This is a genomic window from Aquabacterium sp. (genome assembly GCF_036279675.1).
In the GTDB taxonomy this organism is placed as follows: Bacteria; Pseudomonadota; Gammaproteobacteria; order Burkholderiales; family Burkholderiaceae_C; genus Aquabacterium.
In genome coordinates this window covers 1-57,671 of the sequence record NZ_DASUIS010000138.1, presented here as the reverse complement: position 1 = coordinate 57,671, position 57,671 = coordinate 1, and the positions used below count along the sequence as shown (strand labels likewise).

General features: G+C 63.0%; 47 protein-coding genes, 2 tRNA genes and 1 pseudogene (1 of these 50 running past the window's edge). 18 read left to right on the top strand and 32 right to left on the bottom strand.

What is annotated here, in order from left to right; translation table 11 throughout:
* The 4 genes from tig to VFW93_RS15885 all read right to left on the bottom strand — a co-directional run.
* Positions 1–79: the 5' portion of a trigger factor gene (gene tig / locus VFW93_RS15900; protein ID WP_329694941.1), read on the bottom strand. It extends 1,244 nt beyond the left edge of the window; only the first 79 of its 1,323 coding nucleotides appear in the window; its start codon is at positions 77–79; the stop codon falls past the left edge of the window.
* Positions 80–114: 35 nt separating this feature from the next.
* A tRNA-Leu gene (locus VFW93_RS15895) sits at positions 115–201 on the bottom strand.
* 148 nt (positions 202–349) lie between these two features.
* A complete protein-coding gene (locus VFW93_RS15890; protein ID WP_329694940.1) occupies positions 350–3,493 on the bottom strand; it encodes an efflux RND transporter permease subunit in 3,144 nt (1,047 codons plus the stop codon).
* Between the two features lie 17 nt (positions 3,494–3,510).
* On the bottom strand, positions 3,511–4,656 hold the full coding sequence (locus tag VFW93_RS15885) for an efflux RND transporter periplasmic adaptor subunit (protein ID WP_329694939.1): 1,146 nt from the start codon (positions 4,654–4,656) through the stop codon (positions 3,511–3,513).
* Positions 4,657–4,828: 172 nt separating this feature from the next.
* On the opposite strand from VFW93_RS15885, the gene VFW93_RS15880 reads away from it, so the two are divergent.
* On the top strand, positions 4,829–5,704 hold the full coding sequence (locus tag VFW93_RS15880; RefSeq protein ID WP_329694938.1) for a squalene/phytoene synthase family protein: 876 nt from the start codon (positions 4,829–4,831) through the stop codon (positions 5,702–5,704).
* Between the two features lie 4 nt (positions 5,705–5,708).
* Here the strand turns inward: VFW93_RS15880 and VFW93_RS15875 are convergent, their stop codons facing one another.
* A complete protein-coding gene (locus VFW93_RS15875; protein WP_329694937.1) occupies positions 5,709–6,701 on the bottom strand; it encodes a TIGR03790 family protein in 993 nt (330 codons plus the stop codon).
* A gap of 373 nt (positions 6,702–7,074) precedes the next feature.
* Between VFW93_RS15875 and VFW93_RS15870 the strand changes: the two genes are divergently transcribed.
* Positions 7,075–7,806: an IclR family transcriptional regulator gene (locus VFW93_RS15870; protein ID WP_329694936.1), complete on the top strand. Its 732-nt coding sequence runs from the start codon at positions 7,075–7,077 to the stop codon at positions 7,804–7,806.
* Between the two features lie 97 nt (positions 7,807–7,903).
* Here the strand turns inward: VFW93_RS15870 and pbpG are convergent, their stop codons facing one another.
* From pbpG to VFW93_RS15840, 6 genes are all read right to left on the bottom strand, one after another.
* Positions 7,904–9,007 (bottom strand): D-alanyl-D-alanine endopeptidase, encoded by a 1,104-nt coding sequence (gene pbpG / locus VFW93_RS15865; RefSeq protein ID WP_414639699.1) that lies wholly within the window; start codon positions 9,005–9,007, stop codon positions 7,904–7,906.
* Between the two features lie 169 nt (positions 9,008–9,176).
* A complete protein-coding gene (locus tag VFW93_RS15860; RefSeq protein WP_329694935.1) occupies positions 9,177–10,718 on the bottom strand; it encodes a 2-isopropylmalate synthase in 1,542 nt (513 codons plus the stop codon).
* Positions 10,719–11,031: 313 nt separating this feature from the next.
* On the bottom strand, positions 11,032–11,841 hold the full coding sequence (gene pssA / locus VFW93_RS15855; RefSeq protein WP_329694954.1) for a CDP-diacylglycerol--serine O-phosphatidyltransferase: 810 nt from the start codon (positions 11,839–11,841) through the stop codon (positions 11,032–11,034).
* Between the two features lie 38 nt (positions 11,842–11,879).
* The gene (locus tag VFW93_RS15850; protein WP_329694934.1) at positions 11,880–12,527 is read right to left on the bottom strand and encodes a phosphatidylserine decarboxylase; all 648 of its coding nucleotides are present in this window, start codon (positions 12,525–12,527) and stop codon (positions 11,880–11,882) included.
* 18 nt (positions 12,528–12,545) lie between these two features.
* Entirely contained in the window at positions 12,546–13,829 is a 1,284-nt protein-coding gene (locus VFW93_RS15845) for a mechanosensitive ion channel family protein (protein ID WP_329694933.1), read from the bottom strand.
* Positions 13,830–13,846: 17 nt separating this feature from the next.
* A complete protein-coding gene (locus VFW93_RS15840; RefSeq protein ID WP_329694932.1) occupies positions 13,847–14,782 on the bottom strand; it encodes a histone deacetylase family protein in 936 nt (311 codons plus the stop codon).
* Between the two features lie 76 nt (positions 14,783–14,858).
* Between VFW93_RS15840 and VFW93_RS15835 the strand changes: the two genes are divergently transcribed.
* From VFW93_RS15835 to VFW93_RS15815, 5 genes are all read left to right on the top strand, one after another.
* A complete protein-coding gene (locus VFW93_RS15835) occupies positions 14,859–15,800 on the top strand; it encodes a MoxR family ATPase (RefSeq protein WP_329694931.1) in 942 nt (313 codons plus the stop codon).
* Positions 15,797–16,894: a DUF58 domain-containing protein gene (locus VFW93_RS15830; protein WP_329694930.1), complete on the top strand. Its 1,098-nt coding sequence runs from the start codon at positions 15,797–15,799 to the stop codon at positions 16,892–16,894. The genes VFW93_RS15835 and VFW93_RS15830 overlap by 4 nt, the downstream gene beginning before the upstream one ends.
* Positions 16,891–18,999: a transglutaminaseTgpA domain-containing protein gene (locus tag VFW93_RS15825; protein WP_329694929.1), complete on the top strand. Its 2,109-nt coding sequence runs from the start codon at positions 16,891–16,893 to the stop codon at positions 18,997–18,999. Before VFW93_RS15830 ends, VFW93_RS15825 begins: the two co-directional genes overlap by 4 nt.
* Before the next feature lie 15 nt (positions 19,000–19,014).
* The gene (gene mltB / locus VFW93_RS15820; protein WP_329694928.1) at positions 19,015–20,241 is read left to right on the top strand and encodes a lytic murein transglycosylase B; all 1,227 of its coding nucleotides are present in this window, start codon (positions 19,015–19,017) and stop codon (positions 20,239–20,241) included.
* 278 nt (positions 20,242–20,519) lie between these two features.
* Positions 20,520–20,855, top strand: coding sequence for an H-NS histone family protein (locus VFW93_RS15815; protein ID WP_329694927.1), 336 nt, complete (start codon positions 20,520–20,522; stop codon positions 20,853–20,855).
* Positions 20,856–20,906: 51 nt separating this feature from the next.
* Here the strand turns inward: VFW93_RS15815 and VFW93_RS15810 are convergent, their stop codons facing one another.
* Positions 20,907–23,729 carry a pitrilysin family protein gene (locus tag VFW93_RS15810; RefSeq protein ID WP_329694926.1) on the bottom strand — a complete coding sequence of 941 codons (2,823 nt, stop codon included), beginning with the start codon at positions 23,727–23,729 and terminating at the stop codon, positions 20,907–20,909.
* 196 nt (positions 23,730–23,925) lie between these two features.
* Between VFW93_RS15810 and VFW93_RS15805 the strand changes: the two genes are divergently transcribed.
* The 7 genes from VFW93_RS15805 (at position 23,926) to VFW93_RS15775 (ending at position 34,025) form a co-directional block, all read left to right on the top strand.
* Entirely contained in the window at positions 23,926–25,092 is a 1,167-nt protein-coding gene (locus tag VFW93_RS15805; RefSeq protein ID WP_329694925.1) for an HlyD family secretion protein, read from the top strand.
* Positions 25,089–27,836 (top strand): ribosome-associated ATPase/putative transporter RbbA, encoded by a 2,748-nt coding sequence (rbbA, locus tag VFW93_RS15800; RefSeq protein WP_329694924.1) that lies wholly within the window; start codon positions 25,089–25,091, stop codon positions 27,834–27,836. The genes VFW93_RS15805 and rbbA overlap by 4 nt, the downstream gene beginning before the upstream one ends.
* 10 nt (positions 27,837–27,846) lie before the next feature.
* Positions 27,847–28,986: an ABC transporter permease gene (locus VFW93_RS15795; protein ID WP_329694923.1), complete on the top strand. Its 1,140-nt coding sequence runs from the start codon at positions 27,847–27,849 to the stop codon at positions 28,984–28,986.
* A 4-nt stretch (positions 28,987–28,990) separates the two neighbouring features.
* Entirely contained in the window at positions 28,991–30,880 is a 1,890-nt protein-coding gene (gene ftsH, locus VFW93_RS15790) for an ATP-dependent zinc metalloprotease FtsH (RefSeq protein WP_329694922.1), read from the top strand.
* A gap of 121 nt (positions 30,881–31,001) precedes the next feature.
* Positions 31,002–31,964: an HlyD family secretion protein gene (locus VFW93_RS15785; protein WP_329694921.1), complete on the top strand. Its 963-nt coding sequence runs from the start codon at positions 31,002–31,004 to the stop codon at positions 31,962–31,964.
* The gene (locus VFW93_RS15780; RefSeq protein WP_329694920.1) at positions 31,961–32,899 is read left to right on the top strand and encodes an ABC transporter ATP-binding protein; all 939 of its coding nucleotides are present in this window, start codon (positions 31,961–31,963) and stop codon (positions 32,897–32,899) included. Before VFW93_RS15785 ends, VFW93_RS15780 begins: the two co-directional genes overlap by 4 nt.
* The gene (locus tag VFW93_RS15775; protein ID WP_329694919.1) at positions 32,877–34,025 is read left to right on the top strand and encodes an ABC transporter permease; all 1,149 of its coding nucleotides are present in this window, start codon (positions 32,877–32,879) and stop codon (positions 34,023–34,025) included. The genes VFW93_RS15780 and VFW93_RS15775 overlap by 23 nt, the downstream gene beginning before the upstream one ends.
* A gap of 39 nt (positions 34,026–34,064) precedes the next feature.
* Here the strand turns inward: VFW93_RS15775 and VFW93_RS15770 are convergent, their stop codons facing one another.
* The 11 genes from VFW93_RS15770 to VFW93_RS15720 form a co-directional block, all read right to left on the bottom strand.
* Positions 34,065–34,574: a hypothetical protein gene (locus tag VFW93_RS15770; protein WP_329694918.1), complete on the bottom strand. Its 510-nt coding sequence runs from the start codon at positions 34,572–34,574 to the stop codon at positions 34,065–34,067.
* Positions 34,575–34,696: 122 nt separating this feature from the next.
* The gene (gene ntrC / locus VFW93_RS15765; protein WP_329694917.1) at positions 34,697–36,328 is read right to left on the bottom strand and encodes a nitrogen regulation protein NR(I); all 1,632 of its coding nucleotides are present in this window, start codon (positions 36,326–36,328) and stop codon (positions 34,697–34,699) included.
* 52 nt (positions 36,329–36,380) lie between these two features.
* Positions 36,381–37,499: a nitrogen regulation protein NR(II) gene (glnL, locus tag VFW93_RS15760; RefSeq protein ID WP_329694916.1), complete on the bottom strand. Its 1,119-nt coding sequence runs from the start codon at positions 37,497–37,499 to the stop codon at positions 36,381–36,383.
* 37 nt (positions 37,500–37,536) lie between these two features.
* Positions 37,537–38,031 carry a hypothetical protein gene (locus VFW93_RS15755; protein ID WP_329694915.1) on the bottom strand — a complete coding sequence of 165 codons (495 nt, stop codon included), beginning with the start codon at positions 38,029–38,031 and terminating at the stop codon, positions 37,537–37,539.
* A 268-nt stretch (positions 38,032–38,299) separates the two neighbouring features.
* Positions 38,300–39,718 (bottom strand): type I glutamate--ammonia ligase, encoded by a 1,419-nt coding sequence (gene glnA, locus VFW93_RS15750; protein ID WP_329694914.1) that lies wholly within the window; start codon positions 39,716–39,718, stop codon positions 38,300–38,302.
* 292 nt (positions 39,719–40,010) lie between these two features.
* A complete protein-coding gene (locus VFW93_RS15745; protein WP_329694913.1) occupies positions 40,011–40,814 on the bottom strand; it encodes a competence/damage-inducible protein A in 804 nt (267 codons plus the stop codon).
* Positions 40,811–41,719: an EI24 domain-containing protein gene (locus VFW93_RS15740; protein ID WP_329694912.1), complete on the bottom strand. Its 909-nt coding sequence runs from the start codon at positions 41,717–41,719 to the stop codon at positions 40,811–40,813. Before VFW93_RS15740 ends, VFW93_RS15745 begins: the two co-directional genes overlap by 4 nt.
* Before the next feature lie 48 nt (positions 41,720–41,767).
* The gene (locus VFW93_RS15735; RefSeq protein ID WP_329694953.1) at positions 41,768–42,742 is read right to left on the bottom strand and encodes a sterol desaturase family protein; all 975 of its coding nucleotides are present in this window, start codon (positions 42,740–42,742) and stop codon (positions 41,768–41,770) included.
* A 30-nt stretch (positions 42,743–42,772) separates the two neighbouring features.
* Positions 42,773–43,618: a polysaccharide deacetylase family protein gene (locus VFW93_RS15730; RefSeq protein WP_329694911.1), complete on the bottom strand. Its 846-nt coding sequence runs from the start codon at positions 43,616–43,618 to the stop codon at positions 42,773–42,775.
* A complete protein-coding gene (locus VFW93_RS15725; RefSeq protein ID WP_329694910.1) occupies positions 43,602–44,657 on the bottom strand; it encodes a YncE family protein in 1,056 nt (351 codons plus the stop codon). The genes VFW93_RS15730 and VFW93_RS15725 overlap by 17 nt, the downstream gene beginning before the upstream one ends.
* A gap of 100 nt (positions 44,658–44,757) precedes the next feature.
* The gene (locus VFW93_RS15720; RefSeq protein ID WP_329694909.1) at positions 44,758–45,579 is read right to left on the bottom strand and encodes a TIGR00266 family protein; all 822 of its coding nucleotides are present in this window, start codon (positions 45,577–45,579) and stop codon (positions 44,758–44,760) included.
* A 164-nt stretch (positions 45,580–45,743) separates the two neighbouring features.
* On the opposite strand from VFW93_RS15720, the gene VFW93_RS15715 reads away from it, so the two are divergent.
* From VFW93_RS15715 to ubiE, 3 genes are read left to right on the top strand one after another with little or no spacing between them, the layout of a single operon-like run.
* Positions 45,744–46,979, top strand: a complete 1,236-nt coding sequence (locus VFW93_RS15715) for a GGDEF domain-containing protein (protein ID WP_329694908.1) — start codon at positions 45,744–45,746, stop codon at positions 46,977–46,979.
* 24 nt (positions 46,980–47,003) lie between these two features.
* The gene (locus VFW93_RS15710; RefSeq protein ID WP_329694907.1) at positions 47,004–48,302 is read left to right on the top strand and encodes an NAD(P)/FAD-dependent oxidoreductase; all 1,299 of its coding nucleotides are present in this window, start codon (positions 47,004–47,006) and stop codon (positions 48,300–48,302) included.
* A gap of 11 nt (positions 48,303–48,313) precedes the next feature.
* Positions 48,314–49,045, top strand: a complete 732-nt coding sequence (gene ubiE, locus VFW93_RS15705) for a bifunctional demethylmenaquinone methyltransferase/2-methoxy-6-polyprenyl-1,4-benzoquinol methylase UbiE (RefSeq protein WP_329694906.1) — start codon at positions 48,314–48,316, stop codon at positions 49,043–49,045.
* Between the two features lie 42 nt (positions 49,046–49,087).
* On the opposite strand, the gene VFW93_RS15700 is transcribed toward ubiE, so the two are convergent.
* Positions 49,088–49,678: a chalcone isomerase family protein gene (locus VFW93_RS15700; protein WP_329694905.1), complete on the bottom strand. Its 591-nt coding sequence runs from the start codon at positions 49,676–49,678 to the stop codon at positions 49,088–49,090.
* 258 nt (positions 49,679–49,936) lie between these two features.
* Between VFW93_RS15700 and VFW93_RS15695 the strand changes: the two genes are divergently transcribed.
* Positions 49,937–50,695: a MerR family transcriptional regulator gene (locus tag VFW93_RS15695; RefSeq protein WP_329694904.1), complete on the top strand. Its 759-nt coding sequence runs from the start codon at positions 49,937–49,939 to the stop codon at positions 50,693–50,695.
* A gap of 11 nt (positions 50,696–50,706) precedes the next feature.
* Here the strand turns inward: VFW93_RS15695 and VFW93_RS15690 are convergent, their stop codons facing one another.
* The 8 genes and pseudogenes from VFW93_RS15690 to rplT form a co-directional block, all read right to left on the bottom strand.
* A complete protein-coding gene (locus VFW93_RS15690) occupies positions 50,707–51,297 on the bottom strand; it encodes a flavin reductase family protein (RefSeq protein ID WP_329694903.1) in 591 nt (196 codons plus the stop codon).
* Positions 51,298–51,405: 108 nt separating this feature from the next.
* Positions 51,406–51,482, bottom strand: a tRNA-Pro gene (locus tag VFW93_RS15685).
* 372 nt (positions 51,483–51,854) lie between these two features.
* Positions 51,855–52,110 (bottom strand): annotated as a pseudogene (locus tag VFW93_RS18935) (MerR family transcriptional regulator); the annotation flags it as partial.
* An 88-nt stretch (positions 52,111–52,198) separates the two neighbouring features.
* Positions 52,199–52,558, bottom strand: a complete 360-nt coding sequence (locus VFW93_RS15675) for an integration host factor subunit alpha (RefSeq protein ID WP_290675786.1) — start codon at positions 52,556–52,558, stop codon at positions 52,199–52,201.
* A gap of 20 nt (positions 52,559–52,578) precedes the next feature.
* On the bottom strand, positions 52,579–55,008 hold the full coding sequence (gene pheT, locus VFW93_RS15670; RefSeq protein ID WP_329694901.1) for a phenylalanine--tRNA ligase subunit beta: 2,430 nt from the start codon (positions 55,006–55,008) through the stop codon (positions 52,579–52,581).
* A gap of 36 nt (positions 55,009–55,044) precedes the next feature.
* Positions 55,045–56,088: an NADPH-dependent aldehyde reductase Ahr gene (gene ahr, locus VFW93_RS15665; RefSeq protein ID WP_329694900.1), complete on the bottom strand. Its 1,044-nt coding sequence runs from the start codon at positions 56,086–56,088 to the stop codon at positions 55,045–55,047.
* Between the two features lie 74 nt (positions 56,089–56,162).
* Positions 56,163–57,212, bottom strand: coding sequence for a phenylalanine--tRNA ligase subunit alpha (locus VFW93_RS15660; RefSeq protein WP_329694899.1), 1,050 nt, complete (start codon positions 57,210–57,212; stop codon positions 56,163–56,165).
* Positions 57,213–57,310: 98 nt separating this feature from the next.
* On the bottom strand, positions 57,311–57,670 hold the full coding sequence (rplT, locus tag VFW93_RS15655; protein ID WP_058089095.1) for a 50S ribosomal protein L20: 360 nt from the start codon (positions 57,668–57,670) through the stop codon (positions 57,311–57,313).
* Position 57,671 lies beyond the last annotated feature (1 nt).

The following is a 57,671-nucleotide window of genomic DNA, read 5'->3' as shown; positions in this document are numbered from 1 at the left end:
CCGATTGCAGAACGTCAGCAGGCAGCGACAGCGTGATGCGGCGCGCCAGCTTGTCGAGGGTCTCCACGTTGATCGCCATGATGTGATCTCTCAGTAAGGAATAAGAATTGAGTCTGGTGCGCGGGGGGGGACTCGAACCCCCACACCATTGCTGGCGTCAGGACCTAAACCTGGTGCGTCTACCAATTTCGCCACCCGCGCATGAACTCTGAAAAGCCCGGCCACCGGTCGCTCCTGCGAAGCGGCTCACGAAGTGAAACTGTCTCACGCAGGCCCGCCCGACACCCGGACTGGCTAATTTGGTCTGAACCGCCGATTCTAGCGCGGCTCAGACCCTGTTTTTCACGCTTCAGGCCACGCCGGTATCGCGGCGAACCCTGAACCAGGCGGCGTACATGGCCGGCAGGGCCAGCAAAGTGAGCAAGGTCGCCACAATCAGCCCGCCCATGATGGCCACGGCCATCGGGCCCCAGAAGGCGCTGCGGCTCAGCGGGATCATGGCCAGCACGGCGGCGGCGGCGGTCAGGACGATCGGGCGGAAACGGCGCACGGCCGCCCCGACGATGGCATCCCAGGCCGGCACGCCACGGGCGCGGTCCTGCTCGATCTGGTCGATCAGGATCACGGAGTTGCGCATGATCATGCCCATCAGCGCGATCACACCCAGCATGGCGACAAAGCCGAACGGACGGTCGGACGCCAGCAAGGCCATGGCCACCCCCGCAATGCCCATCGGGCCGGTGAGGAACACCAGCATGGCGCGCGAGAAGCTCTGCAGCTGCAGCATCAGCAAGGTGAAGATGATGAACAGCATGGCCGGCACGTTGGCAAAGATGGAGCCCTGCCCCTTCGAGCTTTCTTCTGCCGTACCCGCCAGTTGCACGTGGTAGCCCACGGGCATCTTCGCCTCCAGCGCCTTCATCTGAGGCCACAGTGCCTGACTGACGGTCGGCCCCTGGATGCCTTCGCGCACATCACCTTGCACGGTGATGGCGAAATGGCGGCCTTCACGCCACAGCACGCCCGGCTCCCAGACCATCTGGGGCTTGGCCACCTGCAACACCGGCACCATGCGGCCGGAAGCCGTGGGCACATAGGCGTTACCCAGCGCACTCATGGACTCGCGTTCTGATTGCGGTGAACGCAGCGCGATCTCGATCAGGCGGTCGCCCTCGCGGTACTGGCCAATGGTCGTGCCGGAGGTCAGCACCTGGGTGGCCTGTGCGATGGATTGGGTGGTCACGCCCAATGCACGCGCCTTGTCCTGGTCCACGGTCAAGCGAACCGACTTGATGGCTTCATTCCAGTTGTCGTTGACACCACGCATGTCGGCGTGCGCCCGCATCAGGTCCTTGGCTTCTTCGGCCCAGTGGCGCAAGGTGGTCACGTCCTCACCCACGATGCGGAACTGCACCGGATAAGGCACGGGTGGCCCGTTGGGCAGCAGCTTGACGCGGGCACGGACTTCCGGGAACTCGGCGGCCAGGATCTCGGGCAGCTTGTGGCGCACCTTCTCGCGCATGGAAGCATCCACCGGCAAGACCACGACCTGGCTGACGTTGCTTTGCGGGAAGATCTGGTCCATCGGCAGATAAAAACGTGGCAGGCCCGAGCCGATCCACGAGCTCACCGTCTTGACGCCCGGCTCTTTCATCATGCGGGACTCGAAGCGCCGGGCCACCGCCTCGGTCGTATCGAAACTGGAGCCTTCGGGCAGCCAGAGGTCCACGATGATTTCAGGGCGACTTGAATCCGGGAAGAACTGCTGCTGGACCTTGCCCATGCCCACAAAACCCAGGAACAAGGCGCTCAAGGTGATGGCGATGGTGATCCAGCGGTGCCCCACGCACCAGTTCACCAGCGCCTTGAAGCGCGAGTAGAACGGGGTGTCGTACAGATCGACCGCGTCACCGGCCTGCACCTTGGGCTTGGTGCGCAGCAGCCATTGCCCCAGATAGGGCACGAAGTACACGGACACGATCCACGAGATCAGCAAGGCGGCGGCCGTGACGGCAAAAATGGCATACGTGTACTCACCCACCGACGAGTTGGCCATCCCGATGGGCAGGAAGCCGGCAGCCGTGATCAGCGTGCCTGTCAGCATGGGCATGGCCGTGATGTCGTAGGCGGCTGTGGCCGCGCTCATCTTGTCGTAGCCCTCTTCCAGCTTGTGCACCATCATCTCGACGGCGATGATGGCGTCATCCACCAGCAAGCCCAGCGCGATGATGAGCGCGCCCAGCGAGATCTTGTGCAGGCCCACCCCCCAGAGATCCATGATCAGGAAGGTCACGGCCAGCACCAGCGGAATGGTGATGCCCACGACCAGACCTGGCCAGACATCCAGGCGCAGCGGCTTGGTGTGCAGCCCCAGGCTCAGGAAACTCACGGCCAGCACAACGACCACCGCCTCCACCAGCGCGTGCACGAACTCGCCCACGGAGGACGTCACCGCCTGCGGCTGGTTCTGGATCTGATCGAGCTCGATGCCCACAGGCAGGTCGGCCTTGATGAGCTCGGTGGCCGCCGTCAGGCTCTTGCCCAGCTGGATGATGTCGCCGCCCTTGGCCATGGAGATGCCCATGGCGATCACGGCCTTGCCCTGGTGGCGCACCTTGGTCACGGGTGGGTCTTCATACCCGCGGCGGATGGTGGCGATGTCGCCCAGGTGGAAGGTGCGTGCCTGCCCGTTGGCCTGGTTGATCAGGCGCAGCGGCATCCGGCGAATCTGCTCGATGTTCTGGAAGGCGCCATTCACGCGCATCTGCACATTGGTGCGGTCGCCGTTGTAGACACCGGCGCCCTCGATGCCGTTCTGGGCATTGAGCTGCTGGATCACCTGAGACAGGTCCAATCCCAGTTGAGCCAGTTTGAACTGAGGAATCTCCAGGAAAATCTTTTCAGCCTGAACCCCGAACAGCTCCACCTTGGCCACGCCCGGCACACGCAGCAGATCGGAACGGGCGCGATCTGCAAACTGCCGCAGCTCTTCCGGCGAGAAGCCATCGGCCGACAGCGCGTAGATCGAGCCGTACACATCGCCGAACTCGTCATTGAAGAACGGGCCGATCACGCCCTGGGGCAAGGTGTGGCGCATGTCGCCCACCTTCTTGCGCACCTGATACCAAAGGTTTGGAATTTCCTTGGGGGGCGAAGAGTCCTTGACCATGAACATGGTGAAGGACTCACCCGGCTTGGTGTAGGACTGGATCTTGTCCGCGTAAGGGACTTCCTGCAGCGTGCGCTCGATCTTGTCGGTCACCTGCTCGGCCATCTGCTGGGCGGTCGTGCCCGGCCAATAAGAGCGCACGACCATGATGCGGAAGGCAAAGGGCGGATCTTCGTCCTGCCCCAGCTGGAAGTAGGCGGCCAGGCCCAGCAGCATCAGCACCACCATCAGGTAGCGCGTCAGTGCGGGGTGCTCCAGCGCCCAGCGGGAAATATTGAAACGCTGCCCTTGCGCCTCGTTCGAGGAATCTGGCTTGTGACTCAAGACTCGCTCCTCGCCGATCAGGGCTTCACCGCCGGGCTGTTGCCCGAAGCAGCCGCATCAGCAGCGCCAGCCCGATAGCGGCGCACCTTCTGACCGGGATTGAGCGCATGCACGCCCGCCGTCACGATCTCCTGGCCGGCGTTCAGGCCCTTGGCCACCAGCACCACATTGCCGGTGATGTCACCCGTGATGACGGGCTGCGGCTTGACGGTCATGGTCTTGTCGTCCAGCACCCAGACGATGGACTTGCCATCGCGCTCGGCCAGGGCGTACAGCGGAATGCGCAGGCCACCGCTGACACGCGCTGGCGTGTTGAAAGCCACGCTGGCCGACTGGCCCAGCTCGAAGCCGGCCTTGCCGACATCGGCCTTGGCCTGGAAAGTGCGCGTCACGGGATCAGCGGCTGCGGCGACTTCACGCACGGTGGCCGGCACCCACTCGCTGGTACCCCAGCGGCGAACCTTGATCGCATCCTTCTTGCCAACCAGGCCACGCACCACCTGCCCCAGATCCTCGGGCACGGCGAACACGGCGTCACGCGCGCCGTCATGGGCCAGGGTCAGCACCGGCATGCCGGCGTTCACCACCTGGCCGGGCTCCATGTCCACCGAGGTGATCACACCTGCGGCGTCGGCCACCAGCGCGGCGTAGCTGGTTTGATTGCTCTGGACACCGGCTTGTGCACGCGCCTGACGCAGGTTGGCCTCGGCGGTTCGCGCCATGGTGGTGTGGCGCTCCAGCTCAGCCTCGCTGATGAAGCCTTGCGACTTCAGTTCGGTGAAACGCTTGAGATCGGACGTAGCCTGCGTGGCATTGGCCTCGGCCGCAGCCAGACCGGCTCGCGCGGCATCCTGTTGCAGACGCAGATCCTGTGGATCCAGTTGCCCCAGCACCTGCCCGGAGCGAACCGATTGACCCAGCTCGACCAGACGGCGGGCCACCTTGCCGGGCACACGGAAGCCCAGGCGCGACTCCGTACGGGCACGGATGTCGGCGGAATACTCACGCTCCAGCACGCCACCTGTTTCAGAGATCAGCAAGGTGCGAACCGCGCGCTCGGGCGTGGGCGCAGGGGCTTCCTTGCTGCAGCCTGCGAGGACCAGGGCCAGTGCAGACGAGATCAAAGCCATGACCGCAGGCACGCGGCGCGCATTCAATTTCATAGAGCGATATATGTGAAATCAATGGGTGATGCGCGGTCATTCGACGACAGAAAAACGCCGGGCATCAGGCGATGACAGAATAACTGACTCGCGGGTCAGTAATGTAGGCAAGGACTTCCTGATCTGTCAATTCAGCTATTGAGACAATACGGCCTGCGTCTCACCATTTGTCATGAATTCATCCACCCCGCATCCCCCCATTGACGTTTTCCCCCGCGCCGGCAGCAGCCTCTACTACGCGCTGGCTGCGGCACCTGCTTCACAGCGTCCCGCCTTGCTGTATTGGGTGCAATGGTGGCACGAGACCGCCCAGATTCCTTTCAAAATCCAGGATCCCGGCGTGGCGGAAACGAAACTCCGCTGGTGGTTGCAGGAATTGAACGACGCCGCGCAAGGCCAGGCACACCACCCTTTGCTCAAAGGTTTGACCGATGCCTCACGCGTCAGCGCCCCTGCGCAGTTGCCTGCCTGGCCCTTGTGGAGCAGCCAGATTGAAGGCCTCATCACGCTCATCAACCAGACGCGCTGGCTGGATGACGCGAGCCTGCAGCGGCACATGAGGCAAACGACGGGCGCTGCCGCAGAAGGTGCCGCGTGTCTGCTGGGCGCCACCAGCGACGCCGCACGACAAGCCGCTCACCAGTTGGGCTGGGGGCTGCGCCAGGCTCACCAGTTGGCCAGGCTGGGTCAGGACGCGCGCAGCGGCTGGATCCAGGTCGCCATCGATGTGTTGCAGGCCCATGATGTGCGCGCCCACCAGTTGAGCAAACCTGATGCGGCTTCGCCGGCCGAAGGCTGGCCCCGTTTGCTGACGCATCTCCACGGGCAGGCCTCGGCGCATCTCCACCAGGGGCTGTCCGCCTGCCGCGCCCTGCCCTCGGCTGAACAAGCCGCGCTCAAGCCCTTGCTCGTGCTGTGTCACATCTACCTGTATCTGATCGATCAGGTCGCCCGCCAGGGGGATCGGGTGCTGCACGAACGTATCGTGCTGACCCCGCTTCGGAAATGGTGGATAGCCCAGCGTGTTCGCTGGGGCCTCTTGCGCTGAACCGCTAGTGAGCGAAAGGCGCAGCCAGCGGCTCGCCGACAAACAGACCCTGCTGCGGCCACATCACGCTTTTCCAGTACGCCTCCAGGGCCGTGGCGCCTTGCACATAAAACAGCAGCAGGACCTGCGGATGCGGGAACTTCTGCGGATGGGCACAGGGCTCGCTGGTGGTGCCATAACTGGCCGTGGCGCCAGCATCGATCCACGAGAGCACGGACATCTGCCCGTGCGCGTCATCCAGCATGCCGCCAAACGAAGTCAGGTGATCGGCCAGGGCCCCCGGCACAAAGCTCACCGTGTCCAGGCCTTCGATACGCTCCCGCCCGGTCATGTAGAGCAGCACGCGATCGACGTGGCGCAAGGCATCCGTCTGATCCAGCAAGACGTTGATGCCGACCTTGGGCTGAGGCCCGGCTGGTGGATACGACCACTGTCGAACACTGCGTACCTGGTCTGATGTCGTGACAAAGTGCACGTCCACAGGGGGCGCCCCCTTCAGCCCCAAGGTGCCGTCGGAGCGTACCCCGCGGTCGATGAGGGCCTTGGCACTTGCCACATCCTTGGCAGCCAGGAGCATGCCTGGTCGCATGTGGTGGTCCTTGAAAGGCTTGACGGATACCGACCCGAAGTAGACAGACGACCGGCTCTTGTGCCCGGGTTTCTGGCAGGCCTCGCTGCACAATTTGCCGTCATAGCCCAGCGCCAGCGCGCCTGTGATGGAATTGCAGCCCACGGCATAGGGCTGCCTCCAGGCCAGCGCCAGGCCTTGAACCCGGCTGCCGTAGAAGGCGTCGACCTGCTTCGAAAACTTCGCGAAATCCGCTGGCGACAACTCCGGCTTCACCGGCAGGTTGACGCGCAGGATCTGCGAAGCGGGGATGCGCCTTGCTTTCGCGTAATACGCCCCCACCTGTACGGAATACGGATCATCCTCGTTGATGACCAGCCCCAGGTCCTTGACGCCCAGTTTGCCGATCACGCGTGGAAAGGGAGACACCCAACGGTGCACAAACGGTGCCGATGCGGCGGAAGCCGGCGGCGCTGCAGCCGCACCCGAGGCTGTTGACGACGCGGCCCCAGGCGCGCTCGCGGCGGTTTTTTCCACACTACTGGCGGGGACATCCGGCTGAGCCATCACCCCACCGACAAAACAGGCCGCCAACAGTCCCGGCAGCCAGGCTGACGCCGACCGGAAAGCGAGGACGAAATCTCGCCAAATTGGCGCAAATGGTCTGGAAATGGTCATGGGCGTTATGAAATGCCGAAAACGACATGGCAGACGGGTGGAAATGCGCTCAAGGCACGGATTATTTCGCCGATTGATGGGGGATCCCGCCTTTCAAAATCCCTTCTCACGGAGGAAAACCCCGATGAGCGATACCAAAGCAGCTTCCACTTCGATCCAGGTTCTCAGCAGAATGTTCAGTCTGCTGGACACACTGGCGCGCGATGGCGGTGCCGTTTCACTGAAACTGATCAGCGAGCAGACCGGACTTCATCCCTCCACAGCTCACCGCATCCTCAATGACCTGGCCGTTGGCGGCATGGTCGAGCGATCGGGCCCCGGCAGCTACCGGCTGGGCCTGCGCCTGCTGGAGCTGGGCAACCTGGTTCGCGCTCGCCTGGATGTGCGCGATCTGGCCGTGCGCCCGATGCAGGAGCTTCACAGGCTGACCGGCTTCCCCGTTTCCCTGTTCATTCGCCAGGACGACGATGCCTTGTGCATCGAACGCACCGTGTCGGAACGCAATGGCGTGCAGGTGACCCGCGTGATGGGCCTGCGCGTGCCACTGACCAGCAGTGCCGCCGGCAAGATCCTGCTGCTCAATGAATCCGGCTCTGCCCTGCAAGGCCTGGCGGGCGCCCACCCAGGGCTGCACGCCGAGCTGTCGTTGATCCGCCAAAGCGGCATCGCGCAAGAAGGTGAAGGGCAAGACCCCTCCCTTCAACTCAGCGCCGCGCCGATCCTGGACGACCAGGGCCGCGTTACAGCCAGCCTGGCGCTCAACGCACCTGCCGCCCGCATGAGCCCGGAGTGGGGCGAAGCTTTGAAGAACACAGCGCAACGCGTGTCGAGCACGCTGGGGTGGAGTCACAGTTGATGCCTGGCCGCTAAAGGCCGCAACGAAAAAGCCACCGACATGCGGTGGCTTTTTTCATGCCTGGCCGAACCCTGGGCTCAGCCGGTAGCACGATGAGTCAGGACTGAACCTTGTTGTGCGGCAGGCTACTCAAGGCGCCCTTTTGCGTGGCCGACTCGATCCAGCGACGCACGCGCTCTGCATCGGCCTGACGCGAATACTTGCCTGCCGAATCCAGGAACACCATGATGAACTTTCGGCCAGCCATCTTGGCCTGCATCACCAGGCAACGCCCCGCTTCCACGATGTAGCCCGTCTTTTGCAGACCGATGTCCCAGGCGGGGTTGCGCACCAGGCTGTTCGTGTTGTGGAACTGCAGTTGGCGGCTGCCCACACGCACGGCGTACTCATGCGAGGTCGACAGCTCACGGATCAGGGGCTGCTGGTAGGCAGCCTTGACCAGCGAGGCCAGATCCTTGGCGCTCGACTGGTTGCCACTGTTGAGGCCGGTGGGGTCCACATAACGGGTATCGGCCATACCCAGCGAACGGGCCTTGGCATTCATGGCCAGCACGAAAGCAGGCAAGCCACCAGGATAGGTCCGCCCCAAGGCGTGAGCCGCGCGGTTTTCCGACGACATCAGGGCCAGATGCAGCAGTTCACCACGGGTCAGCGTGGCGCCCACCGCCAGGCGGGAGCTGCTGTTCTTTTCGGTGTCCACGTCATCGGCGGTGACCGTGATGGTTTCTTCCAGCGGCAGCTTGGCTTCCACCATCACCATCGCGGTCATCAGCTTGGTCAGCGATGCGATCGGCAGAACGGCTTCGGAATTCTTGGCAAACACCACTTCATTGGTGTCCTGGTCCATCACCAGCGCCACGCTGGACTTCAGATCCAGTGGATCCTGTGTGTGGTGCAGACCATAGAGCTGACCAAACGAGGTGCCTGAGGCGCTGGAGGCTGCGGCCAGATTGGAGGATGGGCGAACCGGTGCTGCAGCGTTGATGGACACGGGCGCCAGTCTGGCAGGCACGGCGTTGCTTGACACTGCGCGCACGACGCTGGCGCGGGGGGCTTGCTGGACCACGCGACCGCGAGACTTGGCCTGACGGACCACCTTGCGAGCAACGGGCTTGGCCTTGACCACCTTGCTGGCCTTGGCGGTACGGGTGGTGGACTGACGGGCCTTGGTAGCTGCTTCAACAGAGGTGCAGAGGGACACGGACAGCACCGATACCAGTGCAATTGCAAGCCAGTTTTTCTTCAATTTCGAGCACACCACGGTACAGCCCTTTCGTCTTCACGCAAGTGTAATAAAAAAGACGCGCAAGATCAAAGACTTACGCGTCTTTTATCAAGTGGCCTGGCTGATCAGACCACCGTCATGCGGGTCAACCCTGTGCGGCCACCCTTTCCGACTTGCTGTGGAGCTTGTTCAACGCAGAAAGATAGGCTTTGGCTGACGCCACAACGATGTCCGGATCTGCTCCGACCCCATTGACAACCCGCCCGCCATGCTGCAGACGAACTGTGACCTCTCCTTGTGATTCTGTGCTTCCCGAGGTGATCGCATTGACCGAGTAGAGGACGATTTCTGCGCCACTTTTCACGACAGCCTCGATGGCCTTGAGGGAGGCGTCCACCGGGCCATTGCCATCGCTCTCGGAGCGGTGTTCCTGATCGCCGGCCACGAACACGATGTTGGCGTGCGGGCGCTCACCGGTTTCGGAACGCTGAGACAGCGCCACGAAGCGGTAGTGATCCTGCTCGCTGGCGGCACCGTCGTGGCCCACCAGGGAAATGATGTCCTCGTCGAAGATCTCGCTCTTGCGGTCGGCCAGTTCCTTGAAGCGGCCAAAGGCGGCATTGACTTCGGTTTCCGAGTCCAGATCGATGCCGAGTTCCTGCAGGCGCTGCTTGAAGGCGTTGCGGCCGGAGAGCTTGCCCAGCACGATCTTGTTGGCAGCCCAGCCCACGTCTTCCGCACGCATGATTTCGTAGGTGTCCCGCGCCTTGAGCACGCCATCCTGGTGGATGCCGGAGGCGTGGGCAAAGGCGTTGGCGCCCACCACAGCCTTGTTGGGCTGCACCACGAAACCGGTGGTCTGAGACACGAGGCGCGAAGCCGGCATGATCTGCTGGGTGTCGATGCCCACGTCCAGGCCGAAGTAGTCGCGACGGGTCTTGACCGACATCACGACCTCTTCCAGCGCGCAGTTGCCGGCACGCTCGCCCAGGCCGTTGATGGTGCACTCCACCTGACGCGCGCCACCGATCTTCACGCCGGCCAGGGAGTTGGCCACGGCCATGCCCAGGTCGTTGTGGCAGTGCACGGACCAGATGGCCTTGTCCGAGTTGGGCACTTTTTCGCGCAGAGTCTTGATGAAGTTGCCGTACAGCTCGGGGATGGCGTAGCCCACGGTGTCCGGGATGTTGATGGTGGTCGCGCCCTCGGCGATCACGGCTTCGCACACGCGGGCCAGGTAATCGAGGTCGGAGCGGTAGCCGTCTTCAGCCGAGAACTCCACGTCGGACGTGAGGTTGCGGGCAAAGCGCACGGACAGTTTCGCCTGCTCCAGCACCTGCTCGGGCGACATGCGCAGCTTCTTTTCCATGTGCAGTGCGCTGGTGGCAATGAAGGTATGGATACGCCAGGAGTTGGCGCCCTTCAGGGCCTCGGCAGCACGAGCGATGTCGCGGTCATTGGCGCGAGCCAGCGAACAGACGGTCGAATCCTTGATCACGTCGGCGATCGACTTGATGGCCTCGAAGTCACCATTGGACGAAGCGGCAAAACCGGCTTCGATCACGTCCACCTTCAGACGCTCCAGCTGGCGGGCAATGCGCAGCTTTTCTTCACGCGTCATGGACGCGCCGGGCGACTGTTCGCCATCGCGCAAGGTGGTGTCGAAAATGATGAGCTTGTCGGTCATGGTGGTCTCCGTGGGACAGAAGTCGGTTCAGATCAGGTTGGTGGCCGCCTGGCGTGCTGTGAAGCATCTCTTGGGCATCTGGCCAGTTCCGGATTGATCAATGACTCCATCCAAAACAAAACGGCCCGCAAGAAGCGCTTGGCGGGCCGTGATGCAAGGTACAGGTGTGTACAGACGATAGCGATCAACGCGCCCGGGGCTCTCCTAGCAGTAGTAGCAGCGATGCGTTGAACGTTTTCATGGGTATCAATATAACACGCAGGTTCAGAGCCTGAGGCTGGCAATAACGCCAAACAAACCCAGGAAATGACGATCAGCGATGCAGGCCGGCTTCATCGGGCTCATCGGTCGAGGTGGAAATCACGCTCACCGGCTTGCCCTTCATGCGCTTCCAGATGTAGACACCATAGCCGGAGGTGCCGTAAACCACAAAGATTCCGAAGAGCACGATGGGCGGATGGATGGTGATCACGGCGATGCCCAGCGCGATCGCCACGATGGCGATGAACGGCACCGTGCGCCGGAAGTTGACGTCCTTGAAGCTGTAGAACGGGATGTTGGTGACCATGGTCAGCCCCGCGTACAGCGTGAAGCCACAGGCCAGCCAGACCATGCCGTGCAGGGAGCGGGCGGTTTCACCCATGTCGGTGACGACCCAGATCAGGCCCATGACCAGGGCCGCAGCGGCCGGGCTGGGCAGGCCCTGGAAGAAGCGCTTGTCCACCACCGCAATATTGGTGTTGAAGCGCGCCAGGCGCAAAGCCGCACACGAGCAGTACACAAAGGCAGCGATCCAGCCCAGCTTGCCCATGTCCTTGAGCGCCCATTCGTAGACGATCAAGGCGGGTGCGGCGCCAAAGGACACCATGTCTGACAGGCTGTCCATCTGCTCGCCAAACGCGCTTTGCGTGTTGGTCATCCGGGCGACCCGGCCATCCAGGCTGTCGAGCACCATCGCAAAGAAAATGCCGATCGACGCCTGGTCAAAATGGCCGTTCATGGCCATCACGATGGCGTAGAAGCCGCCGAACAATGCGGCCAGCGTGAACAGATTCGGGAGGATGTAGACGCCCTTGCGACGCGGACGGGGCGCGTCATCGGCATCATCCAGGCTCAGATCCACATTGGGATCGGCCTCTTTCGGGGAAACAGGTTGCACAGTCAAGCCTTGTTCAGGGTTGCCAGAATGGTGGTGGTTGCCGACACCTTGTCGCCAGGGGCAACCTTGGGCACGGCATGCGGCGGCAGGTAAACATCTACCCGAGCGCCAAAACGGATCAGGCCGTAACGCTGCCCACGCGTGAGCGTGTCGCCCGGCTTGACCCAGCACAGGATCCGGCGGGCGATCAAGCCCGCCACTTGCACCAGCGTCACCAACTGGCCGTTGGACTCGATCACGATGGCATTGCGCTCATGATGGCGTGAAGCCGTATCCAGATCGGTGTTCACCAGTTGCCCGGGGATGTACTCGACCTGGCGGATCACGCCGTCCACGCTCGCACGGTTGCCGTGCAGGCTGAACAGGCTCATGAACACGCTGATGCGCAAGGCGTCACGGTTGGCGTAGGGGTCGCGGGCCTTTTCGATGCGCACGATGCGACCGTCTGCTGGCGACAGCACCACACCGGCCTGGGCAGGCACGGCGCGTGGCGGATCGCGGAAATAGACCATGTGCGCCAGCAGGCCAGCCACGGCAACCAGGGATGCCGCCAGGGGGCCTTGCCAGGCAAAGGCCAGCAGGCAGGCCAGCAGCACCAGCCCCATGAAGGGCCAGTTCTCCCGGCTGGGGAAAGAAATGGGAAAGCTCATCGTGCGGCGGAGGATACCTCAAGCCACGCTGGCCTGATGCACAACCCTCTGAGGAAATGGAATCTCGACGCCCATGCTGTTGAGCGTATCCAGGATGGCCAGATTGACCGCCGAGCGTGCACCGAGTTGCCCGTTTTCGGGATCCATGATCCAGAAAGCGACGGTCAACTCCAACCCGTCCGCAGCGAAATCGGACAGGTGCACGGCGGGGCCAGGATCCTGAACCACACGCGGCAAGGCCGCCACGGCGTCCTTGAGCCTGGGCATGACACTGTTGAGGTCGGTGCCGTAGGCCACCTGTACGACGGTCGTGAGCATCAACTTGTTGTCCGCCAGGGATGCGTTTTCAACACGCTGCGTGATCAGCAGTTCGTTGGGCACGATCGACTCCCGGCCCGTGACCGAGCGCAGCACGGTGTAGCGCGTGTTGATGTCGGTGATGCGCCCCTCGAAGTTGTCGACCTTCACCAGATCCCCGATGCGCAGGCTGCGCTCGGCCAGGATGACGAAGCCGCTCACGTAGTTGGCGGCCAGCTTCTGCAAGCCAAAACCCAGACCAACGCCCACGGCACCGCCCAGCACCGACAAGGCTGTCAGGTCGATACCGGCGGCCGACAGGGCCATGATCAGCCCCAGCGTCAGCAGGATGGCGCGGATGGCATTGGCCGCGATCTTGCGCAGCGACAGGTTGTCCGTGGCGCCCTTGAGCAGCTTTGTCTCGATCGCCGAGGACAGGCTCAAGCTCAATATCAGCACCAGCACCGCACTGAGCGCGCCTTCAATCAGGTTGCGCAGGCTGACCCGCGTCGCGCCGATCTTCCAGGTGATGTCTTCCAGCTCGCCCAGGATCATGGGCATGACGCCGGTGACCCACAGCACGGTGACGATCCAGGCCATCCACGAGACCGTCCGTTCGACCACCCTCACCGTCTGGGAAGACGGAAAGGCCACCTTGAGCACCTTGACCGTCAGCCGAATGACGGCCAGGGAAGCGAGGATCGGGATGATCAGACGGAAAACCGTCAGCGGCAAGACACCCATGAGGGCGCGGCGCGCAGCCAGGGCCAGCAGCAAGGCCAGCACCGGAAACAGCACCCCATCCACGATATTGCGGCCGAACCAGACGGAATGCGGATCCCCCTGTGCACCCCGCCAGAGGCGCAGCAGGCCCCAGGAGAGCGCCAGGCAACCCAGGATGATGCCCGCCTCGGACAAGGCAGAGCGTTGCTGCAGCCCATCCAGCAACTGAAGCAGTTCATCAGGGGTGATGGGATGGGTGACCTGGACGGAACTCACGGACATGTAGAAGATAGGCGGGCTTAGTTTTCAATCAGGGTTCGCACATGCGCCGCCACACTGCGGGCCAGCGAACTGAGGTTGTAGCCGCCCTCCAGACAGGACACGATGCGCCCCTTGCTGTACTTGGCTGCCACTTCCATGATTTTCGCCGTGATCCAGGCGTAATCTGCCTCGACCATGCCCAAACCGCCCATTTCGTCCTCACGGTGGGCGTCAAATCCGGCCGAAATGAAGATCATCTCGGGCTGGAAGTCTTCCAGGCGATACAGCCAGTAGCTTTCCACCACGTCGCGCACGACCTTGCCGTCGCTGCGCGCGGGGATCGGGATGTTGACCATGTTGCCGGCACGGCACTCCGCCCCACTATATGGATAGAAGGGGTGCTGGAAGAGCCCCACCATCAGGACGCGGTCGTCGCCTGCCAGGATGTCTTCCGTGCCATTGCCGTGGTGCACGTCGAAGTCCACCACCGCCACGCGCTTGAGCCCCCGCACGTCCAGCGCATGGCGCGCGGCCACGGCGACGTTGTTGAAGAAGCAGAACCCCATGGTCTGGTTGTGGGTGGCGTGGTGCCCGGGCGGCCGCACGGCACAGAAAGCGTTGTCCAGCTTGCCGTCGATCACGGCGTCGGTCGCGGCGATGGCGGCACCGGCGGCTCGCCAGGTTGCGGCACGGGTTCCGGGACTCGCCCAGGTGTCCGGGTCGAGCGCACGGGTGTCGCCTGTGGCCTCCAGCTGTTGCAGGAAGTCATCCAGCGTCAGCACGTAGTTCAGATCGTGGGCCAGTGCCAGATCGGTGTTGCTGGCCAGCGGCACATCAGGCGACAACATCAGGACATCCAGCCCCTGGGCTCTCAACTGGTCTTCAATGGCCGTGATGCGCTGGGGGCATTCGGGGTGTCCGTTGCCCATGTCGTGATGCAGGCAGTCAGAGTGTGAAAAATAGCCGGTTGCCATGGGTCAGCTTTGGTCCGCACGCCGTGCGGGTTTGAGGTAATGTCGCGTCATGTTGCGAAACGACTCGAACCATGCCATGCCGACTGGCGCTGCCACGTCCGTCAAGGGCTCGCAAATCACTCAGCTCATCGATCAGGTTAGCACGATCATTGTGGGCAAGCGCGAGCAGGTCACCCTCAGCGTGATCTGCCTGCTTGCTTCAGGTCATCTTTTGATCGAAGACGTGCCGGGCGTCGGGAAAACCACCCTGTCGCAAGCCCTGGCGCGCAGCCTGGGCCTGAGCTTCTCGCGTATCCAGTTCACCTCGGATTTGCTGCCGACCGATCTGATCGGCGTGAGCGTCTACGAGCGGCAGAAGGAAGCCTTCGTCTTCCATCCCGGGCCGGTGTTCGCGCACGTGCTGCTGGCAGACGAAATCAACCGGGCGGGCCCGCGCACCCAGAGCGCCCTGCTGGAGGCCATGGAAGAACGGCAGGTATCGGTGGAGGGCGAAACACGCCCCCTGCCCTCGCCGTTTTTCGTGATCGCCACGCAAAACCCCTCCGAGCAACTGGGCACGCACCCGCTGCCTGAATCTCAGTTGGACCGCTTCGCCATGCGCCTGTCGCTGGGCTACCCCGACCCAGGCGCCGAGCGCTCCTTGCTGACCGGGCAGGATCGCCGCGGTGCCATGCTGCATCTGCAACCGGTGATGACGCCGGCGCAATGGCAACACTGGCAGCAACGCGTGGACGAGGTCCATGTGGCCGACAGCCTGCTGGACTACCTGCAGGCCTTGATCACTGCCACCCGCGATGGCCGCTGGTTTGCACTGGGCCTGAGCCCGCGTGCCGGCCTGTCGTTGTTGAAGCTGGCACGCTCCAGGGCCCTGGTGCTGGGCCGCCAGCATGTGTCGCCTGAAGACATCCAGAGCTTGTGGATTCCCGCCGTGGCACACAGACTGATGCCCTTGCCACAGTCCGGCCGCAGCGCCACGGCTCAAGCACGGGCGTTGCTGGAGGCCACGCCGGTCCCATGACGATGACCCGCGTGCGCGCGATGCTGAACACACCCAGCCCACGCCTGAACCTGAACTGGATCAGGCAAAGGGTGAACGCCTGGTGGGAATCTCGCCTGCCCAGACGTGATCAGCTCACCCTCAATCAACGCAATCTCTACATCCTGCCGACCAAGGCTGGCTGGGCTTTTGCACTCGTGTTCGTGGTACTGCTGCTGGCCTCCATCAACGAACAGGTCAACCTGGGCTATGCCTTGAGCTTCCTGCTGGGCGGGGCCTCCATGGCGGCGCTCTATCAGACCCATGGCAATCTGCATGGCGTGAACCTGCGGCTGCTGACGCTGCGCAGCGTGCACGCCGGCCAGGTTCTGCGCGTGGGCATCACCCTGAGCAACAAGCACCGCAAGCTGGGGCGTTATGGCTTGCAGGTCACGGCAGGCCCCAAGGCCCCCGAGGGCACGATGGAGGGCCCCGGTACGCCCGCGCACGCCGAGTTGACACCCGGCAGCGATTGCACGGTTGACGTCGATGTGGCCACACAGCAGCGCGGCTGGCTGACCCTGCCCCGCATCACGATCGACACCCGCTTCCCGCTGGGCCTGTTTCGCGCCTGGGCCTACTGGCTGCCTCAGACCCGCGTGCTGATCTGGCCCGCCCTGGACCCCAATGCACCGACGCTCCCACAAGGACGCCGGTTGGAGGCCTCGGAACACGCGCAACGCGCCACGTCAGTCAGCTCGGAAATGCCGGAAGGCCTGCGCGACTACCGGCGCGGGGATCCGATGCGCTGGATCGCCTGGAAGAAGTCCAGTCAGGCCCTGGCCTCGGGTACGGGCCTGGTCAGCCGGGAGCCCGCACAAGGCCACAGCCCGGATCTCTGGCTGGATTTCGAACACAGCCCGGGGATGATCGGTCTGGATGCGGAAGCCCGTCTCAGTCGCCTGGCCAGTTGGCTGATTCAGGCCGAGCAGGATGCGTCCGCCCGAGGCCCCATCTATGGCTTGCGGCTACCCGGCGTGGCCGTGGACTGCAACGCCGGCTCACATCACCTGCGCCGCTGCCTGGACACCCTGGCCTTGTGGAACCCTGGCGCCCAGACCGGAGACCTCCGGTGAGGCGCCTGTCAGCATCGTCCTTGACGCGTGAAGGCCGTGACACGCTGTTGTTGCTCGCCGTGCTCACCCTGAGCATCCTGCCTCACCTGCCTCGTCTGCCATTGTGGTCGTCCGTGAGCACGGGCCTGGCCATCCTGCTGCGCGCCCGCATGGCCTGGCGCGATGACCCGCTGCCACCACGCTCGGTGTTGCTGGTCTGTCTGGCCATTGGCATGGGACTGACCGTCTGGACCTTCCACACCTTGTTCGGACGAGAAGCCGGCGTCACCCTGGTCTGCCTGCTGGCAGGCTTGAAAACGCTGGAGCTGCGTGCCCGGCGAGATGCCTTCGTGATCACTTCGCTGGGCTTCTTCCTGATCCTGACGCAGTTCCTCTACTCGCAAAGCCTGTTCATCGCCTTGCTGATGATCGTGGTGCTGATGGGCATGCTGACCTCGCTGGTGCTGGCACAAAGACCGCTGGGGCGCCCCAGCATCTGGTCGGCCATGAAGATCGCCTGGCGTTGCGTGCTGATGGGCATCCCGGTGATGCTTGCGCTGTATGTGCTGTTCCCGCGCCTCGGGCCTTTGTGGAGCGTGCCGGCCGATGCCGGACCTCGCACGGGGCTGTCCGACCGCATCAAGCTGGGCAACGTATCGGAACTGGCTCAGGACGACACCGTCGCCATGCGCGTGAAGTTCATCGACGTACCTCCGGTGACCAGCAAGCTGTACTTCCGCGGCCCCGTGCTGGACTTTTTCGATGGCCGCAACTGGATGGCACGCCCGCGCAACCCGGCCCTGATCAGCGCCGACGAGGTCTTCCCGCCACGCCCGAGCGGACAGGTCACGCGCTACCAGATCACGATCGAGCCGAGCAAGGTCAGCACGGTGCCCTTGCTGGACGGCACCTTGCTGGCTGCACCCACACCACCCCAGACCGAGCCTCAGATCGTGCGCGAGGGCCTGAACTGGATGGCCGCTCAGGCACTGGCTGACCGCGCCCAGATCGATGCGCAGGCCTGGTTGCAGATCGAGCACGGCCCGCGTGAGGGCAGCCCGCTGCTTCAGGACTGGTTGCAACTGCCATCGGGCTACAACCCGCGCACCATCGCCTGGGCCTTGGCCATGCGGCAGTCGGCGGCACTGGCCGAGGCCGACCCCAGACGCTTGTCAGAAGCCATCCTGCAGCACATCCGCCAGCAAAACTACCGCTACACGATGACGCCAGGTGATGCCTATCTGGACGCCGACGGCAAACCCGAACGCCACCTGATCGACCGTTTCTGGCTGGACCGCCGCAGCGGCTTCTGCGAGCATTACGCCACGGCCTATGTGGTCATCATGCGGGCCATGGGCGTGCCAAGCCGTGTGGTCACTGGCTATCAGGGCGCGGAGATCAATCCGGTGGACGGCTGGTTCGTGGTGCGCAACAGTGATGCACACGCCTGGGCAGAGTTCTGGCAGCCCGGCGAAGGATGGGTGCGCGTGGACCCCACCGGTGCCGTGGCGCCTGAGCGCATCGAACGTCCGCGGCAGACCTTCGGGCGCCGCAACATGCTGCCCGGCCCGCTGGCCAACATCGACCCGGCACTCTGGAGCCGCATTCGCGATTACATGGACGCCAGCAATCACCGCTGGAACCTGTGGGTCTTGCAGTACTCGCGCCATCGCCAGATGCAGCTGCTGCAGGACTGGGGCTTTTCGTCCCCCAGCACCACCGACCTGATCCGCCTGTGCGGCATCGTGATTGCCTGCACCAGCCTGCTGGGCGTGGGCTGGCTATGGTGGACCAGGCCACGCACGCCACGCACCCCGTGGCGACGCCCTCTCATGAAGGTTCACCGTGCCCTGGTCGCAGCCGGCCTGCCTGAACCGGGCAGCAGCCCTGCCCCCGCGCCTGCGCTGACCTGGGCCGAGCGACTGGAACACCTGCCGATTGCGCCCAACCTGCAGGCTACCAGGCAAGCCCTGATCGATGCGCTCAGACAGCTCGATGCCTTGCGCTACGCGCCTCAGACCGGCCACCAGCGGGAGGCCAGACAACAGCGGTCAGCGTTGGTGCAGGCGATTCAGCAACAGGCGCAGCAATGGCGCGCGATCAAACGGCGGGATCGGGCAAACTAGGCACACCAAGCCTCCTTGAACCCGCCAGTGCCGCACCGTCAGTCATCCCACCTGTTTCGCGCCAGTTTGCTGGCCATGCTGAGCGCCCTGGTCGGCGCGTGCAGCACGCCCCGGACACCATCGCCACCGCCAGTGGCCAGCGCACCAGTGCCCAGCGAGCCACAAGGTGCCCATGCCCGCGGCCCCTCCAATGACCCGGGCGTGATCACCAAAGGCATCGTGACGCCGGACATTCAGGGGCAAGCCCCGAAAGGCATGTCAGGCAGCCCGACAAGCGACAGCTATGCGAGCCGCGATGATGCCCGTGTGCTGGCTGCAGACATCGCCAACAAGATGGTCCTGGATCCGCAATGGACATGGAACGCGGTAGCCAAGGCGCGCTACAGAGAAAGCGCCGCGCGGCTGATGCTGCCCGCACCGGTTGGCACGGCCAAGAACTGGGGGGTCTACCGCAGTCGCTTTGTTGAACCCATCCGCGTCAAGGCCGGCGTCAATTTCTGGCGCGCCCACGAAACCGAACTCAAACGCGCGGAAAGCACGTATGGCGTGCCTGCCAGCATCATTGCGGGCGTGCTGGGCGTGGAAACGATTTATGGCCGGCAAACGGGGAATTTCAGGGTGCTGGACGTCCTGACCACCCTGAGCCTGGATTTCCCAAAAGGCCGCAGTGATCGCAGCGAGTTCTTCAGGTCTGAACTGGCCCACTTCCTCAAGCTGTGCCAGGAGCAAGGTACGGAGCCGGAAACCGTGCTGGGCTCCTATGCCGGTGCGATCGGCCTGCCCCAATTCATGCCGAGTTCCATCCGGCGTTTTGCCGTGGACTTCGACGGCGACGGCCACATCGATTTACTGCGTAGCCCCGTGGATGCCATCGGCAGCGTCGCGCACTACCTGTCGCAACATGGCTGGCGCGCCCAATGGCCAGCCTATTTCGATATCAAGCCACCGCAAGACGAGCAGGCACTGGCCAAACTCCTGGCCCCGGATATCTTGCCCAGTTTCTCGGCGTCAGACATGAAGGCATTAGGCGCGTCCCTGTCGGACAGCGGACAAAATCACCTGGGCCAGCTCGCCATGGTGCTGCTACAAAACGGCAACGATGCGCCGACCATGATCGCAGGCACGGACAATTTTTACGCCATCACGCGCTACAACCAGTCCAGCTATTACGCACTGGCGGTCATCCAGTTGGGCGAGGTTGTTTCCCGAGAAGCAAGTCGGCAAAATACGCAAACTCCGTAATACGGGTGTTTTATCAAGCCTAGGTATTACTACTTATGCCGAGTGGCAATGAACGACAAGAGGTCAATAGTGCCTCGACGCAATATCATGTGCATTCGGACATGATCAACGGGACGCTCGGGCATATTGCGTTTGCAATGAAATTTAATTTGTGTATAGAATCCGGCACAGGTTGATGCAAGCGCGACTGGAACGACTTCCGGGTACAGCCCATTGACTGCAGGCTCTCACCAATAAGTATTCATTGCCCTAGACACCCGGGCCACAAAGGACACCAAATGAGCAACTACCAAGAGCTTCTCGCACAAAAGGCCGCACTGGAAAAACAGGCGGCAGATCTGGAAAAGCAACTGCAGGACGCACGTCGTGCCGAGCGTGCAGGTGTGATCGCTCAAATCAAGTCGCTGCTGGCTGAGCATGGCCTGACCGTTGCCGACCTGGGCCTCAAGGCAGGCAAGCCCGCCACAGGCGGCAGCGCCTCTGCTGGCCGCAAGGTGGCCCCCAAGTACCGCAACGCTCAAACCGGTGAAACCTGGACCGGCCGTGGCCTGCAGCCCAAGTGGGTTCAAGCCGCCATCGCTTCGGGCAAGAAACTCGAAGATTTCGCGATCTGAATTTCAGATTGAAACAAAAAGGCCGGTCGACAGACCGGCCTTTTTTATTGCTCAGGGCTTGGCAGGTTTGAAATCACCTGCAAGACCCAATACAAACTGTTCGGGCTTCAGATACTTCTTGAGCGCCTGATTGACCTGATCCAGCGTGAGGGATTCGATGGCCGCATCGACCTGAGCCGCCAATGCATAGGTGCGATCCAGGTACAAATTGGCCGCCCAACCAGCAGCCAGACGTGCGTCTTGCGCCCTGCCCAGACGGCGGAAATTCAGCAGGCCGCGTTTACCGGATTCAAACTCGGCCTGCGTGAAGCCCTGCGCCAGCGCTCGACTGATCTCTTCCTTGAATGCAGTCTCCACTTTGTCGCGGTTTTGAGGCGCAAAGATGGCCGAAGCCGTCCATTCGGAATGCTGCTCGACGGGATTCCAGTTCACGCTGCTGTACACGCTATATGAAAGGCCTTCCTTTTCACGGATACGGTTCCACAAACGTGAGTCACCGCCCGCACCCAATAAATGATTGGCCAGCATGAACGCAGCGTAATCAGGATCCCGGTCGGTCATGGCCAATGGCATGACCACCGACATCGCGGCATTCTGTTTATCAGGCGTGCTCAGCACCAACCGTGTCGCGGGCAGTTTGATCAGGGGATTGGGCACGCGCGCAAATGGTTTGTCGTTGCGCCAATCACCAAAACCTGCCTGCAATGCCTGCCTCACCGCATTGGCGTCCAGATCACCCACAGCAGCAAATTGCGCATGGCCGGCAGCCAGAAACTCGCTGTGGAATGCGCGCACGCGTTCAATCCGAACGGACTTCCAATCCGCTTCGGTTTCAGCGAAGGTGCGGGCATACCTCACGTCGCCCGCCGGATAAGGATTGCCATGCCGCGAGATGGCTTCAGCCAGCACCGCTTCGGGTTCCTTGCTCTGCTCTTCCAGGGAAGCGAGCGCCTGATGGCGAGCCTCTTCCAGTGCATCGGCCGGCAAGGCTGGGTGGCGCAACACATCGGCCACCAGGGAGATCACGGCAGGCAGGTGTTCGCGTCGCGTGGCGAGGTTGACGATCAACTGGCCAGGCGCGGAAGCAAAGCTCACCTCTGCCTGCAAGGCGTCGAGCTTGTCCTGCAACTGCTGGCGGTTCAAGGTGCTGGTGCCTTTGTCCAGCAAAGCGGCCAGGGCAGCCGGTGCCTCACCCCAGTTGGCGAGCGACTTTTCATCACCGAAGCGCAGCGTCAGGCTAGCCTTGACAGCCTGGCCACGGGTCGACTTGGGCAGCAGCGCCACCTTCATGCCTGATGGCAAGGCAAAGCGCTGGGTACGGGCGTCGATGTTGGCCGGGCTGGCATCGAAGGCCTCTGCCTTGGCCTGCGCACCTTGTGCCTTGAAGTCCTTGAACATGTCGGCCACGTTCACGCGATCCGGCTGCGGCGCACGCTCTGGCGTGGCGGTGGGCACATACTGGCCCAAGGTGCGGTTGGACGACACGAACACCTGCTGAGCCACACGTTGCACATCGGCCAGCCTGGCGTTCTTGATGCGGTCACGCGTCAGGAAGAACAAGCGCCAGTCGCCTTGCGCCACGGTTTCAGACAGGGCCACACCAATGCGCTGCGGATCTGAAAAGCCCATGTCCCAGGACTTGAGCCACTTGGCCTTGGCGCGGTCCAGCTCTTCCTGTGTGATGGGCGACTGCTTGAGCGAGGCCTCGATGACATCCAGCATCGCCTTGCTGGATGTGGCTGGGTCCTGTTGGGGCGAGAGTTGCGCACCCAAGAGGATGAAACCAGGATCAGCCATGCCTTCCGAGAAACTGAATACACCGGCAGCCAGTTGCTTTTCTGTCAGCGCCTTGTGCAGGCGACCGGAAGGCGTGTCCCCCAGGATCACGGAGATCAGCTCGATGGCGGCGTAGTCCGGATGCGCGCCCGGCATGATGTGATAGCCCGCGTACAGCAAGGGCACGCCACCGACTCGACGCAAGGTCACGGCGCGCTCGCCATCCTGCACGGGATCCAGCGTGTACAGATGCGGCAACTGGCGTGAAGGCTTGGGAATCACGCCGAAGGCTTCCTGTACCCAGGGCAGCACTTTGGCCGGATCAAACTTGCCCGACACGATCAGCGTGGCGTTGTCAGGCTGGTAATAGCGGCGATAGAAGGCCTGCAGGTGACTGATGTCCACGCCTTCGACGTCGGCCCGCGCGCCAATGGTGGACTTGCCATAGTTATGCCACTGGTACATGGCCGAGACGGTTTTTTCCATCAGGATGCGGCCGGCATCGTTTTCGCCCATCTCCATCTCGTTGCGCACCACGGTCATTTCGCTGTCGAGGTCCTTGCGGGCAATGAAGCTGTGCACCATGGCGTCAGCCTGCCAGTTCAGGTACCAGCGCAGGTTGTCCTCGTTGGCAGCAAAGCTGGCGAAGTAGTTGGTGCGGTCGTACCAGGTGCTGCCATTGGCGCTGAAGCCACGCTTGTTGAACTCGGCCCAGACCTGCGGGTACTTGGGCGAGCCCTTGAACATGAGGTGTTCCAGCAGGTGAGCCATGCCGGTCTCACCGTAGCTCTCGTGGCGCGAACCCACACGGTAGGTCACGTTGACCGTGGTGGTGGGTTTCGAATCGTCGGGGATCAACAGCACCTGCAGACCATTGGGCAGGCGGTATTCGGTGATGCCTTCTACCGACGTCACCTGTTTGATCGCCGCAACGTCCTTGCGGACCACCAGGGTCGCCTTGCCAGGGGCAGCTGCGGGCGCCGCCATCGCCTGCCCTGCAAGCGTGGAAGCGACCAGCAAGGTCAGGGCACTCAGGACCAGGCGGGGTGATTGACGAAAACGGGCAGCACGTGAACTGGGTGAGATCGATGCGTTCATGGTTCGGGTCGTCATGACAAAAAAGGCCCGAAAGCGGACCGAGCTTTACTGAGTGTAGGCGGCATGTGTAAAGGTTCCCTTTACAACTGCGCTTCGTGAGGATGTTCAGTGCCTTGCACTGCTTTGTGCAATGTCATCTGCGCCGCACTTGATGCATGGTAAAAAACAGTGTTCTCTCTGAACGAAAAGATCCAACATGACTGCCGACACAGGCCCCCTGGCCTCCCCGATCCGCAAGCGACTTGGCTGGGTGGTGCTGGCCTTGGTTGCTGCAGCTGCGCTGATCGCGTGGAACCGCCTCAAACCGCAAGGGATGCCACCCGGTATCGCCAGCGGTAATGGCCGCATTGAAGCCACCGACATCGACGTGGCCACACGCACGGCCGGCCGGCTCAAGGATGTGCTGGTCAAGGAAGGTGACGACGTCGAAGCCGGGCAGGTGCTGGCCCACATGGACACCGCCACGCTGGAGGCCGATTTGCAGCGTGCCCAATCTCAGGTCAATCAGGCGCGCAATGCCAAGGCCACGGCTGCGGCCATGCTGGCACAACGTGAGCAGGCCGTGACCACGGCCTCGGCGGTGGTGTCACAACGGCAGGCGGAGCTGAACCTGGCCAGCAAGCAGTTGCAGCGCACGCAGGAGCTGGTCAACAAGGGCTTCCTGTCGCCCCAGAAGCTCGATGAAGTGCAGGCGCAGGTCATGAGCGCCAAGGCGGGTGTCAGCGCGGCGCAGTCCCAGGTGGCAGAAGCGAAAACGGCCATCACGGCCACACGATCGCAACTGCAGGAAAGTGATGCGGCGATTGCCACTGCGCAAGCCAGCCTGGCGCGCGTCCAGGCCGACCTGGACGAGAGCGTGCTCAAGGCCCCCAGGCCGGGGCGCGTGCAGGTTCTGGCCGCACAGGCCGGTGAAGTCCTGGGGGCGGGAGGTCGGGTCGTCTCGCTGGTGGATGTGGGTGATGTCTACATGACCTTCTTTCTGCCCGAAACCGCAGCCGGGCGTGTGGCCATCGGCTCGGAGGCCCGCTTGGTGCTGGACGCAGCACCTCAATACGTGATCCCCGCCAAGGTGACTTTTGTGGCCAGCGTGGCGCAGTTCACCCCGAAAACGGTCGAGACCACAGCCGAGCGCCAGAAACTGGTCTTCAAGGTGCGTGCCCAGATCGACCGGGCCCTGCTCGATCGCTATCGCCAGCAGGTCAAGACCGGCATGCCAGGCATGGCCTATGTGCGTGTGCAGCCCGATACGCCCTGGCCCGACAAGCTGAATGTGGCGCTGCCTGAGCAGCCCTATCCCAAACCAGACGCCCAAACCGCCGCGCAACCGGTTGCATCCAGCGCATCAACGCCCTCCACACCGTGAACCAGCCTGTTGCCAACATCCGTTCGCTGAGCCACGCCTACAAGCGGGCCCAGGCGCTGGATGAGGTCACGCTGACGATCCCGGGCGCTTGCATGGTCGGCCTGATCGGGCCGGATGGCGTGGGCAAATCCACCCTGCTGGCCTTGATGGCCGGCGCGCGCCGGATTCAGCAAGGTGAGATCGAGGTACTGGGCGGCAACATGGCCAGCGCGAGGCATCGCCGCGAGGTCTGCCCGCGCATTGCCTACATGCCGCAAGGGCTGGGCAAGAACCTCTACGCCACGCTGTCCGTGCGCGAAAACGTGGACTTCTTTGGCCGCCTGTTCGGCCACGAGGCCAACGAGCGCCAGGCCCGCATCGATGACCTGCTGCACAGCACCGGCCTGGCCCCGTTTGCAGACCGGCCGGCTGGCAAGCTGTCTGGCGGCATGAAGCAGAAGCTGGGCTTGTGCTGCGCGCTCATCCACGATCCTGACTTGCTGATCCTGGACGAGCCCACCACCGGTGTGGACCCACTTTCGCGCCGCCAGTTCTGGGAGCTGATCGAACGCATCCGCTGCCGACGCCCCGGCATGAGCGTGCTGATTGCCACGGCCTATATGGAGGAGGCGCAGCGCTTTCATCACCTGGTGGCCATGGACGATGGACGCGTGCTCGCCACCGGCACGCCAGCCGAATTGCTGACGCGCACCGGTTGCCAGGATCTGGAAGCGGCCTTCATCCAGTTGCTGCCTGAAGCAAAACGCCAGGGGCACCATGCCCTGGTCGTGCCGCCGCGCCAGCATGAAGATGGTGACATCGCCATTGAAGCCCACGGCCTGACATGCCGCTTCGGCGACTTCACCGCGGTTGACCACGTCGACCTGGCCATCCACAAGGGCGAGATCTTCGGCTTCCTGGGCTCCAACGGCTGCGGCAAGACCACCACGATGAAGATGCTGACCGGCCTGCTGCCTGCCTCCGAAGGCAGTGCCTCGCTGTTCGGGCACCCGGTGAACGCGCAAGACATGGCCATCCGCCAGCGCGTGGGCTATATGTCGCAAGGCTTCTCGCTCTACAACGAGCTGACCGTCACACAGAACCTGGAACTGCACGCCAGGCTGTTTCATGTGCCTGCAGCGCGGCGTGCCGAACGCGTGCAGGCGATGATGCAGCGCTTCGAGCTGGAGGCCGTGGCGGATGAGCTCCCTGAGAAGTTGCCGCTCGGTGTGCGTCAGCGCCTGTCGCTGGCCGTGGCTGTGGTGCACCAGCCGGACATGCTGATCCTGGACGAGCCCACCTCGGGTGTGGACCCGATCGCCCGCGATCGCTTCTGGGAATTGATGATCCAGCTCTCACGGGAAGACGGCGTGACCCTGTTCATCTCGACCCACTTCATGAACGAGGCCCAACGCTGTGACCGTATCTCGCTGATGCATGCCGGGCGAGTGCTGGCCAGTGACACACCAGCCGCACTGGTTCAACAACATGGCCACACCAATCTGGAAGACACCTTCATTGCCCTGCTGGAGCAGGCGCAATCTGCTGATCAGGCCGGCCCGGCCAATCAAGGCGCCACAGGTGAGCCTGACCACGCGAAGACGGAACAAGCCGGCACGCACACCGCCCGCCAACCTTCATCCCGCTTCAGCCTGGCGCGGCTGCTGAGCTACGCCCACCGCGAATCACTGGAGTTGCGGCGCGACCCCATCCGCCTGACCCTGGCCCTGCTGGGCACCGCCCTGCTGATGATCATCATGGGCTACGGCATCAGCATGGACGTGCAGGATCTGCGCTTTGCCGTGCTGGACCGCGATCAGACCACCCTGAGCCGGGACTACGTGCTCAACATCTCGGGCTCGCCCTACTTCCTGGAGCAGCCGCCCATCCAGAACGATGCCGATCTGGACCGGCGCATGCGCAATGGCGAGCTGAGCCTGGCCATCGAGATCCCGCCCCAGTTCATGGCCGACGTGCAACGTGGCCGCCCCACGAGCATCGGTGTATGGGTGGATGGCGCCATGCCGCAACGCGCCGAAACCGTGTCCGGCTATGTGCAAGGCCTGCACGCCAGCTACCTGGCCGACAAGATGGCGCAAGCCGGCATGCAGGCCCCCGCGCTGGCCGAGGTCGAGATCCGCTACCGCTACAACCCGGACGTCAAGAGCCTGTACGCCATGGTGCCGGCCGTGATCCCCATCCTGCTGATCTTCATCCCGGCCATGCTGACGGCGCTGGGCGTGGTGCGCGAGAAGGAACTGGGCTCCATCATCAACCTCTACGTCACGCCGGTGACGCGGCTGGAGTTCCTGCTGGGCAAGCAGCTGCCATATATCGGCACGGCCATGGTCAGCTTCCTGCTGATGACGGCCATGGCGGTCTGGGGCTTTGGCGTGCCCCTCAAAGGCAGTCTGCTGGCACTCACGCTGGGCGCCCTGCTCTATGTGACCGCGGCCACCGGCCTGGGCCTGCTCATGTCCACCTTCACCAACAGCCAGATCGCGGCCATCTTCGGCACCTCGCTGGCCACCATGCTGCCCGCCATCCAGTTCTCGGGGATCATCAACCCGGTGTCCTCGCTGGAAGGCTTCGCCGCCGTGCTGGGCCGCATCTACCCGACCGGCCCCTTCCTGATCATCAGCCGTGGCACCTATTCCAAGGCGCTGGGCCTGGCAGAGCTGTGGCCGTATTTCATCCCGCTGGCGGTGGCCATTCCGGTGCTGACCATTGTCAGCGTCGCCCTGTTGAAAAAGCAGGACAAGTGAGGACCGGCCCATGCAAAGACTGCAGACCTCACTGGCCAACATCTTCAACCTGGGCGTCAAGGAGTTACGCAGCCTGTGGCGTGACCGTTTGCTGCTGCTCTTCGTGATCTGGGCGTTTTCCGGCGCCTTGTACACCGCCGCCAAAGGTGCGCCAGACCGCCTGCACCGCGCGCCCATGGCCGTGGTGGATGAAGACCAGTCCAGCCTGTCTCAGCGGGTGATCAATGCGTTTTACCCGCCCACCTTCATGAAGCCCAGCCTCATCAGCCTGAGCGACATGGACCCCGGCATGGACGCCGGTCGCTACACCTTCGTGATGGACATCCCACCCGACTTCCAGCGCGATGTGCTGGCCGGCAAGACGCCCGCCATCCAGCTCAACGTGGATGCCACTCAGATGAGCCAGGCCTTTCTGGGTTCAGGCTACATTCAGAGCATCGCACTGGGCGAGGTCAGCGAGTTCGTGCAACGCGAGCGGCTCAACAGCACCCCACCTGTGGACCTGGCCATGCGCATGCGTTTCAACCCGGCACTGGACAACACCTGGTTCATGGGCGTGATGGAACTCATCAACAACGTGACCATGCTGTCCATCATCCTCACGGGTGCGGCCTTGATCCGAGAGCGGGAACACGGCACCATCGAGCATCTGCTGGTGCTGCCGCTCCAACCTGTGGAGATCATGCTGGCCAAGGTCTGGGCCATGGGCGCCGTGGTGATGCTGGCCACGACACTGGCCGTGCACTTCGTGCTGCGAGGCGCGCTGAGCATGCCGATCACCGGTTCGGTGGGCCTGTTCATGGCGGGTTGTACGCTGCACCTGTTTGCCACCACCTCGATGGGCATCTACCTGGGGACCGTGGCACGCTCGATGCCACAACTGGGCTTGCTGATGATTCTCGTGCTGCTGCCACTGGAAATGCTCTCGGGCGGCATGACCCCCAGCGAGAGCATGCCCGAGGTGGTGCGTTTCATCATGCTGGGTGCGCCCACCACGCACTTCGTGAGTTTCGCGCAGGCCATCTTGTACCGAGGTGCCGATCTGAGCATCGTGTGGCCGCAGTTCGCCGCGATCGCGCTGATTGGCGCCGTGTTCTTCACCGCCTCTCTGAGGCGCTTCCGTTCTGCGGTCAGCCGCATGCAAACCTGACACCATGCCCTTGTTCAAACCCGGATCCAATCAGCCTGGCGGCCCCACCGATGGCGACAAGAAGCAGCCATGGCCCATGAGCCCCTGGGGCATGGCCTTGATCCTGCTGACCATGCTGTGGGTGCGTGACCTGTGGGTCAACAATGCCCAGGTCCAACCCATGCCCTACAGCGAATTCGTCCAGCACCTGGAGGCCGGCGAAGTGGCCTCGGTGAGGGTGGCCAGCAACGTCATCGAGGGGGAATTGAAAAAGCCCCTGCCAGACGGGCGTCAGCGCTTCATCACCACGCGCATTGAACCGGGCCTGGCCAAGGACCTGTCGAGCTACAAGGTGCGCTACGAAGGCGTGGTCGAGAACACCATCGTGCACGACGTGCTCTCGTGGGTGCTACCCGTGCTGCTGATGTTCGGGCTGTGGAACCTGCTGGCGCGCAAGTTGATGAAGGACGGCGGCTTCGGCGGCGGCCTGGGCAGCATGATGGGTGTGGGCAAGAGCCGAGCCCGCGTGTACGCCGAGACCGACGTCAGCGTGCATTTCGATGATGTGGCTGGCGTGGATGAAGCCAAGGACGAACTGCGCGAGTCGGTGGACTTTCTCAAGAATCCCAAGTCATACGGCCGACTGGGCGCGCGCATGCCCAAGGGCATCCTGCTGATCGGGCCACCGGGTACCGGCAAGACCATGCTGGCGCGTGCCATGGCCGGTGAAGCCGGCGTGCCCTTCTTCTCCATCAGCGGCTCGGAGTTCGTCGAGATGTTCGTGGGCGTGGGCGCGGCCCGTGTGCGCGACCTGTTCGAACAGGCACGCAAGGCGGCACCCGCCATCATCTTCATCGACGAACTCGACGCCCTGGGCCGCGCCCGCGGTGCCGGCCCTCTGAGCGGCGGGCACGACGAAAAGGAACAGACGCTGGACCAGTTGCTCTCCGAGATGGATGGCTTTGATGCCAGCGTGGGCGTGGTCATCCTCGCGGCTACCAACCGCCCCGAGGTGCTGGACCCTGCCCTGCTGCGCGCTGGCCGCTTCGACCGCCAGGTGCTGGTGGACCGGCCGGATCGAAAGGGCCGAACAGACATCCTGCGCGTGCACCTCAGAAAGATCACCATCGCCGCCGACGTCAACCCTGATGCCGTGGCCGCCCTGACGCCCGGCTTTGCCGGCGCCGACCTGGCCAACCTCGTCAACGAAGCGGCCCTGCTGGCCACGCGCCGCAAGGCCGAAGCCGTGGAGGCGCGAGACTTCAACGATGCCATCGAGCGCATCGTGGCCGGCATCGAAAAGCGCAACCGCGTGCTGAACCCCAAGGAACGCGAAACCGTGGCCTATCACGAGATGGGGCACGCCTTGCTGGCCATGTCCCTGCCTGGCGCCGATCCGGTCCACAAGATCTCCATCATCCCGCGGGGCATCGGCGCGCTGGGCTACACCATCCAGCGCCCCACCGAAGACCGCTTCCTGAGCACCTGCACCGAGCTCGAAAACCGCATGACCGTGCTGCTGGGCGGCCGGGCGGCCGAGCAACTCATGCTGGGCGAAATCTCCAGCGGCGCCGCCGACGATCTGGCCAAAGCCACCGACATCGCGCTGGACATGGTGACCCGACTGGGCATGTCAGCCGAGCTGGGCCAGGTTGCCTACGAGCGGCAGCGCACGCCCTTCCTGGCACAGATGCCGGCCTTCGGATCCGAGCGCAACTACAGCGAAGACACGGCCCGCCACATCGACGAGGCGGTGCGTCAACTGGTCGACAAGGCCTTCGCCAGCGCCACGGCCGGCCTGCAAGCCCGGCGCGAATTGCTGGAACAAGGCGCCCGGCTGCTCCTGGCCCACGAGACGCTCACGGAGGCCGAACTGGCCCCGCTGGCCAAACAGGCCCGCGCCCAAACCGCTTGACAAGAAACAACAGCTGTCACGAAAAAGGACAGTTGTCCTGAATCAGCAGGTATAACGCAGGCTGTCAAACCGAAGCTGGCATCACAAAGCCTGCCAGGTCGTGGGATTCCGGAGTCCATACATGAACATCGTCAAGCGCGTCCAGACGGGGACTGGGCTGCTCCTGATCAGTTTGCTGGCAGCCTGCAAGCAGGATCCGCTGCCTGCGTACTCGGGTTACGCAGAAGCCGACCTGATCTACATCGCGCCCTCGGCAGGAGGCGTGTTGCAGGATCTGCGTGTGCAGCGCGGTGACCATGTCGACATGGGCAAGCCTTTGTTCCAGGTGGATGCCAGTGCCGAGACCTACAGCCGTGACGCCGCAGTCGCCCAGCAAAGCCGTGCCAACGCCCAGCTGGCGGACCTGAGCAAAGGCCGCCGTTCAGAAGAAATCGCCGCCATTGAGGCCCAGCTTGTTCAAGCCCGAGCTGCGCGCGACATGTCCACATCTCAGCTCAAGCGTCAGCGCGAACTGATACGCCAGGGTTTCGTGTCCGCGGCCCAGATGGACGAGCTTGAAGCCACCCAGACCCGCGATGTCGCCCGCGTCAAGGAACTGGAAGCCCAACTGGCCCTGGCCCGTGATGCCGCGCGCCCTGACACCATCCAGGCCGCACGCGCCGAGGTTCAGGCCGCCAGTGCCCAGGTCTCGCAATCGACCTGGGCAAAAGGCCAGAAGGCGCGCAGTGCACCGGTGAGCGCCACCGTTTTCGACGTGCTGTACCGACCCGGTGAATGGGTGGCCCCCGGCTCCCCCGTGGTGGCCCTGCTGCCGGACAAAGGCGTGAAGGTCCGCTTCTTCGTGCCACAGGCCGATCTGGCCAGGACCAAGGTTGGGCAGACCGTGGATGTGCAGTGTGATGGCTGCAGCCATGCTCAGGCTCGGGTCACCTACATCTCGGCTCAGGCCGAGTTCACGCCGCCGGTGATCTACAGCAACGAGAGCAAGGGCAAGCTGGTCTTCATGGTCGAGGCCACGCCGACAGGTGAACAAGCCCCGCAACTCAAACCCGGCCAACCACTGACCGTGAGCCTGGCGCCATGAACGGGTCTGACCTGGCGATTGACGTCCGCGGCCTGACCAAGGAATTCGGCGGCCGCACCGTGGTCGATGGCATCGACATCCAGGTGCGACGCGGCGAGATCTGCGGCTTCCTGGGGCCCAACGGCAGTGGCAAGACCACCACCATCCGCATGCTGTGCGGCTTGCTGGAACCCTGTGCAGGCGAAGGCCACTGCCTGGGCTTTGATCTGCTCACCCAGTCGCGTCAGATCAAGCTGCGGACCGGCTACATGACGCAGAAGTTCGGCCTGTACGAAGACCTGTCGATCGAAGAAAACCTGCGCTTCATCGCCGAGGTCTATGACATGCCCAAGGGCCGTGAACTGGTCCGCGAGACACTGGAAAAGCTGGGCCTGCATGAACGCCGTCAGCAACTGGCCGGCTCGTTGTCCGGCGGCTGGAAACAGCGCCTGGCACTGGCCGCCTGCCTCCTGCACGAGCCCGAGTTGCTGCTGCTGGACGAACCCACCGCCGGCGTGGACCCCAAAGCCCGGCGCGACTTCTGGCACCAGATCCACCTGCTGGCCGCCGAGGGCCTGACAGTGCTGGTCAGCACGCATTACATGGACGAGGCCGAGCGCTGCCATCGCCTGGCCTATATCTCCTACGGCAAGCTGCTGACCTCGGGCACCACGCAAGAGGTGATCGCCGACTCGAAGCTCAAGACCTGGGAAGTGACCGGGCCAGCCCACAACCCACAGCTAGATCGCATCATCGCCCTGACGGAGAAACACAAGGACTGGATGGCCGTGCCCTTCGGTACCGAGATCCATGTCAGCAGCGTCACAGGGCGCGATTTCGGGGGCTGGCTGTCCAGCATCGAACCCCACCATCCCTGGCAGGTGCGCGCCATCCCCACCGGTCTGGAAGACGTCTTCATCCACCTGAGCCAGCATGCCCAAGACAATTTCCGATAAGGCCTTGTCGTGGCGGCGCGTGTGGTCGGTGCTGCGCAAGGAGTTCGTCCAACTTCGACGCGACCGCCTGACCCTGGCCATGCTGATCGGCATCCCGCTGATCCAGCTCATCCTGTTTGGCTACGCCATCAACGGTGATCCCAAGCACCTCCCCACTGTTGTGGCGGCGGTGGACAACAGCCCGCTGAGCCGCAGCGTCATCCGTGCCATCGAGAACACCGGCTACTTCGACATCCAGGGCGTGGTCAGCGAGGCCGAGGCCGAACGGCAGATCAGTGCGGGGCTGGTGCAATTCGCCATCGTGCTGCCTTCGGATTTCAGCCGCAAGCTGCTGCGTGGCGAGCACCCGGTCATCGCCGTCTACGGTGATGCGAGCGACCCCTCCACCTCAGGCGGCGCCATCTCGGCGCTCAACCAGTTGCCCGCGCAGGCATTGCAAACCGAGTTGCGGGGCCCACTGGCCCACCTGCGCGCCAAAGAGGCCCCTTTCGAGCTGCGCGTGCACCGCCGCTACAACCCGGAAGGCATCACGGCCTACAACGTCGTTCCCGGCCTGATGGGCATCATCCTGGTCATGACCCTGGTGATGATGACGGCCATGGCCATGACACGCGAGCGCGAGCGCGGCACGCTGGAGAACCTGCTGGCCACACCCGTCAAGCCCATCGAGGTGATGATGGGCAAGATCCTGCCTTATGTGGTGATCGGCTATGTGCAGGTGCTGATGGTCTATGTGGCATCGCGTGTGTTGTTCGACGTGCCCATGTTCGGCAGCTACCTGTTGCTCACCGCCTCGGTGCTGATCTTCATCATCGCCACGCTGGTGGTGGGTTTTCTGTTTTCGACCGTGGCACGCACGCAGTTGCAGGCCATGCAGATGGCCATCTTCTTCTTCCTGCCCAACATCATGATCTCCGGCTTCATGTTCCCGTTCAGGGGCATGCCAACCTGGGCTCAGTGGATCGGCGAGGCGCTGCCGGTCACGCACTTCCTGCGCGTGGTGCGCGGGGTGATGCTCAAAGGCTCGACCCTCGCCGAAGTGGGCCACGAGATGTGGCCCATGCTGGCCTTCACGCTGATCGTGGGCATGCTGGCCATGCTGCGCTACCGGCAGACGCTGGACTGAAGCGGCTGCAGCGGTCAAAAAACCGCGCAGCCAGCCCGCTCACTTGGCTGCAGGCGCAGCTTGCGGTGCTGTCACCTTGGGTGCCAGCATCACGCGGGTCTTGCCGCTGGTCGTCACAAGGATGACCGCATCGCCAGGATTGAAGGTTTCATTGCCCTTGGCCTGCACGATCGAACGACGCTGACCGTTGGCGGTCTGCAGCAGGATCTCGATGGCGTCTTCACGCGTACCGAAACGCTCCACGGCGTTGCCCACCACGGCGCCCACCACGGCGCCCGCCACGCCGATCATCGCCGAACTGCGGTTATTGCTGGACGCACCCACGCCGGCGGCACCACCCAGCACCGCACCGGTCACGGCACCACCACCGCTTTGACTGCCTTCGATCACCACCGGACGCACGTTGAGCACCACGGCATCTTCAACCTGGGACATGCGCTGGGCGTTCTCAGGCTTGATCACGTCAGGGCTGGTTGTCGAACAGGCCGCCAGAACCGCGAGAGACACAGCGGCCATGGACTTCAGGGTCAACTGCACGATTTGCTTCATACACACACTCGCTTCAACAGAAAACGGGTGCCCGGAAACAGCAAAGGGATGGCACCCCATCCCTTCACTGTATCGCAGTCGTGTTGGGCTTTTGTAAAGAAGCCCGTACCACGGTATCGCCGTCAGTCGTCGATCCCCAGCTCCTGGATCTTGCGCGTGATCGTGTTGCGGCCAATGCCCAGCTTCTGAGCAGCCTCGATGCGGCGACCACGGGTCAGATCCAGCGCCGTGTGAATCAGGCTGGCCTCGAACTGGCGGGTCAAGGCATCCCAGACGTCCGTCTGACCGGATTCGAGCCGCGCGCGGGCGTCGCGCTCCAGGTCCTTCAACCAGCTCGGCACCGCTGCGGCTGCAGGCACATCATGCGCGGCCTCCACGGCGCCCACCGGGGCCGGCACAAACGGGGCTGCAGGTGGCGAGGCGGGCGGCGACTGGTAGGCGGCAACGGGTGTGTCAACCGGCTGTCCTTGCCAGCCCTCCGTCGAGGGCCGCGCCGCTTCCACGGCGCCACTGTAGGAAGCCACTTCAGGCGTGGTGGCCGGCGCAGCGCCATGGCTTGCTGCCAACGAATCCGCCGAGGTGAAGGCTGTAACGCTCACCTTGTTGTCGAGCAACTCTGGCGGCAGGTCCTTGGTCTCGATCACCTGAGCTGGCGCCATCACGGTCAACCAGTGACAGATGTTCTCCAGCTGACGGACGTTGCCGGGAAAGTCAAAACCTGCCAGACGGGCCAGGGCCTGCTCGGAGATGCGCTTGGCTTCGACACCCAGATCCTTGGCGCTCTTTTGCAGGAAGAAGCGCGCCAGCGTCGGGATGTCTTCACGGCGTTCGCGCAAGGCCGGCAGGCGCAAGCGGATCACGTTGAGGCGGTGGAACAAGTCCTCGCGGAACACCCCGTGCTTGACGCGGTCTTCCAGGTTCTGGTGGGTCGCGGCGATCACGCGCACATTGCTCTTGAGCGGATGATGGCCCCCCACGCGGTAGAACTGGCCGTCGCTCAACACACGCAGCAAACGTGTCTGCAGGTCAAACGGCATGTCCCCGATTTCATCGAGGAACAAGGTGCCGCCATCGGCCTGCTCGAAACGGCCACGACGCATGGTCTGCGCGCCTGTGAAGGCGCCGCGCTCATGCCCGAACAGCTCGGACTCCAGCAGGTCCTTCGGAATGGCTGCCGTGTTGATGGCCACGAAGGGCCCGTTGCCACGTGGGCTGTGCTTGTGCAGGGCGCGCGCCACCAGTTCCTTGCCGGCGCCGGATTCACCGGTGATCAGCACGGTCACATTGCTCTGGCTGAGTCGGCCAATGGCGCGAAACACGTCCTGCATCGCAGGCGCCTGCCCCAGCATCTCGGGCATCTGCGTCACGCGCTCGTCGATCACCTCTTCGCGCACGCTCTCATCCACCGCACGGCGGATCAGTTCCACCGCCTTGGGCAGATCGAAAGGCTTGGGCAAGTATTCGAATGCGCCGCCCTGGAAGGCCGACACGGCGCTGTCCAGATCGGAATACGCCGTCATGATGATGACGGGCAAACCTGGCAGGCGAGCCTTGACCTTGGACAGCAGGTCGATGCCGGAGCCACCCGGCATGCGGATATCTGACACCAGCACCTGAGGCTCGTCCTCATCGAGTGCTGCCAGAACATCACGGGGGTTGGTGAACACGCGAACGGGCAGGTTTTCGCGGGTCAGTGCCTTTTCAAGCACAAAGCGGATGGATTGGTCGTCGTCAACGATCCAGATGGGTTTCATGCTGGCCTAGTGTGGATGGCATCCCGAACCGGATACGTTGCGATCGCCGGCGTCACGGTAGTGGTATCAGTATTTTGAATACCGTGCGTCCTGGCTCGCTTTCGCATTCGATGGTGCCTTGATGCTGTTGAACGAAGGTTTGCGCCAAAGTCAGGCCCAGACCGGAACCACCCTCACGCCCCGACACCAGCGGGTAAAAAATGCGATCGCGGATGGCTTCCGGTATGCCCGGGCCGTTGTCCTCAATATGCAAGACCAATGCCAACCGATGCAAATGACGGTTGATGGTGACCCTTCGCATCACCCGGGTGCGCAAAGTCAACATGGCATCGCCGGCCGCAATGCGGTCGGACAAGGCCTGGGCCGCGTTGTGCGCGATGTTGAGCACCGCCTGGATCAGCTGCTCTCGGTCCCCCCTGAACTCAGGCAAGGAGGTGTCGTAATCACGCCAGACCTTCAAGCCTTTGGGGAACTCCGCCAGGATCAGGGAGCGCACCCGCTCGCACACCTCGTGCACGTTCACATCCCCCACCAGATGCGGCCGCCGATGCGGTGCCAGCAGGCGGTCCACCAGCGCTTGCAGGCGATCAGCCTCGTGGATGATGACCTGGGTGTACTCCGTGAGCGATTTGTTCTCCAGCTCCATCTGGAGCAACTGCGCCGCGCCACGGATCCCGCCCAGCGGGTTCTTGATCTCGTGCGCCAGATTGCGGATCAGCTCCTTGTTGGCCTGCGCCTGATCGAGCGCACGCTCCTCCCGCTCCTGCTTGGTCTGCTGCTCGATCTCGACCAGCTCGATCAGCACATGGGCGGTGAGGTCCATCTTGGTGACGATGACCTGAACCGGCAGTGGATCACCAGCCAATACATGCAGATGCCGCTTGAGCTCTGCCTGCAGACGGCTGGTCGCAAACTCGTTGTGCGCCACCGCCGTGACGATTTCCTTGAGCAGGGCCGGATCGACGAACCAGTCGTAGATGGACTCGCGCATCACGCTGCGACGCGACAGCCCCAGCACCTCTTCGAACACCGCGTTGGCAAACAGGCAACGACCATCAGGTTCGATCACGGCCACCATCGTCGCCAGATGATCAAACGCTTCCAGTTGCGGAGACAACTCCTGTGCACCCCGCCTCACTTGCTTGGCGGACGCCGCTGTCTTGTTGCCCATGACTGCCTTCTTCTACTTGCTTGTGTGCCCGAACCGCTTACTTGCTCGCCGGTGCGTTGCCCAGATTGCCCAACTCGCGTCGAAGGGCCGCCACATCGGCTTCCTTGCGGGTGATCGCGGCCTTCATCTCGTTGACGCGATCCTGGTACTTCTGGAAGTTTCGCTCGTCACCCTTGCGTTCAGGCTGGCCGTTGTTGAACTCTTTTTGTAGCCCGGCCAGGGCTTCTTCTTCCTTGCGCAGCTCGGCTTCCAGAATCTTTCGACGATCGGCGTCACGGGCTTTCTGGTCATCGGGCGACACCTTTTCGCCGGCGCCAGCACCACCGCCAGACGACTTGCCTGACCCACCGCCCTTTGGCGCCACAGACTGGATCACCGTGATGGGCGCGCCATCCAGGGTCTTGCAACCCTTGTCATGCGCTTCCTTGGCCGTGAGCGCATCCGTGTAAAGATTGCCAGGACAGCGGTACACCGGCTTGTCTTCGGCACAGGCGGGCGATTGGCTCAAAGCGGCCAACAGGGCCAAGGACATCAGCCTCGACAAGCTGCCAGTCGATCTGGACGTGCCTCGACCCGACTGATCCACAGGAAGGTGATAAGCCATATCCGTCTTGATGATTCATTGATCTGGCAAGCAGTATGCCCTCAAGCCAGGGGCGCCGGTCAACAGCACAAGCGTGCGTTTACATGACACAACGCCCCACAAAGTGCATCGCGCAATGAAAAAGGGCGACTCACGTCGCCCTTTTCTGTCAGCCTTTGCACTTGGCCTTTGCAGGCCACACTGGCGTCCCGAAGGATTACAGCGCGTAGTACATGTCGAATTCGACAGGGTGCGTCGCCATGCGGAAACGCGTGACTTCCTGCATCTTCAGCTCGATATAAGCGTCGATGTAGGCATCGGTGAACACGCCACCCTTGGTCAGGAAGGCACGGTCCTTGTCCAGGTATTCCAGAGCCTGATCCAGGCTGTGGCAGACGGTCGGGATCAGTGCGTCTTCTTCCGGAGGCAGGTGGTACAGGTCCTTCGTGGCGGCTTCGCCCGGATGGATCTTGTTTTCCACGCCGTCCAGACCAGCCATCATCAGAGCCGAGAAGGCCAGGTATGGGTTGGCGGAAGGATCGGGGAAACGTGCTTCGATACGACGGCCCTTGGGGTTCGCAACGTAAGGAATACGGATCGAGGCCGAGCGGTTCTTGGCCGAGTAAGCCAGCTTCACAGGGGCTTCGAAGCCAGGGACCAGACGCTTGTAGCTGTTGGTGCCGGGGTTCGTGATGGCGTTCAGGGCACGAGCGTGCTTGATGATGCCACCGATGTAGTACAGAGCGAATTCGCTCAGGCCAGCATAGCCTTCGCCTGCGAACAGGTTCTTGCCGTCTTTCCAGATGGACTGGTGAACGTGCATGCCGGAACCGTTGTCACCAACGATGGGCTTGGGCATGAAGGTGGCGGTCTTGCCGTAAGCATGTGCCACGTTCGTGATCACGTACTTTTGCAGTTGCAGCCAGTCAGCGCGTTCGGTCAGGGTGCTGAACTTCGTGCCGATTTCCATCTGGCCGGCGTTCGCCACTTCGTGGTGGTGCACTTCGACAGGGATGCCCAGCGATTCGAGGATCAGGCTCATTTCAGAGCGCATGTCCTGGAAGGAGTCGACGGGAGGCACGGGGAAGTAGCCGCCCTTGACGGTGGGACGGTAGCCGCTGTTGCCGTGTTCGAATTCCTTCGAGGTGGACCAGGCGCCTTCTTCAGATTCGATCTTGAAGAAGCTGCCCGACATTTCGTTGCCCCAGCGAACGCTGTCGAACACGAAGAATTCGGGTTCCGGACCGAAGTAGGCGGTGTCGCCCAGGCCGGAGGACTTCAGGTAGGCTTCAGCGCGCTTGGCCAGCGAGCGAGGATCGCGCTCGTATGCCTTGCCATCGGTAGGGTCGATGACGTCGCAAGTCAGGATCAGGGTGGGCTCTTCGAAGAAGGGGTCGATGTTGGCCGTGTTAGGGTCAGGCATCAACTGCATGTCGGAGGCTTCAATGCCCTTCCAGCCGGCGATGGACGAGCCGTCGAAGGCATGGCCCGAGACGAACTTGTCTTCGTCAAAATGAGACACAGGCACGGTCACGTGCTGTTCTTTGCCACGGGTGTCAGTGAAGCGGAAGTCAACGAACTTGACTTCGTTGTCCTTCACCAGCTTCATCACGTCGGCGACGGTCTTGTTGGCCATCAGGTGCTCCTAGCAAGAGGCTTAATGTGAATGCAAGAAGAGAAAATATGTCTGTTTCCAGATCAGAAACAGCGCGCAAGTGTAATAGCAGAAAGCGTGCCTCAAGGGCGTGACAGATCAAGGTTTTGATTTTCCTGCACGGGAAATCCCCCGCAAGATCGCACCGAAGCGGATCACCAGGTCCGATTCGCCATGCACTCGAAGGTGACACGATTCAAATCGTGAAATCTCCAGAACCTCTCGGCTGAACCGTACGCGCCACAAACTGCACCACAAACGTGCATTTATGATATCAAGCCTGATTACGCACCAATATTGGGCCCATTTTCGCACCAAGCTTGAGCAGACCTTGCTGCAGGTACGCGAACGCCTCCTCGATGTCCGGCGCCCCACCTTTCACGCCCAGTTCGATGTGGCGTCCATGCACCGGATGGTCCACGCTGGGCAGGCTGAACACCTTCACAGGCGCAAAGCGTGCCTCGACTTCCACCATCAACGGCGTGAGCACGGACTCGATCGCACCGTAGACCACCACCGCTTTCTCCGCCAGTTGCCCCTGACCGTGCAGGTCCGCGTGCAACTCGTCGAGCACCCAGGCCATCATCGGCCAGGCCATGACGGGGAAGCCCGGCAGGAAGTGCACACGGCCCTCCAACGTGAAACCCGGGATCTGGTTGTAGGGGTTGGGGATGATGTCCGCGCCAACCGGGAAGAAGCCCATCTGCAGACGTCGCTGCGTGTCAGCGGAATCAGGCTCGAAGGGCTTGCCCTCCTGCTCGGCCAGCACCTTGCAGCGCTGCAGGATCAAGTCACGGGCTTGCGGGTGCAGCACCAGTTCGCGCCCTGTGGCCTTGCCGGCGCATGCACGCGTGTGGTCATCGGGCGTGGCACCGATGCCGCCGAACGAAAACACCACGTCGCCGCTGCTCAATGCGTGCTGCAGGTCCGCCGTGATGCGGTCGGGCTCATCGCCCACGTATCGCACCCATGAGACGGCCATGCCGCGCTCTGAGAGCAGCTCGATGGCCTTGCTGAGATGCTTGTCCTGACGACGTCCGCTGAGGATTTCGTCGCCGATGATGATGAGTCCGATCATGTGGATGTCCCGTTGTGGATCTCGATCGTGTCGACCGCTGAACCCGATGCTGCCGAGGATGCCTGACGCTGAGCCTGCAAGGCACTCAGCAGAAAGTGCGCAAACCACAGGCTGGAGAAAGCGAACACCAGCGTGTAAAGCCACACCGAAAGCAGCACCATCAGCGGTGCCAGGATCACCGTGAGTGCCCCCATGGCCCACAGCGCAGCCGGTGCGGCGCCAATGTAGCCACACAGGATGCCCATGCCCAGCAGGCTGGCGTGGTGGCGCTTGAGCAGGACCTCCCGCTCGGTCGGTGAAGCCACATCCACCAAGGTGTCGAACGCCATGACGCGGTAGGTCAGCCAGCCCCAGATGACGGGTGGCACCAGCACCGCGAAGATCGGCACCAGCCACATCGGCAGGCTCACCACCAACAGCGCCAGCGCCGTGATGGAGGCACCGGCAGACCACAGCAGCGAACGCCACCACGGCGTGGCCTCACGGTCGATCAAGCTTGGAAAGCGCCGCTGCCGCACGAGCTTGACCAGCGATGGCGTCATCAGGCCGGCCACCAGCAACAGGCACAGCACGATCACCAATGGCACGATCATGAGCACCAGCAGAAATGGCGCTGCCGCCGTTCGCAGGAAGCTCAGGCCGGCACGGTCCAGCCAGGCCAGCACGTCATGGCTGATGCCCCAGGCATCCAGCGCCTGGCGCACCGCCGCCACACCCGGCTCCCAGCCGAACCAGCCCAGCAGGCCCAGACTCAAGGCGGCCAGGAACAGGGGCAGAAGCGACAGGTAGATGACGCGGGGGTGCAGGCAGTAGGCCAGCGCCCTCCAGGCGGAATCGACCATCAACGCCGTGGACGAGATCGACGCCCCCAGGGGCATCGCAACGGTGGAACGGGGTGCTTGCATGGCAGGCAGCATACCCAAGCTCGGGCAGCGTGACCGCACCCGTTCGAATTAGCCCTGGCCAATCAGGCGCTTGAGCCCCAGCCATTGCTGGGCCCAGAAGCCTTCGCCGTAGTCACGCCCGCCCTGCTGCGGCAACTGATCGCGTATGCCGGTGGCAGCAAACTGACCATCGAAGCGCGCGGTGCGAAACACGATGTCCCAGATCGGGAACAGGACGGCGAAATTGCAGCCGCCCAGTGAACCGGGTTTGTCGCCTTCGTGGCCCAGGCCGATCGCGTGATGCAGGCGGTGAAACTTCGGCCCCACGAGCAGGCGCTCGCCCAGCCAGCCAAAGCTGAGCCGGGCATTGGCATGTGACAGGTTCTCGATCAACTGCGTGACGGCCACCACCGCCACGAACTGGCCAGGCGGCACGCCAATCGCACGCGCCGTGAACGCGATGATCAAATCGCGGATGACGTCGTCAAGCAGGTGATTGCGGTTGTCGCTCCACATCGTCATGTGACGCTGGCTGTGGTGCACCGCATGCAGCGCCCACCAGCGGTTGACGTGGTGCTGCCCGCGGTGGATCCAGTAATCCACCAGATCGAACACCAGCAGGTACAGCACGAAGCTGGCCCAGGCGGTATCGGTCACGCCCGGCCACCAGGGCGCCATCTCCGCATCAAGCTGCACGCCGTCCAACCCCAGCACACGGGCCTGGCCAAAGAGGCCGTCCAGCAAAGGCTCGACCGAAAAGAACATGGCCACGCGGAACACGCCCAGCCGATGCAGCAGCGTGTAGATCACGTCGGCCCTGACGCCCTTGTCAAAACCGAAATACTCGACCGGGCGCCAACGCTGCAATGGCGCGATCAGGCACAGCATCAGCACCAGCTGAATGAGGCCTACCAGCAACCACCCCGTGGCCGCGTAGGCATCTTCCAGCAGGTTGCCCATGCCGGCCGCAAACATGACGGGCTGCACGGCTTGCTCGAACAGCCATTGTTGAACCTGCCCGAACGCGTCGGTCAGGGGTGTGATCAGCGTGTCGTCGATCATGATGCCAGGTGCTCAGGGCTTGAGCGGGGCCGGCCCCGCCGCCGCAAAATCAGGATGATCGCGCAGTGTCGCGAAACACAGCCCGCGCGACTGCAACCCCACGATGAGCGGCTCCAGCACGGCGGGCGCCCACGGGTCCTGCCGCGACCAGATGCCCAGGTGCATCAGGAGGATGTCGCCCTGACGCACCTTGTTCAGCGCCTGCTTGAGCAGGGCCGCGTTGGGGTAGCGATCACTGGGCAGCTCATCGCCCAGGAAACCCGCGGGTGTCCAGGGCACATGCTGCCAGCCACAGGCCTTCGCAGCGGCCAGCAAGGCCGGCGATGTCTTGCCACCGGGCGCACGGAACAAGGCCCGCATGGGCTGCCCCGTCATCTCCTGAAAACGCCGGGCTGGCTGGGCCAGTTGCGCACAGTATTGCCGGGCCGTGAGAGACTGCACCTGCCCGGCCAGAGGGCCTGCCGTGCCTTTGAATTTGAAGCCACCAGCCTCATCGGCCTTCCAGCTCAGGTGGTCCCAGGTGTGAGAGCCGAAATCGTGTCCTTGTGCGGCCAGCGCCTTCCACCAGGGTGCCCATTGCGCGTCCAGCGTGCTGCCTTCCCGCTTGCCATCGACAGCCTGGGTGCGCTCGTTGGCCAGAAAGAACGTGGCCTTGACACCATGACGCTGGAGCGTGTCCACGATCAAGGGCGCCACGCCCATGTGGCCGGTGTCGATGGTGAGGTACACAGGCTTGCGGCAAGGCGTCGAACCGCCACCAGCTTCCGCTTTCAACGCGCTACCGGACAGGAGCAAGGCCGACAGGCAGGCCAGCAGCCTGCCCGAGCTCGCCATGGCCAGATCAGTTGCGCGGCGCATGATCCAGTGTCCACACGCCATGCGGCGAGCGCCCCATCGGGATCTGACGGATCACCTTCTGCGTGACCGTGTCGATGAAGGTCAGCTTGCGTGCCCAACGCGAGGTGACCAGGATGGTCTTGCCATCGGACAGCAAGTCCATGCAATCGGGGCCGCCTGGCGCCGGATACGTGGCCACCACCGACATGGTCTGCATGTCGATCTTGCTGATCGTGTTGGCCACCCGGTTGCTCAGCAAGACGTGGCGTTTGTCACCCCAGGCCCGGAACGCATGCGCGCCCTCGCCTGTCTTGATGCGCTTGCTCAGAACCGGCTTGGGGCCGGTGATGTCATACACCTCGACGAAGCTGTCGCCGGTCAGGCCGATCATCAACTGCTTGTCATCCGGCGTGAGGAACACGTCCGCCGGCAGCTTGCCCACAGGCACTTTCCAGCGCGGCGTCTGCGTGGCCAGGTCAATGGCGATCAGTTCATCGCTGTCCTGCATGGTCACGTAGGCGACCGTGCTCTTGCTGTCGATGTTGATGTGGCTGGGCGTCTTGCCGGTGGACACCCGCTTGGCCAGCACCAGATCCACACCGCCACCCAGGCGAGGTGTCGAGCGGTAGATGTCCACGTGGTTGAGGCGGTTGGCGGCGGTGACGAACCATTTCATGTCCGGCGAAAAGCGCAGCTGGTAGGGATCGGCAATGCCCTCCATCACGCGCTGCACCTGCCCAGTCCTCGGGTCCACCAGTGTCATGGAATCGGCCCGCGCATTGGCCACCATGAGCGATTTCTCGTCTGGCGTGAGGTAGAGGTGGTGCGGTTCCTTGCCCGTGGGCAGGCGGCGCAGTTCCTTGAAGCTCACGGCATCGACCACACTGATCGTGGCATCCAGCGAGTTCAGGACGAAGATCGGCGGCTTGGCAGGCGCGGACGCAGATTGAGAGGCTGCTGGCGAGATGAGCCCCAGGCTCAACACACCCGCCAGCAAGGCACCGGCGACATGCCATATGGGAGCATGTCGAGCGATGCTCGGTTTGTCTGTGCGGTTCATCGGATTACTTAACTTCGGTCAAGCTCTCCAGTGTAAGCCGGCCAGGGGCCCTGTCAGATCACCCGGCATGCATCGCCAGACATCCAGTTCGCCAGGATCGTCAATCGCGATCGCTGCCCAGGACCGAGCCCAGCAGGCCACCTGCGCCACCACCGAGGCTGCTCAGCAGATTACCCTCTTCGCGGCCACCGCTTCCTGTTTGCGGCGCTGCAGCAAAGATGCGGGACGCCAGTCTGGAGAACGGCAGGCTCTGCAGCCACACCTGGCCGGGGCCCGTCATCCTGGCCAGGAACACGCCCTCGCCGCCAAACAAGGCAGTCTTGATCTTGCCAACGTACTGGATGTCGAAGTCCACGCCGGTGGTGTAGGCCACCACACAGCCGGTATCGACCAGCAGGGTCTCGCCAGCCTTCAATTCACGCCGCACGACGGTACCGCCAGCGTGCACGAAAGCCATGCCATCACCTTCCAGCTTTTGCATGATGAAACCCTCACCACCGAAGAAGCCGGTCCCGAGCTTGCGCTGGAAGGCGATCCCCAGAGACACGCCACGTGCCGCGCACAGGAAGGCATCCTTCTGGCAGATCAGCGTGCCGCCGAGCTGCTTGAGGTCCATCGGCAGGATCTTGCCCGGGTAGGGGGCCGCGAATGCCACGCGCTTCTTGCCGCTGCCCTGGTTCTGGTAAACCGTGGTGAACAGACTCTCCCCGGTGATCAGGCGTTTGCCCGCCCCCAGCAACTTGCCAAAAATGCCGCCTTGTTGCGGCGATCCGTCACCAAAGACCGTGTCCATCTCGATGCCGGACTCCATGAACATCATGCTGCCGGCCTCGCCGATGGCCGCCTCGCCCGGGTCGAGCTCGACCTCCACGAACTGCATTTCAGCGCCTTTGATTTCGAAATCCACGACATCCATCGCCATCTCAGTGTTCTCCTGTAGTCAATACCCCGGCAGTGCGGGATTCACACAGCGCGTTGCATGCGTGAAAATAGGACGCACAACAAAGAACTGTGCAGGGGTACCATGAAGGAGGATTTTGTCCGACTTCCGGACGTCATGTTGCGACCAAGCAGTTAAAAGCCGCAATGCCTCATTTCGAACCCCTTCACTTGCCCACGCTGACCCTGGTCATCGGCGTCGTGCTGTTCATGGCCGCCGGGATCATGACCCTGGTCGGCGTGACGCAGCGCACCTACCGAGGCTACTGGTTCTGGACGGCAGCCCAGTGGGCCAACATGCTCAGCGCCCTGACGCTGTTCCTGCATGACACGCACCCCTGGATGGTGCCGCTGTCGGTCCTGCTGTCGCTGCAATGGCCCCTGACCATGCTGGCCGGCATGCGCCAGTTCTACATCCGCAGCAACTTTCGAACACCACCGCTCACGGACCTGGTCCTGCTGGTGGGGGGCTTTCTGGCCTACGTAACGATCTGGCGCCAGAACCCCAACGATGTCGGCGCACGCGTCGCCACATTCAGCTTCATCAACATCTGCTTCTACACCTACACCGCCTGGCAGGTGCATTCGATCCGCGACTGGCGCCAGAGCCCCTACCTGAAGGCCATCCTGTTCTTCCTGATCGTGGCGGCAGGTTTCCAGATGCCCCGCATGGTGGCGGCCTTCGGCGCATGGGGCGTGCCCGTGGCAGACCCCAACCAGATTCAGCAACCTGTGGTGCTGATCGGCCTGGTGGCCGCCGTCATGTTCTCGGTCTACATGTGCCTGCTGCTGACCTACGAGCGCACCGAGCAGGATCTGCGCGAGTCGCACCGACAGCTGCGCATCATGGCGGACTTCGACATGCTCACGCAGGTGCCCAACCGCCGCCACTTCAACGAAATGGCCGCACAGACCCTGCGCCTGAGCCCTCCCGGTTCTTCAGCTCTGATGGTGTTCAACATCGACCACTTCAAGCAGGTCAACGATGAAAGCGGGCATGCTGGCGGCGACGAAGCACTCAAGCTCGTGGCGGGCAGCGCACGCAAGATCCTGCGCAGCCGCGACCTGGTGGGCCGACTGGGCGGCGACGAGTTTGTGGCCTTGCTGCCCAACACCACCATCAACGATGCCCTGCACGTGGCAGACCGCATGGTCAGGCAGGTGGACCAGGGGCGCTCGTCGCTGCAACAAAGGCCCTTGAGCCTGAGTTTCGGTGTGGTGCAGATCCAGCCAGGCGAGTCCCTGCCGGACGCCACACACCGGGCTGATCAGGCCTTGCAGGAAGCCAAGCGGCAAGGGCGTGGCCGTGCGGTTGCGGCTGAGCAGGAAGGCGAAGAAGGCGTGTTCACGACGGTGCGCACGCTGGGCATCAACGAGGCCTGATCGCACTGCTGCGACAATCCCGGCATGTCAAAGTTCGATGTCGTCGTGATCGGCGCGGGTGCCGCCGGCCTGTTCTGTGCGGGCGTGGCGGGCCAGAGAGGCCTGAGTGTCCTGCTGCTGGACCATGCTGGCAAGGTGGCCGAGAAGATCCGCATTTCAGGTGGCGGCCGCTGCAACTTCACCAACCGTGAGGTCACGCCGGCCAACTTCCTGAGCGAGAACCCCCACTTCTGCCGCTCAGCCTTGACAGGGTTCACGCCCCAGCACTTCCTGAGCCTCATCGAGCGATATGGCATTGCCTGGCACGAAAAGCACAAGGGACAGCTGTTTTGCGACCGCAGCGCCGGCAACATCATCGACATGCTGCTCAAGGAGTGCGACGCGGGGGGCGTGGTTCGGCGCCAACCTTGCGCCGTGCATGCCGTCAGGCCGATGGCCTCCCCCGCGGCAGATCAGGCCCGATTCGAACTGGACACGGACCAAGGTCTGGTGCGCGCTCACCAGGTCGTGATCGCCACTGGCGGCCTGTCCATCCCGAAGATTGGCGCCACCGACTTCGGCCAGAGGCTTGCGGCGCAACTGGGCCACCGCATCGTGCCCTTGCGCCCTGCCCTGGTCCCCCTGACCTTTCCCGCCGAGCAATGGGCCCCGTTCGTCTCACTGGCGGGCATTTCGCTCGAGGTCGACATCAGCACGCCGCCTGCCCCGCCGGCCGACGGCGCCAAACGCAACAAGAAGGCTGCACCTGTCTCTTTCCTCGAAGACCTGCTGTTCACGCATCGAGGGCTGAGCGGTCCGGCCGTGCTGCAGATCTCGAGCTACTGGCAGCCAGGCCAGCCCTTGACGCTCAACCTCGTGCCCCAACAGGATCTGGCTGACAGCCTCAAGCAGGCCAAGACGGGCTCGCGCAAGCAGTTGTCCACCCAATGGGGATTGAGCCTGGGCGACACCGTACCGCAGCGCATGGCGCAAACCCTGCTGGCGCAACAGGCCGTGTCCAACCCAGCTCTGAAGCCGGACGCCGCCCTGGCCGAGCTCAAGGACAAGGATCTGGAAGCACTGGGGCAGGCAGGCAATGCCTGGTCCATCACACCCAATGGCACGGAAGGCTACGCCAAGGCGGAGGTCACCGCTGGCGGCGTCGATACCCGCGACCTCAGCTCCCAGACCATGGAGAGCAAGATCGTGCCCGGCCTGCACTTCATCGGCGAGGTGGTGGACGTCACCGGCTGGCTGGGCGGCTACAACTTTCAATGGGCCTGGGCCAGCGCGATGGCATGCGCCCGTGCCCTGATGCCGCTTCCGGGCTCACAACAGGATTAAGATGCCGGCCTATGAGCAGCACGCACTTCGGTTTTCAGCAGGTTGACGAGCAACAGAAGGCACAACGCGTTCGCGGTGTGTTCGACTCCGTCGCCGGCAAGTACGACATCATGAACGACCTGATGTCGATGGGTTTGCATCGCCTGTGGAAGGCCTACACCATTGCCGCCAGCGGCGTGCGTGAAGGCCACAAGGTGCTCGACATCGCTGGTGGCACGGGCGACCTGTCCGAGGCCTTCGCCAAGCGCGTGGGCACCACGGGCATGGTGGTACACACCGACATCAACGAGGCCATGCTGAGCACCGGGCGTGATCGCCTGCTCAACGCCGGCATGGCCCTGCCCACCACCTTGTGCGACGCCGAAAAGCTCCCCTTCCCCACAGGCACCTTCGACATCGTCACCGTGGCATTCGGCCTGCGCAACATGACGCACAAGGACCTGGCCCTCAAGGAAATGTGCCGCGTACTCAAGCCCGGTGGCCGCCTGCTGGTGCTGGAGTTCTCCAAGGTCGCCAAGCCGCTTGAAAAGGCTTACGACTGGTACTCGTTCAAGGTCCTGCCCAAGCTGGGCCAGATCATTGCCGGCGATGCCGCCAGCTACCAGTACCTGGCCGAATCCATCCGCATGCACCCCGATCAGGCCACGCTCAAGGGCATGATGAAGGAAGCCGGCTTCGGCCATGTGGACGTGCACAACATGACCGGCGGTGTCGTGGCCATGCACATGGGCATCAAGTGCTGAACACCTGATGCCCATCGTGGCGGCAGCGCCTGTGCCAGACGCTCAGGACTGCCCCAGCAGATCACCCTTGAGGCTGCGGTCAGACGGGTGCTCGCCCAGCCAGATCTTCAGCAAGGCACGATAGAAGTCCTCGCCGGCGATGTCCTTGCCCAAAGGCTTGCCACCCATGGTCACACGCGTACCGATGCCTGGCAGGTAGTCCAACTGGATCTGCGCGCCCTTCACCGCCTCGCCGGCATTGCGCATGGCCGTCTCCAACTCTTCGAGGCGAGGCTGCAAGCTGCGGAGATCGGCAGGGCTCACGTTGTCCACGATGCCCTCCATCAGGGCGTCGGTCAGCTTCTCGGCGGAGACATTGCGCAGCATCACGATGCGGATGCTCTTGGGGCCGGCCTGATTGAGGATACCGGCCGGCGCCGTTTCCTTGTGAGGCACGTACAGGCCTACGGCATACACCTTGATGATCATCTTGACGCGTACTCCCGCGCCATTGAGCACCAGGGCCTGGCTGGCCAGGCTGGTCTGATCGTCAAAACGCACGCCAGCCACTTCGCGGGCGGCATGGGTCGGCAAGGTCCAGAGGCTGGTCAGCGCCAGAACCAGACCCGCCAAGGTCGACTGAAAACGGTTCATCACGTGGATCGGACGGTAAAAACTGCCATTCAGGTCGAACCGATACGCGCCCTCCCGCCCATCCCGCCGTTCGACATCGCGGGGAAGGACATGCGCCAGAAACTTCATTGTCGACGCAACAACACAGATGTTACATTAACTCTGCAAGATAGGGTCGGTATCATGCAGGCCAATACCGTTATCCGACTATCGATGTCTGCCGTTCCTGCCAAAAATTCCCGCCATCGCCCTGCCCGCCCATCCGCGGACGGCAGCGAGATGACCGTTGAAGAACTCTCGGCGCGAACAGGCGTCAGCGTCCGCAATATCCGTGCATACCAGACTGCGGGCCTGATGCCTCCGCCAAGATTACAAGGGCGCCTGGGGCTGTATGACGCGGAACATCAGGGCAAACTGGAGCTGATTCGCGACTTGCGCCAGCAAGGATTCAGGCTGGAAGCCATCAAGGGCATGCTGGAAAAGACGCCGGAAGGCGCCTGGGGCGAGTACTCGCTCATCAGTGAGCTCTTCTCGACCACCTTCTTCACTGTCGAGGCCCCCAAGCGCAAGGGCATCAACGAGATGGCCGCCAACTGGGACACCAAGGCCACACCCGAACAGAAGGAACGCCTGGCCCGCAACGGCCTGTACCGCCCTGTGGGGGAAGACGAAGTCGAGATGCTGAGCCCTGCGCTCGAGCGCATCGGCATACAGCTGGCCGAGTTGAATGTGCCCCTCGACACCGTTCTGGACCTGCAGGACGAATTGATCAAGCACACCAGGGCCATTGCCAAGGCCTACGTGGAGCAACTCTTTCTGGAGCTGCTCAAGGCCATCACCAGCTCACAGCCGGCATCCAGTGACAAGGGCTCGCCAGCAGCGAAGCTGGCGCCGGACCCCAATGTCGTGGGCGCCATGAAAGGCCTGTTCGAACGGCTGCGCCCGCTGGCGATTGGCTCGGTCAGTGCGGCCTTCCCTGTGGTACTGCAACAGGAATTTGACCGCGCCATCCAGAAGCAACAGAAGAAGCGCAGCTGAGCAGATTCCGATCAGCCCTGCACCATGGCTCCGGTCGTGAAAAAGGCGCCACCAGCCACGTGATGCAGGCTGCGTTGCGCGTCATGGTCGAGGTGCCAACGTCCGTCACGGAACACCGATGGATCCGCCCAGGCGGCCACCACCTCTGCCAGAAAAAGGTCATGGCGCTGGGCCATTTCAGGCTCAGGCAAGACCTTGCACTCCAGCCAGGCCACACACCCCTCCACGAGGGGCGCCCCCACCGTTGATGCGGGGGCAGCCTGCAAGCCGCACACCTCGAATTTGTCTTGCGCCAGGTCTTTGCCACTCTGGCTGCCCGCTGCCATGACCTGATGGACCAAGGCCACCGGCGGGACCGACAACACAAACTCGCCCGAAGCCTCGATCAAGGCCCTTGTATAAGCCTGCTTGTCGATCACGACGGCCACTTTGGGCGGATTGAAATCAAGCGGCATGTTCCACGCAGCCGCCATCACATTGCGGCGACCGCCGTGAGCGGCACTGACCAGTACGGTGGGCCCGTGATTGAGCAGGCGATATGCCTTGCTCAGCTCGACAGGTACGCGCACGGCGTGGCTAGGCTGATCAGGGGCGCTCGTCATGAAGGGACTCCGACAATTCAGTTCATCCGAGCCAAGCCGCTCTGCGTGAACGGGGGGCAGAAAACACGAAAGGGTCAGTAGTTTCCTACTGACCCTCGTGAACTTCTTTGGTCGGGGCGGCGGGATTCGAACTCGCGACCCCTTGCACCCCATGCAAGTGCGCTACCAGGCTGCGCTACGCCCCGACGAAGACTTAGACTATAGCATGGGTTTTTTGATTTTTTGGAAACTCTCGCAAACTTTTTGTCATCAAGACAACAGATCGCGGATCGACAGCAAGGCTTCGCGCAGCGCCATGACCGAGTCAGGGCTCAGTTTGTCCAGTTCAGGCAAGGCCGGCATCATCCAGGCCGCATCGGCCATGGCAGGCGTGCTGGCCTGCAGGGCGCGCGCCGCACGACCATCCAGCAAGCCGTTGGATGCCGCGCCATGGTGTGCACCGTTGAGCACGCCAGCCGACACGGGCGGCATGCCACCCGCATGGTTGCGCGCCGGGCTCTGCGGCTCATCCATCACGCCATCCAGTTCTTCCGCCGCTGGCGCCAGGACACCCATCTCGGCCAACTGATTGCGGGCACCACTGATGGTGAAACCCTGCTCGTACAGCAACTCGCGGATGCGGCGAATCAACAGCACCTCGTGATGCTGGTAGTAGCGGCGATTGCCGCGGCGCTTCATGGGTTTGAGCTGGACGAACTCCTGCTCCCAGTAGCGCAGCACATAAGGCTTGACCAGGCACAGTTCGCTCACCTCACCAATGGTGAAGTAGCGCTTGGCAGGAATGGGGGGCAAGACGCCCTCGACGCGGTCCATGGATCCCATCGCAGACTACAGATCAGTTTCCCGATGTTCCGTAAAAATCCCGAGCAAGATCAACAAGATCGGGAAAAGGTTTCAGACTTTACTCCAAGTCTTCACCAGATGGAATGTCACCTTGCACCATGCCTTTGAGCTTCTGGCTGGCGTGGAAGGTCACGACATTGCGCGCCTTGATGGGAATCGCCTCACCCGTACGGGGATTACGTCCCGGGCGCGGTGCTTTGCGGCGAATCTGGAAGTTGCCAAAGCCCGACAGCTTCACGTCGGTGCCCTGCACCAGGGTGTCGTTGACCAGCTCGAAAAACGCCTCGACCATGTCCTTGGACTCACGCTTGTTGAGGCCCAGGCGCTCGAACAGCATGTCGGCCAGCTCGGCCTTGGTCAGGGTTGGCGTTTCGATGGTGGGCAACAACACCGTCAGATCACTGATCTTTTCGCTCATCTCTCAGGCCCTCCCCGGCCTCAGGCACGAACTCGTGCGCCAATGTTGCTGTCCAGGGAGGCCAGGACGGCCTTCATGGCGGCTTCAATGCGCTCATCGGTCAAAGTCTGCTCATCATCGCGCAGTTCCACGCGCACGGCCAGACTGCGCTCGTTGTCGGCGATGCCGGCCACGGGCGTCTTGGGCTTGTAGATGTCAAACAAGCGGGCACCACGCACCAGGCCCTCGCTCGGGGCCTTGGTGATGGCGGCGATCAAGGCGTCGTGCGGCGTGCTGTCCTGCACCACCAGGGCCAGGTCACGGTAGACCGACTGCATCTTGGGCACGCTGGTGAACGCGGGTACCACGCGCTGTACCAGCACGTCGGCATCCAGCTCGAACAGCACCGGCGCCAGCGGCAGGTCATACGACTGGCGCCACTTGGGGTGCAACTCACCCACGAAGCCCACCGCCTTGTCGTCCACCACCACCTGCGCGCAACGGCCTGGATGGAAGGCGGGGTGCTCGGCGGTCACGAACTGAGGCTGGCGCGGGGCCAGCAAGGCCTCCACGTCGCCCTTCACGTCGAAGAAATCCACGTTGCGGGCAGCCGTGCCCCATTGCAGCGCGTCAGCCGAGCCATAGGCCAGGCCGCTCACGCGTACAGGCTGATCAAAGCCCGCCACGGTCTGCGCGCCGTCTTGCACGGACGCGTCACGCTTGAACACGCGCCCCACTTCAAAGATGCGCACGCGATCAGCCTTGCGCGACAGATTGGTCTTGAGCACCTCGACCAGGCTGCCGATCAGGCTGGAACGCATCACGGCCAGCGGGCTGGCGATCGGGTTGAGCACACGGATCGGGTTGGTGTTGCCGGCGAAATCGGCTTCCCACTTTTCTTCCACGAAGCTGAAGGTGATGGCTTCCTGATAGCCACGCGCGGCCACGGCACGGCGAACGGCGTACAGGCCACGCTGTGCCTCAGGACGCACCTGCGACGTCACCGGCGCCTTGGGTGCACGCTTGGGCAGCTTGTCGAAGCCGATCACGCGCACCACTTCCTCGATCAGGTCTTCCTCGATCTGGATGTCGAAGCGCCAGCTCGGAGGCGTGACGACCAGGTGCGTGTCGTCCTTCTTGGCCTGTGCCGTGAAAGGCAGATCCAGGCGCGTCAGCACCTGCTCGACTTCCGTCAGCGTCACGGGCATGCCGATCACACGCTGGGCGCGCGACAGACGCAGCGTCACCGGCTTGCGATCGGGCTTCTGCACGATCTGGTCGTCCAGCGGGCCAGCCTGTCCACCGCAGATGTCGATGATCAGGCGGGTGATGCGCTCGATGTAATCGGCAGTGGGCGCCGGGTCCACGCCACGCTCGTAACGATGCGAGGCGTCGGTCGAGAAGTTGTAGCGACGGGCACGGCCAGCAATGGCCTTGGGCCACCAGAACGCGGCCTCCAGGTAGACATTGCGGGTGTCATCACCCACGGCGGTGGCGTCGCCACCCATGATGCCGGCCAGCGACTCGACCTGGTTGCCGTCCGCGATCACGCCAACTTGCTCATCCAGCGTGATGGTGTTGCCGTTGAGCAGCTTGAGTTGCTCGCCGGCCTTGCCCCAGCGCACGGCCAGCTCGCCATGGATCTTGTCCAGATCGAACACGTGCGAAGGCTGCCCCAGCTCGAACATCACATAGTTGGAGATGTCCACCAGTGGGGACACCGAACGCTGACCACAACGCGCCAGGCGTTCGACCATCCATTCCGGCGTCCTGGCTTGCGGATTGACACCACGGATCACACGGCCGGCAAAACGACCACACAGGTCGGCCGCTTCCACGGTCACTTTCACGCGGGCGTCGATCTCGGGCTTGACGGGCGCCACAGCGGGCAAGGTCAAGGGAGCGCCGGTCAAGGCGGCCACTTCGCGAGCGATGCCCGCCACGCTCAGGCAATGCGCCAGATTGGGCGTGAGCTTGAGCGTGAACAGCGTGTCGTCGAGCTTGAGGTGCTCGCGGATGTTCTGGCCAATCGGTGCGTCATCCGCCAGGATGTGCAGGCCGTTCGACTCCTCCGACACACCCAGTTCGCGCGCCGAGCACAGCATGCCCTGGCTTTCCACGCCACGCAGCTTGCCCAGCTTGATCTTGAACGGCTTGCCATCGGCACCTGGCGGCAATTCGGCCCCCACCGTGGCGCAAGGGATCTTGATGCCCGGGCGCACATTGGGCGCACCGCACACGATCTGCAACACGGCGCCCGTACCGGCATCCACCTTGCACACGTTCAGACGATCGGCATCCGGGTGCTTGGCCACTTCCAGCACATGCCCCACCACCACGCCCGTGAAAGGCGGCGCAACGGGTTGCAGCTCTTCCACTTCCAGACCAGCCATGGTCAGGAGATCGGCCAGTTGCTGCGTGGTCAGGTCGGGGTTGCAGAAGGTTCGCAGCCAGGACTCGGGGAATTGCATGTCAGTGATCCTTGGGAATCGGTATGTTTGGTTCGATCAGATGAGCTCGGACGGGTAATCCGCGTCCAGCACCACGCGATAACGGGCCTTGCCCGCGCGCAGGTGCTCCAGCGCATCGTTGATGCGGCTCATCGGGAAATGTTCTGTTTGAGGCTCGATGCCATGGCGTGCGGCAAAGTCGAGCATGGTGTCAATGTCCTGGCGCGAGCCCGTTGGCGAGCCCGACACACTGCGTTGGCCACCGATCAGCGGGAAGGCTTCCACCTCCATCGGTTGCGGCAGGATGCCCACGATGTGCAGGCGACCATTGGGTGCCAGCGTGCTCATCAGGGCCTTCCAGTTCAGCATGACATTGACCGTGACCAGCACCATGTCCAGCTTGCCGGCCACCTGCTTCATGGACTTGGCATCCACGCTGGAGACCACGTTGTGTGCGCCCAGCTGCAAGGCCTCATCGCGCTTGGATTCGCTGGATGTGAAGGCCGTGACCTCGCAACCCCAGGCGCGCGCGAACTTGAGCGCCAGGTGCCCCAGACCGCCAATGCCCACCACGCCCACGCGGTGCGTCGGCTTGATGCCGAAGTTCAGGAAAGGCGAGAACACCGTGATGCCACCACACAGCAGCGGGCCAGCCTTGGAAGGATCGAGCTTTTCAGGGATGGGGCACGTCCACAGCCAGTGCGCACGCACGCGCTCGGCAAAGCCGCCGTTGTGCCCCACGATGGTGGGCACGCCGGCACGGCACAGCTGCGGCTCGCCCCCCAGGCAGCTCTTGCAGGACATGCAGCTTGCGGCCATCCAGCCAATGCCCACACGCTGACCCAGCTTCAGGCCCTTGGTGCTGCTGCCCAGCGCGACGACCGTGCCCACCACCTCGTGGCCACCGATGATCGGGTAGCCCGAGAAGCCCCATTCGTTGTCGATCAAGGACAAGTCGGAGTGGCACAGGCCGCAATGCTCGACCTTGACCTCCACCTCTTCCGCACCGAGGGGGCCCGGCTCATACGAAGTGGCCACAAGCGGCTTGGAAGCCTCTTGCGCAGCCCAGGCACGGATGGTGGTAGCGGAAGTCGTGGTCATGGCAGAGATCCTTAGGCAGGTGTAGCGGGACTCAAAGCATCACACAAACGGCAAAGGCCTTGCGGCCCTTGCCTTTACTGGAATTGCTGCAGGAAACGCAGATCGCCTTCGTAGAACAGGCGAAGGTCGTTCACGCCATAGCGCAGCATGGTCAGGCGATCCGGCCCCAGACCAAAGGCAAAGCCGATGTAGTGCTCAGGATCCAGACCGAAATTGCGCACCACGTTCGGGTGCACCTGCCCTGCCCCGCCAACTTCCAGCCAGCGGCCCTTGAGCGGCCCCGAGGCGAAAGCGATGTCCACTTCAGCCGAAGGTTCGGTGAACGGGAAGAAGGATGGACGGAAGCGGATGTCCAGCTCATCGGTCTCGAAGAACGTGCTGAAGAAGTCGCCCAGCACGGCCTTCAAGTCCGTGAAGCTGACGCTCTCGCCGATCCACAGGCCTTCGCACTGGTGGAACATCGGCGAGTGCGTGGCGTCACTGTCCACACGGTAGGTGCGGCCCGGCGCAATCACGCGAATCTCGGGCATGCGCTCGCCCTTGGCGATGGCTTCAGCATGTTGCTTCACATGCTGTACCGCGTAACGCACCTGCATCGGGCTGGTGTGTGTACGCAGCAGATGACCACCTTCCACATAGAAGGTGTCGTGCATGGAGCGCGCGGGATGGTCTTCCGGCGTGTTCAGGGCGGTGAAGTTGAACCAGTCGGCTTCGATTTCCGGGCCATCGGCCACGGCAAAACCCATCGAACCGAAAATGCCTTCAATGCGCTCGATGCTGAGCGACACAGGGTGAAGGCCACCCTCGCCACGACGGCGACCGGGCAAGGTCACGTCCAGCGATTCTGCACGCAACTGTGCAGCCAGTTCTGCATCAGCCAACGCCTGACGACGCGCATTCAGCGCCGCTTCAACCTGCTGCTTGGCCTGGTTGATGGCCGCACCACGGGTTTTCTTTTCTTCAGGGCTGAGCGCGCCCATGCCTTTGAGCAATTCGGTCACGCTGCCAGACTTGCCCAGGAAACGGGCCTTGGCGTTTTCGAGGTCGGCGGGCGTGGCTGTGGCGGCAAATGCCTCTTGGGCAGATTGCACCAGCGCCTGGAGATCGCTGTGGGTGTCGGTCATGGTCTTTTGTCGAAAAAAAAGGCCAACGCGATGTTGGCCTTTAGTTCACCGGCCTGACGACCGGCGCAGCATCTTGCGAGCTGTCTGCTCGATAACGATCAAGCAGCCAGTTGAGCCTTGGCCTTTTCAACGATGCTGGCGAAAGCAGCAGGATCGTTGACAGCCATGTCAGCCAGCACCTTGCGATCGATTTCGATCGAAGCCTTCTTGATGCCAGCAATGAACTTGCTGTAGGTCAGGCCCAGTGCACGGCTACCGGCGTTGATACGTGCAATCCACAGACGGCGGAATTCACGCTTCTTGGCACGGCGGTCACGGTAGGCATATTGACCTGCCTTCATGACGGCTTGTTTGGCGATGCGGTATACGTTCTTGCGGCGACCACGGAAACCCTTGGCCAGGGCGAGAACTTTCTTATGACGAGCGCGGGCTGTTACACCACGTTTGACGCGAGGCATG

Bases quoted from the DNA above. Each gene is read 5' to 3' on its own strand.
- VFW93_RS15770 (WP_329694918.1), bottom strand. From the start codon at position 34,574: ATGAAGCAAATCGTGCAGTTGACCCTGAAGTCCATGGCCGCTGTGTCT.
- VFW93_RS15720 (WP_329694909.1), bottom strand. From the start codon at position 45,579: ATGGCGATGGATGTCGTGGATTTCGAAATCAAAGGCGCTGAAATGCAG.
- ubiE (WP_329694906.1), top strand. From the start codon at position 48,314: ATGAGCAGCACGCACTTCGGTTTTCAGCAGGTTGACGAGCAACAGAAG.
- VFW93_RS15700 (WP_329694905.1), bottom strand. From the start codon at position 49,678: ATGAACCGTTTTCAGTCGACCTTGGCGGGTCTGGTTCTGGCGCTGACC.
- VFW93_RS15755 (WP_329694915.1), bottom strand. From the start codon at position 38,031: ATGTCCTTGGCCCTGTTGGCCGCTTTGAGCCAATCGCCCGCCTGTGCC.
- VFW93_RS15835 (WP_329694931.1), top strand. From the start codon at position 14,859: ATGCCGACTGGCGCTGCCACGTCCGTCAAGGGCTCGCAAATCACTCAG.
- ntrC (WP_329694917.1), bottom strand. From the start codon at position 36,328: ATGAAACCCATCTGGATCGTTGACGACGACCAATCCATCCGCTTTGTG.
- VFW93_RS15815 (WP_329694927.1), top strand. From the start codon at position 20,520: ATGAGCAACTACCAAGAGCTTCTCGCACAAAAGGCCGCACTGGAAAAA.
- VFW93_RS15775 (WP_329694919.1), top strand. From the start codon at position 32,877: ATGCCCAAGACAATTTCCGATAAGGCCTTGTCGTGGCGGCGCGTGTGG.
- VFW93_RS15870 (WP_329694936.1), top strand. From the start codon at position 7,075: ATGAGCGATACCAAAGCAGCTTCCACTTCGATCCAGGTTCTCAGCAGA.
- VFW93_RS15660 (WP_329694899.1), bottom strand. From the start codon at position 57,212: ATGACCGACACCCACAGCGATCTCCAGGCGCTGGTGCAATCTGCCCAA.
- VFW93_RS15745 (WP_329694913.1), bottom strand. From the start codon at position 40,814: ATGATCGGACTCATCATCATCGGCGACGAAATCCTCAGCGGACGTCGT.
- VFW93_RS15740 (WP_329694912.1), bottom strand. From the start codon at position 41,719: ATGCAAGCACCCCGTTCCACCGTTGCGATGCCCCTGGGGGCGTCGATC.
- VFW93_RS15795 (WP_329694923.1), top strand. From the start codon at position 27,847: ATGCAAAGACTGCAGACCTCACTGGCCAACATCTTCAACCTGGGCGTC.
- VFW93_RS15860 (WP_329694935.1), bottom strand. From the start codon at position 10,718: ATGACCGACAAGCTCATCATTTTCGACACCACCTTGCGCGATGGCGAA.
- VFW93_RS15850 (WP_329694934.1), bottom strand. From the start codon at position 12,527: ATGAGCTTTCCCATTTCTTTCCCCAGCCGGGAGAACTGGCCCTTCATG.
- VFW93_RS15880 (WP_329694938.1), top strand. From the start codon at position 4,829: ATGAATTCATCCACCCCGCATCCCCCCATTGACGTTTTCCCCCGCGCC.
- VFW93_RS15845 (WP_329694933.1), bottom strand. From the start codon at position 13,829: ATGTCCGTGAGTTCCGTCCAGGTCACCCATCCCATCACCCCTGATGAA.
- VFW93_RS15810 (WP_329694926.1), bottom strand. From the start codon at position 23,729: ATGAACGCATCGATCTCACCCAGTTCACGTGCTGCCCGTTTTCGTCAA.
- VFW93_RS15840 (WP_329694932.1), bottom strand. From the start codon at position 14,782: ATGGCAACCGGCTATTTTTCACACTCTGACTGCCTGCATCACGACATG.
- rplT (WP_058089095.1), bottom strand. From the start codon at position 57,670: ATGCCTCGCGTCAAACGTGGTGTAACAGCCCGCGCTCGTCATAAGAAA.
- VFW93_RS15780 (WP_329694920.1), top strand. From the start codon at position 31,961: ATGAACGGGTCTGACCTGGCGATTGACGTCCGCGGCCTGACCAAGGAA.
- VFW93_RS15675 (WP_290675786.1), bottom strand. From the start codon at position 52,558: ATGAGCGAAAAGATCAGTGATCTGACGGTGTTGTTGCCCACCATCGAA.
- VFW93_RS15805 (WP_329694925.1), top strand. From the start codon at position 23,926: ATGACTGCCGACACAGGCCCCCTGGCCTCCCCGATCCGCAAGCGACTT.
- VFW93_RS15725 (WP_329694910.1), bottom strand. From the start codon at position 44,657: ATGAACCGCACAGACAAACCGAGCATCGCTCGACATGCTCCCATATGG.
- VFW93_RS15830 (WP_329694930.1), top strand. From the start codon at position 15,797: ATGACGATGACCCGCGTGCGCGCGATGCTGAACACACCCAGCCCACGC.
- glnA (WP_329694914.1), bottom strand. From the start codon at position 39,718: ATGGCCAACAAGACCGTCGCCGACGTGATGAAGCTGGTGAAGGACAAC.
- VFW93_RS15885 (WP_329694939.1), bottom strand. From the start codon at position 4,656: ATGAAATTGAATGCGCGCCGCGTGCCTGCGGTCATGGCTTTGATCTCG.
- VFW93_RS15690 (WP_329694903.1), bottom strand. From the start codon at position 51,297: ATGACGAGCGCCCCTGATCAGCCTAGCCACGCCGTGCGCGTACCTGTC.
- VFW93_RS15695 (WP_329694904.1), top strand. From the start codon at position 49,937: ATGACCGTTGAAGAACTCTCGGCGCGAACAGGCGTCAGCGTCCGCAAT.
- VFW93_RS15785 (WP_329694921.1), top strand. From the start codon at position 31,002: ATGAACATCGTCAAGCGCGTCCAGACGGGGACTGGGCTGCTCCTGATC.
- VFW93_RS15715 (WP_329694908.1), top strand. From the start codon at position 45,744: ATGCCTCATTTCGAACCCCTTCACTTGCCCACGCTGACCCTGGTCATC.
- ahr (WP_329694900.1), bottom strand. From the start codon at position 56,088: ATGACCACGACTTCCGCTACCACCATCCGTGCCTGGGCTGCGCAAGAG.
- VFW93_RS15710 (WP_329694907.1), top strand. From the start codon at position 47,004: ATGTCAAAGTTCGATGTCGTCGTGATCGGCGCGGGTGCCGCCGGCCTG.
- pheT (WP_329694901.1), bottom strand. From the start codon at position 55,008: ATGCAATTCCCCGAGTCCTGGCTGCGAACCTTCTGCAACCCCGACCTG.
- glnL (WP_329694916.1), bottom strand. From the start codon at position 37,499: ATGGGCAACAAGACAGCGGCGTCCGCCAAGCAAGTGAGGCGGGGTGCA.
- ftsH (WP_329694922.1), top strand. From the start codon at position 28,991: ATGCCCTTGTTCAAACCCGGATCCAATCAGCCTGGCGGCCCCACCGAT.
- VFW93_RS15730 (WP_329694911.1), bottom strand. From the start codon at position 43,618: ATGCGCCGCGCAACTGATCTGGCCATGGCGAGCTCGGGCAGGCTGCTG.